Raw genomic sequence first — 57,671 nt, forward strand, 5'->3', positions numbered from 1 at the left:
TTTTTTGCATGCGGAAATTGCAGTTTTATACAAAACTTCTTCCTGATTTTCAAGTGCCGACTTTTCAGTTTCCAAACTTTTAGAAATTCAGTCCATTTCCAAAGAATCCCTAACCAAAGGTGTGTTTGCGGAATGTGGGCTGGACAAGGAATTGGTCTCAAAAGCAAAACCGAACACATTCAAACCTTCTTCCGAATATTATAAATTTCTGGAAAAGAACCATCCTTACAGAAAGGTTTGGGACTTAAGTGGTGAATTTGGTAGGACTCCAAAGGATTCGGTTTCAGGGAATAAGGCCACACAATCCTGGAAAGAACTCAAAAAAGCGGTTTCCATAAAGGATCAAATCTCTGCCAAAAAACACCTTTTAAATTTTAAATCCAGCCTGGCAGAATTGGCCAAAACAAACTCCGAGGCATCTTTTCTTTCCGCAAATTTAAAAAAGGCCGCCTTTTTATTACTCTCGGAAGATTCGAATTATTCCTCTTTTAAAGAACTGGCAAAAGAGCTTTCCGAGGGAGAGACACAGAGGAAATAGAGATACAGAATTTTTTTAACACAGAGGCACAAAGTCACTGAGGGGTGATTTTGAAAATAGTAAGCCAAAAAACTCCGTGTCTCTGTGACTCCGTGTGAAACCGCCCTGTGTCTCGCCTTACCTCTGCGACAGCGCCTTTAAATATTCTTTCACTGCACTTCCTAAACCGACTTCGAGTGCGTAAGACATGAGTCTGTGGCCTATGGATACTTCTTCCAAGCCGGGGAGGCGAGAGAATAGAGGAAGATTAAAATGATCCAAATCGTGTCCGGCGTTGATGCCGATCTTGTGAGCCTGTAGGAACTCCGCTGCTTTTTGAAAAGATCCGAAAACGGATTTGCCTTTATCCGGAGAATGATCGAAAGCATGGGCATAAGGACCTGTATAAAATTCTACACGATCTGCGCCTGTTTCTTTTACTAATTTAAGATTCTCTAAATCCGTTTCCATAAATATGGAAACTCGAATACCGGCATTTTGGATCCTTTGGATATAAGTTTTTAACTCCGAGGAGTCCTTGGTTAGATCAAAACCATGATCAGATGTAATTTCTCCCGGAGTAACTGGGACTAACGTTGCCTGGTCCGGTTTCGCTTCCAGAACGAGATCTAAAAAACGAGGAGAAGGTTCTCCTTCTATATTATATTCTATCTTCTTCTTTTTATCCCGATTGTACTGCGTAAGGAACTCCCTTAGATCGAATACATCCTTTCTTTTTATATGCCTTTCGTCTTCTCTCGGATGGACCGTAATTCCATGAGCTCCTGCTTCCAGGATTAGTTTGGAAAGATAGATCAGATCTGGATGATTTCCACCTCTGGAATTTCTCAGAGTTGCAATTTTGTTTACATTTACGCTCAGATGGACCATAAACCTCGTTTTCCGAATCCAATTCTTAGAAAATACAAATTAGCGGAAACTAGATTTCTGACTACTTTTTCTGCTTGAATCGGAATAAGTGTCTTCCAGCATGGTCAATTCCGATGGCAACAGCTAAGAAAACGGCTAAGAAAAAAGCTGCACCGAAGTCCAAACCTCCGGTGAAAAAAAGCGCTCCTAAGAAAAAAACTCCTCCGGCAAAAAAGAAGGAAGTTGCTAGTACAAGCAAGCCTGCAGGGACTAAAAAGTCTTCTGCATCCAAATCTTCCCTCAATCCTCTGGGTAAAAAGTTCACCTGTCATACTTGTGGAACTAAGTTCTACGATCTAAACAAAGAAGTAAAGATCTGCCCTAAATGTGGAGCCGATCAAAGTAAACGTCCTCCTTCTAAATCTAGGTCTCGAGTAGCCAGAGTGGAAGAAGAAGAGTTTCCAGAAGAAAACTTAGACTACGATTCCGAAGTAGGTTTCGAAGAAGAAGAGGGTGGTATCGTCGAAGAACCTCTTGAAGAAGAGGAAGATGAGGAAGAGGAGGAGGAATAATTCCGACTTCTAATTCCATACTCATTCTTACAGCTCCCACCGGGGCCGGAAAAACGGCTCTGGTGAGAGAATTAGATCCTTCCCGTTTTGAAATTATTTCCTTCGACTCTCGACAAATCTATAAAGAGTTAAGTATCGGGACTGCGGCCCCGAGTTCCGAAGACTGCGAAAAAATCCCCCACCATCTAGTTTCATTTCTTTCTCCTTCCGAATCCATAGACGCGGCAAAATTTGTAACAAAGGCAGAAGACGCACTGGATGATATACTTTTCAGAGGCAAAATCCCAGTTTTGACTGCGGGTACAGGGTTCTATTTGAATGCTTTTTTGTACGGAATGTTTCCCGTTCCTAAAATCAGCGAAGAAATAAAATTAAAAGTGGAATCCTTGAGTATGGAAGAAAGGATCCAGGAACTCAAAATTTTGGACCCTAAGGCTCTCCAAAAAATCTTTCCAAACGATAACTACAGATACGGAAGAGCCTTGGAAGTAAATTGGATGGGAACTCTCTGGTCCGAACTAAAAGTAGAAGAGGGGAGTGGCGCCCTAATTTCCAAAAATTTGAATATACTTGGGGCCTTCTTCTTGGATCTGGATCGAAAAGAATTGTACGAAAGGATCGATTCCAGGGCCAGAAAAATGATAGAATCTGGAATGGCTGAAGAAGCAAAAAGGGTCTCCGATAAATACGGGGAAGATTGTCCCGGTCTTCAGTCCTTAGGTTATAATTTCGCGCTTGAAAATATTAAAGGAACGTCCAATCTTGAGACATTCTTTGGGAATTTAAGCCAGTCCCATAGGAATTACGCCAAACGTCAGATTACTTGGTTCCGAAAGCAAAAGATATTGGAACCGATCCATCCGAATGAAGCGTATAGAAAGATAAAAAATATAAACGGATAAAAATCTATGTCTGCTAAAAATAATATACAGGACCAACTGCTCAATACGGCTAGAAAAGAAAAACTAGAATTGACCATCTATCTTCTAAACGGAGTTCCTCTAAAAGGGAAAGTGGTAAGTTTTGATAATTTTACTATAGTCCTTGAGCAGGAAAATAAGCAGAGTTTGGTGTACAAACACGCGATCTCGACGATCATTCCTTCTAAAGTAATCAAACTTTATACAGAAGAAGCAGCAAAAGAAGCTCCTTCCGCCTAAATGTTCCGAAAGATAGGCCGGGCACTTTTCATTCTATTTATATTAGCGGGGATCCTAATGGTATCCTATCCGCTTTTTTTTATAAAAGAAGGAGAAGCCCTGCTTGTCTGGGAACAAGATTCCAAGTTAGTTTCCTTTGTTCGTGGTCCGGGCTTTGCCTATGAACCGGCTGTGATCCAGTTCTGGGATAAGTCCGTTCGTAAAGAATCCTTAAATTCATTGGCTTTAGAGCTGGAGATCCATCACGATCTTTCTTCCGGATTATTTTCTGAAAAATCGGAAGAGGGTAAGATCAGAGCGAAACTGGACCTATCCTTTCATTTAGAGGAAGAAGGATCCAAAAAGTTTTTTCTCTCCGGTGGAAAGACGGACCAAGGAAGAGCAAAATATCTCTCTAATATTTTCCAGTCCAAACTTAGGGCAGGGATAGAAGACGATAAAAATATCAACTTAAACAAGGATTCTATCTCCGCTTTCCTAAGAAATGATATCGTGAGAATTCTCTCGAATGAACTTCCTTGGCTTAAGATAGAATCAGTTCGCATCATCAGTCTGGATATTCCTGATCCGATACTCATCGCGAATATATTCCGTAATCCTAACTATATTTTGGCTAAAAAGTTAGAAAGAATAGAAGCCTTAAAAAAGGCGGAATCTTACTCTATACAAGAAGAAGCAAAACTTGCAGTTTCCAAAAAGAAATGGGAACAATATAAGGATTTTCTAAAGAAGAATCCTGATATGAAAGAGTTCCTACTATATGATAATATCGGAGAGAATGTGGATGTATTACTTCTTCCTTCCGATACAGTTTTTGGAGATCCTAAATCTTTGAGTAAGAAAAAGTCCGCCCCCAAACCTAAAGAGGTGGAATAAATGACACAAGACAAACCCGTAGTACTTATTATGGCGGGGGGAAAGGGAGAAAGATTCTGGCCAAGATCCAGAGTTTCCACTCCTAAACAACTCCAGAAAGTATATTCTAAAAATACACTTTTGAAAGAGACCTTGAATCGCGCTTATACGATCACAAGTCCTGATAGAGTGTTTATAGGAACAAACGCTACTTTAAAAAAAGCAATCCTAACTCAGGAAAGAAGTTTTCCAGAGAATAATTTTATCATAGAGCCCGAAGGAAAAAACACTGCACCTATCATTGCTCTAGCTTCTTTATATTTTAAGGAGAAGTTTGGGGATCCGGTTCAGGTCGTACTTTCTGCGGATGCTTGGGTGAATTCGGATAAAGAATTTGCTAAGAGTATCCAAAAAGCATTAAAAGAAGCAGACGAACATCTTGTACTTCTCGGTATCAAACCGAATCGTCCTGAAGTAGGTTATGGTTATATCGCTTCTGGAAAGCCGACCAAACATGGATTCGAGGTAAAATCATTCTTCGAAAAGCCCGATGTAAAAACAGCGATCAAGTATATTAAGAAAGCGAACTTCTATTGGAACCCAGGGATTTTTCTTTGGAAGACAAGTTTGATCCTGGATGAGTTTGAAAAACATTCTCCTAAAATTTTAAAACCTCTTAAGGATAGATTTCCATTCAAAAAGATGGGAGATCTGGGAGAAGCATTCAAACTTCTTCCTTCTGAACCGGTTGATATAGCTATCATGGAAAAGAGCGCACGTATCAGAATGGTAGAAGCAAGCTTCTCTTGGGATGATGTAGGCTCTTGGCTTTCATTGGAAAGAGTATTGCCTGGAGATAATCAAGGTAATCGCCATATAGGTAAAGAAATTCTATTTTATAAATCCGGAAACAACGTCACTCAAACTAGAAAAGAATTCACTGCACTACTCGGAGTACAGGATATCGTTGTAGTAGAAGAAGAAGATGTTCTCTTCATAGCTTCTAAAGAAGGAATAGGTGATATCAAGAATATGGTAGCCGAGATCCGTAAAAATAAAGGTTTACAAAAGTACACCGAATAATTTCCTGGCAGGTTAGGAACCTAACAGGAGAACCGAATGCCTTCCGGTAAAAAAAGAAAGCGAAGAAAGATCGCGACTCATAAGAGGAAGAAAAAGAGAAGACAGAATCGTCATAAGAAGAAAGGCAAATAAGATATCTTAATCTGATGTCTTGAAAGACCGGGAATTCCTATCGAGGACCCGGTCTTTTTGCCTCACCTGCCTTGATCGGGAGCTCTCCCGAATCGAATTAGCAACCAGCAAAGCCTAAAGCAAAATCCGAAATTGGCCGATCATGTTGCTGTATGGCCTCCTTCCAGGACTATTCTCTTTTAAGACGTTGGTGGAAACCTGAGTTTCCTCCAGCCAAAGGATATACAAAATCCTACCAAGCTAAAACTCCGGATGGAGATATTCTCCAAGCCGACTTTCATTTTCATGATCGCAAGATCAGACTTACATTGGAAGTCGCCGGAGAGAATGGCCGCATTTATGTTTCTACTATTCGGGATGGCTCCATCCTAAAAGAGACCGACCTAACCACAGGTAGATCTTATCCTCTTTATTCCAGATTTGCACCTTTTAGGGACTTATTATCTTCTCTCCCAGACAAGGACGCTCTGCAGATTTTGGGTGGGGCGTATGGTGTTTCTTCGGAACCATTGGGAGGGCCGGAGAGAAGGACTCCTAAACCTTGGGAAATTTCTACCAAATACGATCATATTTTCGGAATAGATCGCAATCCTAGATCCTGGAAAAGATTTTTCCAAAGAGAGAAAAAAGAGCCCTTATGGACCAGGATCAAAAGAAGGATCTGGGGAGATCTACAGGATTATTCCTTAGGACTTGTTTCTGCTCTCGGGATCTGGTATGCATACATGGATTTTTATTTGCTCGGATTTTCGCTCGCCGTTTTCGGTTTGCTTTTTGGCGGATTGGACTGGATACTGAGGAAACGCGATCCGCTTTTCTCGAAAGTTGTAATTTTTCTAGGTTCTGGATCGTATTTTTATTACTACGGATTCACCCGTTTCTAAAGGAGGGGGAATGTCCGCCGAAATCGAACACCAGTACATTCTATTTAGCTTGGGAGAGGAAGAATATGCTCTCCCGATCGTTCTTGTAGATGAGATCATCAAGATCAATAACCTAGTAAAGGTTCCGAGATCCAAAAATTACTTCGCCGGTATCATGGATATCCGTGGCAAAGTAGTGAAGATGGTGGACCTAGGCGTGAAACTTAATATTCCCCATTCACATGAGCAAGGTTATGACCGTGCAATTGTGGTAAAAATCGGCGGAGAATCCGTCGGTATCATAGTTGATAAGGTAGCTAACGTAGCACTTTTTCCTCCGGAAACAATCAATCCTCCTCCTCCTTCTATCAAAGGAATTTCCTCCCGTTATATCACGGGTGTCGGTAAAAAGGACGATAGATTCATCATCCTGATCGATATCGAAAAAATTCTAGGATCTGAAGAATTAGCGGAGTTGGGTGCTGGAGCGAAATGAAACAAACCCGCCTGAAACTGGGCGTGATACTCCTAATCGTCTTTGGGTTAGGGGTAAACGTCCGAACCGAGGCGGATGAACAGGACCAAAGACTAGATCCTGCGGGTATATATAAACTTCCTCACGAGGTAATTCCTCCAGCCACTCTCCGAACATTAAAGGAGAACTTACTCAATTCTTCCGACGAGGCTTCTGATCCGATCACAATGATCCGTCAGGTTTTAGATCCATACTATGCTCAATTCGTAGATCCAAAAAGAACGGAAGAAGAAAGAAGGCTTGGACGTATCTTCACAGAAAAAACGGATCGAAATACTCTTCGTTTATTGATCTTAAAAATGTTAGGAAAGATTACTGGGGGACAACAACTCCGTGATTCTCCTATTTTATTCGAATTACATTGGTTGCTCAGCCAAGAATATTCTAAGAAGAAGCAGAACTTCAAGGCGCTAGAAGAGGCCTTGGCTGCGCTTAGATACAGGGATTTTTCTCATACGGAAGAATCATTTCCAAAAGAAGAAAGACTGAGAGAATTATACGATACAAACGAAGTTGATAGGGCCAGACAACATGCAAAGGTCAAAAAAGAATTAGAAAAAGCGACTTTAGATCTGGAAAATGCAAAGGATAGAGTCCATCTTTTGGAAGCAGCTTCCGCAAGGGAGAAGGACCTGATCTTTGAATCCAATCCTCCTACGAATGCACGTAAAGTTACTTCGAATGATATTAGTCTTGCAAAACAAGATGTGAAGAACACGGATGATGCACTTAAAAGAGCAGCAAGCGCCTATAAGGATTCTTTCGAAAATAATTATTATCCATTTTTCAAAAGAAAATCCAGAGAAGACGCGGACACAGTTTTTACCTTAGCGAAATTCGTAAAAGATTCGGAGAATGAAAACAAGGAAAGACTGAAAGTAGTTAACAAAACCTCTGTGAGCGGGCAGGGGATCTTCGTTCTATTCGATTATAAAAGAAATACGGACTTCTTCGCTTATGCAGCATTACTCGAGCTTGCATTTCGTTTAGATCCGGAACATTCCCAAATAGTTTTAGCATTGGCAGAAGAGCTAAAGGCCTCGGGCAAAAAAGCTAAATCTCTAGACTTCTTCTTAAAATATCTGGCGCTTGCATTAAAAGAGAATAAAACTCCTGCAGAGATCGCTTATGTATATCGTGCGATTGCTTCTTTACATACAGAACTGAAACAATATGTTTTGGCAGCGGAATTTTACGAAAAATATTATCTTTCAGAACCTGATCCGAAAAAAAAAGGGATCTATGCATTTGAGCTTGGGAATTTTTTCGAAAGCAAACTTGGCAATTTAGAATCTGGCAAAAAATATTACGAAGACTGGTTGCAGATCAGAGAGCAGGAAAAAGCTACCAATTCCGAACTATCTTTTACCGATTCACAAGAGAGAATTAGGATGGAGGTTCTTGCTTATTTAGGGATCTCTAAATTATACAGATACGAGAAAAAACCTCCTAAAGAAAAAGATGAATTGATCAGATCTATCCAAGCCTACGATAGACTGAGGGAAAATTTAAGATTAGAAGAAGAGAAATATTCCTTGGGCAAAAAGGAATTACTACAAATCAAAAAAGGTCTCTTGGAAAGAACAAACGACCAGGACATGGCACAATACAGACTCAAAAGTTTGGAGATGGAAGAATCCAAGGAAAAAATGGATATTATCAGGACTAAACTGGATACTTCTCCTGGGCCAAGAGCAATGCAGAGATTATCCGTATTATATGAATTCGAAAAGGATTATGGACAATCCAAAAGAATGAATGAAGAAATCCTAAAAGTAGGAAACCAAACTGAGATCAATCTTGCTTTGAAGAATATAGAAAGGATTAATAAAATTTTAGAAGATGGAATGCAAAGAGATCCTTATCCAAGGGATCCACTTTCCGGAGATACGTATTGATCGATTTGTAGGAACTCCTACGCGCACATTTTCGGATAATTTTTAATTTAGAACCTTCTTGGCCTTAGTGTATTTTTCCACATCGTCCGCACCCGATTCTTTTTCTTCCTCTCTATCTTCCGGTTCTATTACTCTGAATTCCACCTGGTCGATCACTTCTCCCTCATAGGAAACTTTGACCAAATATTTGCCTGCGATCAATTCTTGGAAACGACCAGTAATACTTGAGCTGGAAATTTCCGGCCTTTTACGTTTTACTTCTATCTCATTAAAGCCTACTTGGAATCTGCTTAGGCTCACATAGATCTCTGCTTCCGGATTTGGGACCCTAGAGAATTTGTAAAGGTATACAAGAGTTTTGTTTGTAGGGAAGATTAACTTTTCTCTGGTAAGAGTAAATTCCTGAACGGTAGTGAATTTCTTTTCTAACAGGCTTTGTTTGGTCTCGTCCATGAGAGCCCAACCGAATTCTCCGCTCATTCCTAAACAGGAAAAAAAGAAAAACGAGTATAATGAAATTATAAAATAGGAAAACCGGATATTCATTCTTGGAATTATTCTCCCTTTTCTACGACTCTTCCCTTATCGGAAATGTCTTTTTCTCTGGAAGAATATTCTCTATCAGGATACACAACTCTGAAACCGGAACCTTCATTCCGCCCCGGAAACATGAGTCTTTGCAAGAAACGATAGGTTAAATATGCGAATAATATAATTAAAAGGAGTTTCATCTCTTTAGTCCGGTCCGGTTTGGAATCTCCGTCTTAGTCTATACTTGCCGGAAAAGTGATTCCGGCAACCTGATTTCCAAAAAACAGACTTGCGGGATTGGGTAATGATATTACCTTTTAGGAATTAACGGGAATACCCGAATGTGAGCCACTTGCCCCCTGGATATAGTCCAGGCGGGGCATTTTTCTATACACTCTAAAAGGTTCGATGATCAGGAGAATCCAGGTCAGAAGGAATAAAGCGGATTAGATAAATCCGGATTCGCTATATATATAATTTTTTAAGTTTTTATTCTCTTCTTCCGTTTTCGCGATTTTAGCTTTCACAGCATCTCCGATGGAGATGATTCCGACCAATCTATTCCCATCCAGAATTGGCATATGCCGAATCCTTTTCTTAAGCATAATGGAAAGAACCTCATCCACTTGGTCGTTCGGTTGCATAGTAGTCAATGTTGTGGACATTAGATCCGCCACCGTCTTATCGAATACTGCTTCCCGGTCTGTGGAGGCAAAATGAAGTAAATCCCTTTCTGTAAATATACCGGCGAGTTTCCCTTCTTTTAGCACTATCACGGAACCTATATCATACTTGGTCATAAATCGGATCGCTTCCCAAACGGTGGTACTGGGTTCCACCGAGAGGATCTTTCGGTCCTTTTTTTCCAAGATATCTTTTACCAGCATGGCTACCTCTAGGCCCAAAGTGTAGTTTCGAGGGAGCTTCGATTCAAGGACTTTTTTTGGAAAAAAGAGGTCGGAACTATGACAAGGTTTTGGTTCTTTTAGTCGAATGAGCGGTAAAATAGGGACTAAAATTGGAAAAAAACAATAAAATAGGACTGTATTTGAATTCAGAAAATTCAGTGATTTATTCCTGGATTTCATAATGCTAAAATAGATCAAAGGAGAAGTTTTGAAAATTTTGCGGAAACAATTATATTCCTAAAAAAGGATTTCCCAATTCACTCCTAACGTGGGAGCATAACGGAAGAGCCGCAGTTTTTACCACTTCAGGAATATGTTATTATCGAACATGAGTTCTTCTTCAGAACAACCGAATATTCTAATCGTCGAAGACGAGTGGCTTCTATCTTTCAACCTCCAAAAGACTCTTCAAAATTTAGGTTATAAGGTTGCAGGTGTCGCTGCGAATGGTCAGGACGCACAATCTATTTTTAAGGAAACGGATCCTGATCTAGTTCTTATGGATATCTCTATCGAAGGAGATATGGATGGGATCCAGACCGCTCAACATATCCAAAGGATCAAAGACGTTCCGATCGTTTTTATGACGGCTTATACTGACGATTCCACATTCATGAGAGCGATGGATGCGGCTTCTACTTATGCTTATATCACTAAACCATTTCAGAATCATCAGCTTAAGTCATCTATAGAGATCGCACTTCGCCAGCAAAAACGATTAGGAATCGTTAAGGAAAGTGGTAAAGAATTTAAGAATGTGATCCAAAGTATTTCGGAAGGTGCAGTCTCTCTGGACGGCGAAGGAAATATTATATTTCTAAATCATTCCGCAGAAGAGCTTACAGGTTGGAGTTTAGAAGAGGCACTCGGAAAACCTGGAGATGTGGTCCTTTCTTTTATACAGACCCAGATCGGTTCAGGAGAACATCCTGATAATTTAGGTCATAATCTAAGATATATTCCTGCAGTTCTTGTTAGAAAGGATGATAGGAAGATCCGAGTAGGATTTAGAGTTTCTCCTATTAGGGACGAGGCGAATCGGATCGTTGGAAGTATCGTAACCTTCTCCGAATTGGACCTTCTATCCGTATCCGAAAAAAGGATCTCTGAAATGGAGAAAGTAATCCAATCAGAAAAAAGATTGGAATCTATTCAGAAATTGGCCGCAGGGATCGCTCATGAGATCAATAATCCTCTTATGGGTGTGATCAATTACGGAAATATTATTCGTAATAAAAAGGATCTACCTGCGGATATTCGAAATTACGCCAGAGTGATCATAGAACAAGGAGAAAGAATTTCCGGTATTATCCGAAATCTGATCTTGTTCTCTCGTTCCGATAATGAAGAGCCTACTTGGTGCAAACTGGATGATATTCTCGCCGGGGTAGAGGGGATTATCTCCGAATTATTGAAGTCCAAAAATTTGGAAATTGCAAAGAATATTCCTGTTGATATGCCGGATGTATTCTTAAAGCAGAATCAAATTAAAGAAGTATTATATTATCTTTTGTATTTTTATGCGGATGGTGTGGGTTCCGATCTGAAAGGAAGTACTATCCATTTTAATGCAGGATTAGAAGATACTAAAACGGATTCCGGGCAGTATCTGGACATTCGTTTATCAGGAACCTTGAACGGTGAATTGGATCCTGAGAATGCCTTCCAACCTTTTGAAAGGATACAATCAGATGATTCCAGGATAGGGATGGGTCTTTCCGTTTGTTACGGGATCATTCAATCCAATCATGGAAAACTGGATGTCCAAAAGTCCAGCTCCGGAACTGATTTCCATATCCGCCTTCCAGTCCAAACTAAATAAAGACCTTGCTTCCGCTTGGTCCGAGCTCGGGATTTCCCGCTGAAAATCGATGGAAATTTTGGGCTTCGCCCCAAAACTAGTCATCAGATCGATAAAACCAATAGGTATAACTGGAATGTTAGATAAAATCAAGAGCGCATTAGGTGCGGAAGCGGATTCTCTCTTAAATCATGTCTCTAAAACCATCCCCAAGGAAACCCTGACCATCCCTGGTCCGAATTACATTGACGAAATTTTTGCTAAGACCGACAGAAACAACTCTGTTCTTAAAAATTTCCAATCCATCTATAATACAGGACGTCTTGCTGGAACAGGATATCTTTCTATTCTTCCTGTGGACCAAGGGATTGAACATAGCGCAGGTGCTTCCTTCGCTAAAAACCCTGCTTATTTCGATCCAGAAAATATCGTAAAACTTGCGATCGAAGGTGGATGTAACGCAGTTGCTTCCACTCTTGGAGTTTTAGGATTAGTATCTCGTCAGTACGCTCACAAAATTCCTTTTGTAGTTAAGATCAATCATAATGAACTTCTAAGCTATCCAAACAAATTCGACCAGATCCTCTTTGCAAACGTAGAGCAGGCATTTGATATGGGAGCTGCTGCAGTAGGAGCTACAATCTACTTCGGTTCCGATGAAAGTTCCAGACAGATCCAAGAGATCTCCGAGGCTTTCCACAGAGCTCACGAACTAGGACTCGTAACTATTCTTTGGGCTTATCTCAGAAATGATGGATTCAAAAACGATAAAGCTGATTATCATATCGCTACTGACCTTACTGGGCAAGCAAACCATTTGGCTGCTACTATCCAGGCAGATATCGTAAAACAAAAATTGCCTGAAACCAATTTAGGTGGATTCAGAGATCTGAAATTCGGTAAAAAAGACGATAAGATGTATACTGATCTTTCTTCCGATCATCCGATCGATATGGCGAGATACCAAGTTGCAAACTGTTATATGGGCAAGATCGGTCTGATCAATTCCGGCGGACCTTCCGGTTCTAACGATTTAGGTGACGCAGTAAAAGCTGCAGTTATCAACAAAAGAGCTGGTGGAATGGGACTTATCTCCGGAAGAAAAGCATTCCAAAAGCCGATGAAAGACGGAGTAGCATTGTTAAACGCGATCCAAGACGTTTATTTGTCTAAAGACGTAACAATCGCTTAATTGTCTGATTGAAAACATAGAATATTTTTCCGTAACAAAAAACAAAATCGGAAAAATTCGAGGGGGAAAGCGGGGCCACGAAAGTGGACGCTTTCCTTTTTTTATTTGCACGTATATGAAAATATTATAATAAAGAGGTTCTTATGGAGATCAAAAAAGGTTTTGCAGATGCGATCGGGAACACTCCTCTCATCCGTTTAAATTATTATTCGGACCTAACGGGTTGTGAAATTTTAGGGAAAGCGGAATTTTTAAATCCGGGCGGTTCCGTAAAAGATAGAGCAGCATTATTCATCATTGAAGAAGCAGAGAAGAAGGGACTCTTAAAGCCAGGTGGCACTGTGATCGAAGGCACTGCAGGAAATACAGGGATCGGTCTAGTACATATCTGTAATGCAAAAGGATACAAATGTTTGATTGTAATTCCGGACACTCAATCCAAAGAAAAGATAGATCTACTTAGAACACTTGGGGCAGAAGTGAGAACAGTTCCTGCAGTTCCTTATAAAGATCCTGGAAACTATGTAAAAGTTTCTGCTCGTATTGCGGAAGAAACTCCTAATGCAATCTGGGCCAACCAATTCGACAATGTGGCAAACCGTTTAGCACATTATCATACTACAGGGCCGGAGATCTGGAGACAAACAGAGGGAAAAGTAGACGCTTGGCTTGCATCTTTAGGAACAGGGGGAACATTCAGCGGAACAGCATTGTTCTTAAAGGAAAAAAATCCTAAGATCAAAACGATTGCAGCGGAACCTTATGGTTCAGCAATTTATAATTTTGTAAAGAAGGGAGAACTTAGTTCCGAAGGAAATTCTTTCACAGAAGGAATCGGTAACGGAAGAATTACCGAAAATATGAAAGATGCTCCTTTCGATGATGCGATCCGAGTCACTGACGAAGAATGTTTAGAGTATATTTATACGCTTCTCCGCAAAGACGGGTTATTTGTAGGTGGTTCGAGCGGGATCAATGTAGGAGCTGCAGTAAAACTTGCAAAAGAACTTGGGCCCGGACATACGATAGTCACTATTCTTGCGGATAGCGGGGCTAGATACCAGTCCAGGTTATATGACCAGGACTGGTTGAAATCAAAAGGATATTCTATTCCAGAAGTTTAGAAAGTGCTTACATATCTCAGGTCGGTGCGGTATTCCCAAAGATTACTCGCGCCACCTGCGGCAATTGGCATATAATTACTTTTAAAATTAAATCCTTCTTTCACTGCTTCTCCGGAAGGAGTTTGGATGATATTATGAGTAGCCCATTTTTGGCCTAAAAAATAACTCTGAGCCAACTGAACTAAATACAAACCAACACCCATATAAAGTCCTGCTCGACTATAATTTTCGTATTGGCCTTCTTTACTTTTGAAGGAGTTATATTCTGAAATACTATCCGATTGCATTTTAGTTACTACGATTGATGCCCCGGTAATACCAGAACCTTGAATCTGTGCATAAGTAACCGGATCTTCGAATAAAATTTTGCTCAGACGATTCCCTGCTTTATTATGTTGTTCTGTTGCAGCTTGGCTTCCACCGATCGCAACAACGATAGAAAGACCGATCGCTATCTGATAAGCTCTCGCATAATTATCATGTTTCATAGTGGAAAGTCCCCAACCCGGGAGGATTGCGGATTTCCAAACAGGCTCCCAAGGATTTCTGTTTGCGGAAATATATTCTTCCCAACTGGAATCTTGTTCGTCTATGTATTTCTCGATCAATGCTAAACGTTTTTGGACCGCTTTATAACTGTTCTCTTTGATCATTTGTTCCAGAAGAATAGTGTCCAATTGTTCTTCTTTTTCAGACTTCTTACCGTCTTTGTTCAGTTTCTTTTTTTCAGCATCGAATAATTTTGCAAGTTCTGCCTCATCCTTGATTTCTTTGAAGATGATCTTTAAAATCTGGGATTTGGCTAATGTCTGTCTTTTGGTTTCTTTCAGAATTGTAACGGTGTCTGTAGATTGGTCGATTACAGTTCCATAGGTTTTTTCACCGTTCTTTAAAAGGATCGTTTCTGCCGAGACTTGGCTGAATGCGATCGTAAAGAAGATAACGGATATTGATAAGGACTTAGGTCCTGATAGAATTGAGCGGAGAGTTTTCATTCGAATTCCTATTCGGTCTTTTGAACTTTTCTCTCTTTGTCACCTTCGCAAGCCCCGAGAGTCAACGTAAAAACTTGACTTCGGTTTTTGAATTTAGGGATTTTTCCTTGCCTTGGAAACTAATTCTGTAGATAAAATAGGTATGATAAATTTTCGAACTTGGATCTTGGTTTTTGCCTTTAGCTGTCTCTGTTCGATCGCGACTTCAGTTTCGGGAGTTTCTCCTGAACAGCCAAAGGATGCCAAAACTTCGGAACCTTCTCCCAAAAAAGAAAAACCTTCTAAGACCCAAGGGTGTTGCAGGATCAAATACGAGGGGGGAGGAATAGACTATTTCCCTTCCACCGAGGAAGAATGCGTGGCCAAATCAGGCTTCCAAAGTTTCGAAAAAAATTCAGCGTTATGTTTCCAATCTCTTTGGGATTAGAATATTACTTCTTCTCTAAATCTTCTTCCGATTCGAACTCCTCGGCTTCCTTCTCCGATTTTTTAGAAGAATCTCTCCATTCAGGAAGTTCAAAAGAAATAGAAGTAGTGATCGCATAATCATAAAGCCTGATTTCAGGATCTCGTATTAAGGGAAGTCGACCTGCAATCGTAAGATAAGTACCTTTGGTAAGAGTATAATTAAAACCTAAACTAGCTTCTTTGAATGCTTTCGGGAATTTTTTCTGGGTTTCCGAATCTTCTTCCAAAAGACTTCCACCGCCGATCACGTTCACATACGGAGTTCTGTATAAAAGTCCTCCAAAGACGCTCAAATCCTTGGTCCAAAAATAAGTAACATATGCAAACCATTGAGTGATCTTTTGGATCTCCGGATGGGTTTCGGTATTTTGGGTCGTTGAGCTTTGCGCCCAATAGGGAAGGCCGGATTGAGTATCTAAGTTTGCGTGATCTTTAGAAAGAGGAAAAATTCCTGAACCTCTTAGCACAAATAGAAACTGTTTCCAAGTGGTTCCTAAGGTAAGATTCGCAATACCAGAATAATAATCTCCACCTGCAAATTTATCAGTATCGCCTCCGGAAGGAAAACCTAGCCTACCTTCCAAAATGATGAAGAATGGCCAGCCTGTATCGATCAAAGGATTCCATTTTGCTCCTACAAATGCCTTACCGTAACGCGCTGCGTCACTTCTATCCTTCTGCTCATAATATGTCCAAGGAGCACTGAAGTTGGCCGCGAATTTACCCCCTGCAAAATTGAATTCACCGAACACAGTAGTAGTGTGAAGATTAGAATTATCGATTGTACCTTTTTGAAAATCCTGTGTGATCAAAAGATAATCGGAAGGTTTCTCTCTTTTACCGGTAAAAGGATCCACAAATCGAGTGGACGAGATCATATTTTGTCCTTCTCCTGCATGGTGGGCAAAAATTTCCCCTCCTAAAAAGAGAAAAAATAGAAATGTGAAAAGTTGTATAAAAATTAAAAGAGTTCGTTTTTGGAATATTAGAAACATGAATATAATACCAAGACCTGACCGCTTGTTTCCAGATTCTCCTGGATTTCGGAGTAAAGAGTCGTATTCTGAAAATCGTTGATTGTGATCTCTGAACCGGAAATTGCAAAGATCCCATCCAAAATAGAAAAAGAAGATCCAGCTCTTTGAGAGAGTAGACCATCCGTCCTAAATCCGATAGAGAATGGAACATTCTTTTTATAGGGGATCTCCAAATCACAGGAAGCTTCTACTTGGAATTCGGCTTCTCTTAATTCCACATGGATAGTTTTTGTCGTTGATCCATTAAATATTTGGAATGTAAGAAGAAGGTCCGAAAATTCCCCATAAATATGTTGTAAGGTTCCATAAGGCACTGCTGGAAAAGGGGATAAACTTTGTCTTTTTACGGGGCCGGTTAAGGTGTTAAAATCAGAGACCGAAATATCTCCTGGAGAAAAACTTCCTTGGATCCCGTATTTTTGGGAATAAGAGCCGGTTCCTGGAGTAGGAGTTTCCGAACCACCAGAATGAAATGCGTGAACCTTTCCATCAGCGGAAGAAGAGGAGACTGAAAAAGAATTTTCAGGCGCCTTGAATAGCATGGAAATACTTTCTAATACCACTTCGTTTTCGGTGAGTTGTATCTGGTAAGTAGAACTTCCACTCAATGTAAAAGAACCAATATCGGAATCTCCTTGGTCATCAGAGTAGTATAACCAGGGATCAATGATCGCTCTTCTTTCGTCCATTATACGGAATAATGCCTGAAGTTCTGTTGATCTTTCTTCCGTAGAATTTCCTAAAGTCCCGTAAGCACACGCCTGGAAAGATATTAGGAACAATAAGATATATTCGAATTTTATTTTATTCTTCATCATATTTATCTGAAATTTCAGAACGGATCCTGGAACTTAGGGTTGGTGGTAAATTCTGTGTCCGTTAGGCTTTTTAAGAATTCGACCAGATCCTGTTTTTCGGATTCACTTAAGGAAAAACTTCGTACGAAAACGTCTCTGTTTGGATTTGTAGTCCCGTCCCCGGTTCCCCCGTTTACATAATGATTCACTACGGATAATAGATCCGGAATGGAACCGTCATGCATATAAGGTGCCGTGAGTTCTACGTTGCGTAGAGAAGGTGCTCTGAATTTTCCCCGATCCGATTCTTTAGTGGTGAATTCATACAATCCACCGTTCGGGCTTACAAATCTGGAAGAATCCAAGCCATTATTATGGAAGGTAACTTCCTCGAATACTGTCCCAACATGTAAGATAGTGTCCGTAAAATTGAAGCCGCCATGACAATGGAAACATTCCGCTTTTTCTCCAAAGAATAAATTTTTCCCTCGGATTGCGGAAGCGCTCAGAGCAGAAAAATCACCAGCTTGGTATTTGTCATATGCTGAATTTCCCGAAATAAAAGTCCTTTGAAAACTGGATAAAGCTTTCGTAATATTCAATATACTAAAAGGATTTTGATCTTTTGGAAAGGCTGCTTTGAATTTGGAAACGTAATCGGGATCATTTGCAAGTCTGTCCAATAAAAGATCTTCTCTATCCTTCATTCCAAGTTCTACAGGATTGTCCCCGAACATGGGAACTCTTGCCTGGTCCTCCAATTTTTTTAAAACTGGATTTGCCCAGGTTTGCCTGAGATTATAGGCGACGTTGGATAGATGTTGAGCGTTTCTAGGATGAGACTGTCCGGTAGAACCTACGGAAACAGTAAGGCCGTCTGTGAACGCATTCACTTGTTTATGGCAACTACCGCAGGATTGGGTTTCATTTTCCGACAATTTTGTATCGTAAAATAAAAACCTGCCAAGCTCCACTTTTTCCACAGTGATCGGATTATCACTTGGGATTTTTGGCGCGGGGAATCCGTCAGGAAGATCCCAAATATAAGGAGTTCCTTCCGGGGTAGAAGTCCCTAAAAGTAAAAGTATACCTTCCGATCCGGAACTTTTTTCCTTCTCCAATCCCAATTGTGTACATTGGAAGAGTAGAAAGAAGAATAAAGAAAACGTAATAAGTCGATTCATAATATATTCCGGTCTCGGTCCGAATCGACCGAAACCATCGTTATAGTTCTTATTTGGATACGATCCCAAATACCGTCTGAGCAGCGGATCCGGCATTGCCTGTGGAATAATCCAAACCGAAATTCGGATACACTAAGGAACAGTTTGCGCTGTCCATGGCTCCCATAGAATGACAAGATTTGCTTCCTGTACTGATATCCCAACCAGTGACCGCTTTTTTAAGATCGAATTGGACCCTTTGTGTGAATGGATTGAATCCTTCGGTTGGAGTAAGTTCGATCACAGCCCGATTTGAGTTAGTGCAAGAATAAACTCCGCTGGATTCTGTGCAGCCAGCAGAACCTATATGTAATACCGCAGCATTTCCTATGGTTGTAGCATCATTGGATATAAATTCTCCAACGAAAAATCTGTAACCCATGGTCCATCCCCAAGCTAGTCCCGAGATATTTAGAGGGCTAGGAGCAACACTATAATCGATATGATTGAGTGATTCAGGAACTCCCAAAGTGAATCTAAGAGTTTTATAGGTTTTATTTTCTACAGAAGTTTGGACAATATTATTGGTCTCAGTAGTTCCGCTACAGCTTCCTTTCCCATTTTCAAAATCCAGAAGTGTAACTCCGCTATACTGCCAAACTCCAGTATTAGGAATATCTAAAGTAATAATATTATCATCCTGATCCACTAGTTCAAGTCCGGAAACATAAAATCTAAGATCCTTGAGTCTAATTGGCATTACTCCAGCTACGTGCTGGATGGTAACAACGGAACTAGAATGAGAATCCCCATGCCCACTGATATCTTCTCCGCAGGTGGCGTGGCTATCTCCCACTACCGCAGTGAATTCGATTCCTATAGGACTTTGTTGGGTAGCCAAGGCTAAAAGGGCCATGTTTGGACTGGATGATCCGTCGCAGCGGACAACAGAAATACACAAGAACACCGCAAATGCGGATTTATATAATAATTTCATAATATTCTCCTGAGGAAAGTGGTTTAACTTTCCGATTTTTCGTATTAGCGTAAGGATATAGGTATATCCTTCGCTTCCTCGTTCGAGGTTTAGAAAATGTTTAGGAGAATTGAGGGGGTCTTTCTATATCGAAAGAAACAAACACTCCGGAATCTTCTTTTATACGGCTCAAAAGTTCTGAGCCAAGAGTTTCAGGAGTTATGTTTTCTAATTTGGAATAAGTGAAAAATTGAGTGCAGATAGTTCCGCTTAGGTAAGAAGCCTTGTCTTTTGCTTTTTTACAGGCACATTTATGAGCCTCACCGGACTTAGCGGAATGACAGTCGGGTAGGGAAGAAGGTTTCGAATTAGAATGATCTTCTCCCGAATCGGCAAGTTTGGAGGAGAATCTTGAATCTTCAGAGTCTGAATGTTTTTCTTTTTGGCTTCCGTGATTACAATGGCAAAGTTTGATCTCTCCGGCAAGCATTCCACAGAACCAACCGCTTCCGAATACCAAACTTTGGAATAAGAAACATTGGGTTAGAATGATAGAAATCGTTTTCATTGAAGGGAGATTTTCAGTCGATTCAGAACGGTTTTTAGTCCTTCGCTGGTTTTGATTTCCACCGGGACCCCTTTGGATTTTAATTCCGCCAAAAGTTTTAAGATCCGATTTAGTATGAGAGAAGGGATCGCGACTACATTTTCAAGATCCAGCTCTACAACGGTCGGTTGAATTTCTTGGATCTTTTGCATGATCAGGCCAATTTCTTCCGTTTCAACAGAACATACGTTTCGCACAAAAACGACTCTAAACCGTTTTTTTTCCGCGTATACATGTGTCTCTGTAAACTGAATTGCAGAAGAAGTCATGGCCTTGGACCAAATTTTCTACCTTGAAACCCTAAGGGAAACAAAAAAAGCTCCTCAGAATTGATTTGTATCACTTTCCCCGATCACATACTTCTTCTGTATTGGCCGCCCACTTCATAAAGAGAATGGGTCATTTGCCCCAGAGAACATACCTTTCCGGCTTCTACTAATGCTTCGAATCCATTTTCTCCGGATAGGCAGGCTGCTTGTAAATTTTTCAAGGCATTCGAAGAATCCTCTTGGTTCCTGAATTGGAATGCTTCAAGTTCTCTTATCTGTGCTTTTTTTTCTTCCTCTGTAGATCGGATCACTTCTTCCGGAAGAATTGTAGGAGATCCATCTTTACCTAAGAAAGTATTCACTCCGATCACTGGGATCTCTCCGGTATGTTTCCTATGTTCGTATTCCAAGGATTCTTCTTGGATTTTGTTTCTCTGGTACATTCTTTCCATTGCACCAAGAACTCCGCCTCTTTCCGAAATACGTCTGAACTCAGACAAGATCGCTTCTTCTACCAGATCGGAAAGATCATCAATGATGAAGGAACCTTGCAGAGGATTTTCGTTTTTGGCCAGGCCCAATTCTCTATTTATGATGAGCTGGATCGCCATTGCTCTTCTGACCGATTCTTCCGTTGGCGTTGTAATTGCCTCATCATAAGCATTCGTATGTAAACTATTACAATTATCGTATATAGCATATAGCGCTTGCAAAGTAGTTCGAATATCGTTGAATGCGATCTCTTGTGCGTGTAAAGAACGCCCAGAAGTCTGAATATGGTATTTTAACATTTGAGAACGTTCGGATCCGCTGTATTTATATTTCATACTCTTGGCCCAGATCTTACGTGCCACTCTTCCAATGACTGCATATTCGGGATCAATTCCATTCGAGAAGAAAAAGGAAAGATTGGGAGCGAAATCATCTATCTTCATTCCACGTGAAAGATAATATTCCACAAACGTAAATCCGTTTGCAAGAGTGAATGCAACCTGAGTGATCGGATTGGCTCCCGCTTCTGCGATATGATATCCTGAAATTGAGACGGAATAAAAATTGCGGACCTTATTCCAGATAAAATATTCCTGGATATCTCCCATTAATTTCAGAGCAAATTCAGTAGAAAAGATACATGTGTTCTGTGCTTGGTCTTCTTTTAAAATATCCGCCTGAACAGTTCCACGAACAGAAGAAAGAGTTTCCTTCTTTATCTTTTCATAAACTTCTTTAGGAAGGATCTGATCGCCGGTAGTCCCTAAAAGAAGAAGGCCCAGACCATCATTTCCTTTTGGGATTTCTCCTTTATAGTGAGGAACAGGAACACCTTTTTTAGAATAGATCTCCGCAAGTTTGGATTTTGCCTCTTCTACTTTTCCTTCTGCATGAATGTATTTTTCGCAGGTTTGATCAATTGCGGTATTTAAGAAGAAGGATAGAAGCATCGGTGCCGGCCCGTTGATTGTCATGGACACGGAAGTGCTAGGATTACATAGATCAAAACCAGAATATAGTTTTTTAGCATCGTCCAAAGTAGCGATACTCACTCCGGAATTCCCGATCTTGCCGTAAATATCAGGACGAAGTCCCGGATCTTCTCCATATAGAGTAACCGAATCGAATGCAGTGCTTAAACGATGAGCTGGCATTCCGTGACTCACATAGTGGAATCTTGCGTTTGTTCTTTCCGGTCCACCTTCTCCTGCGAACATCCGAGTAGGATCTTCTCCGGTTCTTTTAAAAGGAAATACTCCGGCGGCATATGGGAACTCTCCCGGGAAATTCTCGGTATAAGACCATTTTACGATCTCTCCCCAGTTGCGGAATTTTGGAACGGAAACCTTTGGGATATTCAGATTACTTAAGGATTTTGTAAAATTCTCTACTTTGATCTCTTTGTCTCTTACAGTATAAGTGAAAAATTCTCCCGAATACTTTTCTAATTTTGAATCCCATTCTTTTAGGATCTTTCTAGTATCTGGATGAAGCCCTTCTTCTCTTTTGGAATATTCTTCTTCCAAGTCGGAGACATTTTTGCCTCTTTCTTTTAAAACTTCTATCGTTCCCTTTATCCTATATAGGACTTCTGCGGTTTCGGATTCTTTTTTGACAAAGTTCTCGTATTTTTCACATTCTTCCGCGATCTCTGCTAAGTATCTTTGTCTATCCGGAGGAATGATATGGATCTTTTGGCTAGTCTCGGAACTGGAAACAAAATTGGATTTCCAATCCAGATTGAACTTTTTATTCAATGAATCAATGAGAGCAACGTATAGATTATTCGTTCCAGGATCATTGAATTGTGATGCAATTGTCCCGAAAACAGGCATCTTCTCAGGGGCTTGATCGAATAATTTCCGAGATCTTTGGAATTGTTTTTGAACGTCTCTGATCGCGTCTAATGCTCCTCTCTTATCACATTTATTAACTGCAATTAGATCAGCATAATCTATCATATCTATCTTTTCTAATTGAGTAGCGGCTCCGAATTCAGGGGTCATTACATAAAGAGAAAGATCAGATACTTCCGTAATTTCGGAATCACTTTGTCCGATCCCAGCGGTTTCTACGATCACAAGATCGAATTCGGAACTTTTGAGAACGTCCAAACTTTTTTTAACATTTCGATTTAATGCGATATTTGCTTCTCTAGTTGCAAAAGATCTCATATAAACTCTCGGATGAGAAATGGAGTTCATACGTATCCTATCTCCTAAGAGTGCTCCTCCTGTTTTTCTTTTAGAAGGATCTACGGAAATAATTGCGATAGTTTTATCTTCGAAATCATGGATGAATCTTCTAACAAGCTCATCTGTAAGAGAGGATTTTCCAGCTCCTCCTGTTCCCGTAATTCCTAAGATCGGGATTGTTTTTTGGGAAATAGGGAAATCCAATTTTCCTGGATCTATTTTTTTAGAATCATTTTCAGTAGATTCAACTAAAGAGATTGATTCTGCGATTGCGATCGGATTTTTTTTACGGATCTCTGAGAATAGGTTCCCATTAAATCTATGAGGAGGAATAAAATCAGATTTTTGTAATAGATCGTTGATCATTCCTTGTAAACCCAAAGAACGCCCATCGTCCGGAGAATAAATTTTGGAAACTCCATAAGCTTCCAACTCCTGTATTTCTGAAGGGAGAATAGTTCCTCCACCTCCGCCGAATACCTTGATATGAGAGCTTCCTTTTTCTTGCAGAAGGTCTATCATATATTTGAAATATTCTACGTGACCACCTTGGTAACTTGTGACAGCAATTCCTTGCACATCTTCCTGGATGGCACAGTCTACTATTTCCTGAACCGATCGATTATGACCTAAGTGAACCACTTCAGCTCCGGAGGATTGGAGTATCCTTCTCATGATATTGATCGAAGCATCGTGGCCGTCAAAAAGTGAAGCGGCAGTCACAAATTTTAATTTATTATGTGGGATATAGATTTCGGGTTCCATTATATTCTCCTAATGTTCGGACCTTTGGTAAATATTAACCGAACTTTGTTTGTTTTGTCGTTTGGAGAACGATCGTTCAATAAATTCCATTTATATATCTATCATGCAGTAGGAATAAGAATCTAGCAACTGGATTTTGGCTTACAAAACGAATGTTCTAAAAACACCCGGAAGGATGGAATTACTAATAGAATTCATTTTGCGTTTAAAACCGAAACTTTATATGCTCGTTTTTATGACGGATAGTTTCCTTTGGAAAGAGATCTTATTCTCTAACTCGCCTTTAGAGGCTCTTCACATTTCTGCGTTAAAACCCGTGTTGGATCCTCTTACGATTGTGTTCCATCATTTGGGATCTTCTCTCTTTTTTATGGCCCTGGTCTCTCTCATCTATCTTTGTATGGATCGTAAGATAGGGCTTAGAATGACACTTGGTCTTTTGATCGCCGGTGTTGTGAATGGGGTATGTAAGGCACTTCTTACTATGCCGAGGCCGATAGGTTTACCGTTCCCATCTGAGCTTGGACTTATGGAAGGTTCTTACGGATTTCCATCGGGACATGTACAGACTGCAGTGGTGTTATACGGAATATTATTTTTGCATGTAAGAATTCCTTGGGTTAGGATCCTCACTGCGTTTTTGATCTTATTTATGCCGATCGCAAGAATGTATGCAGGACTTCACTTTTTAGGTGATACCTTAGGTGGTTTTATTTTAGGATTACTTGTATTATTCGGATTAGAGTTCTGGTTCTCAAAAGATCCTGGAGTTTTGGAACCGGATTTTACTGGACGGGTGCCTGACCAAAAAAGACTGAAATCACTTGTACTTTTTATTTTAGCGCTCACTGTGCCTAGCATTCTCCTGCATGATCCTAGCCAACCCGAGTCCACAAACAAATCTTGGGAGCAGGTGATCTCTTCTGCTGGAGCTCTTGCAGGTTTCGGGATCGGGATTTTGTACAATAAAAGAGCAGGGTTGGATTGGAAATCAGTCGATTCTTGGATCGTATTTTTCATCCGAGTAGCTGTGATCATTCTTGGGATCTTGATCTTTTATTTGGCTCTCGGAAAAATTCTCTCCTCTCTATTGGGGGAAAATCCGGTTGCCAGATACTTTAAGTATGGGATCGTGTGTTACTATATTGGCCATCTCGCTCCCATTCTTCTGAAAAGGATACGCGGAGGCATCTATCTGACTTAACTTCATGCTTCGACTTGGATCCTCCTTACAGTTCATTTCCGAAAGTATCGGAAAATTACGGACCTCCGGATTCATACGTAGTTTTTTTTCAGTAGGGTTTTCCAAGGTAATCGCCTCCCTACTGAATTTTATCTTTATGGTTTATTCCGTTCGTATCTTGAGTAAAAACGAGAACGGGATCTTCCAATACTATTCCGGATTTCTGCCAGTACTTTTAGCCGTGGCAGAATTCGGATTACCCACAGCCTTAGTACGTTTCCTTTCTCCAATGACGGAAGACAAAAGAAGGATTGGTGTACTTCTTGCATCTTCTCTTTGGGTCAAATGGGCCGCATTATTTCTACTGGTGGTTGTCACCGGTACCGCTGTTTATTTTTTGAAGGAGAATGCGCTTGCTGCATTTCTTCTCGTATTCGGTAGCTTTGTTCTTTCCTTTAATTCTTATTTCGAAAGTATATTTGTTTCTTTTGGACAATATCATGCGCTTTCGATTTGGTATCCTCTTCCAAATTTGATCCGCATTTTGATTTTGTATTTAGCGGATCAATTTTCAGATCATGCCTTAGGACATTTAGATATACTCGGAATCTTTTCCGTAGCTCCGGTATTTACGATAGTCCTATTCTTCTTATTATTCCCTAGAGGGAAATTACATTGGGCAGGTGATAAGGAAGAAGTCCGGCAACAAACCAAGGAACTCATCTCGTTCAATCGTTATGCGTTTTTAGCATCTTTATTTGCGATCGTATCGGATAGAATGGAATTATTCTTTTTAAATAAATACCATTCTAATGAAGCAGTGGCGGCTTATGGAGTGGCATTACAACCATTCAGCGGATTTGTGATCTTATTTTCTGTTTTGAATTCAATGATCTATCCCAAACTCTCCAGGCTCACGGAGAATAAGGAATTCACTAATTACTTAGGAAAATCCATTTTAGTAGCTGTAGTTTTTGCTCTGGCATTGGGGCCTTGGGTATTTTTGGGAGACTGGGTCTTCTCTGCGCTATTTTCGGGAAAATATCCTGAATCAGTTCCGGTATTCCAGTTATTATATCCAAATTATCTTTTCCAATTGGTGTTTTCTCCTCTCGGAATGGCATTATTTGCATTAGGCCAGCCAAGGTTACTCGCAATACTCGCCTTAGTGAGATTGATCTTTGGATTAATTTTGGATAATCTTTTGATCCCGGAATACGGGACAATGGGAGCTGCGGGAGCGTTTTTCCTAGGACAGATCCCTTCTTGGTTTTTGCTTAGCGGTTATTTTTTAGCGTATTACAAACCTTCTTCCAAGTAAGAGAAGAGTATATTTTAAGATCAGAATATTCTATATTTCTGATAAACTTTCCCACTTAAATTTGTTTTTGTTTTGCTTCTACATTTTGTAACTTTTTGACAAATGTGACTTGGTTTCCTTTATCATTATAAGAGAGAGAATCCACATTCATACGAACTAGGAAGATACCTCTACCTGAAAGTTGACTTGCATTTGGGTCTTGTACAGGATCTGGAACTCTTGCAGGGTCGAAACCTTCTCCACCATCCTCCAAAATAACGGTCACTCTTGTATCATCGTAATCTACTTCTACCTGGATCCATTCTTCTTTGGATTCGCAGATCTTATCCACATAAGAGAAGTAATCGTTCTCTTGGAACATTAACTCTTGTTTTTGATGATAAGTGATACGAGCACAACCATGCTCAATTGCATTTCCTATTAATTCGTACAATGCAACTTTTAAAGAAAGTTGATCCTCATTATGAAGATTAGGAAGATGAGAAAGGGACTTTAAGATCAAATGGACATATTGGTTCAAATTTCCAAGTCTAGGAAGAAGTGCGAACTTCTGTCTGGATTCCCGGACCTGGAACATTCTTTTGTCAACAAGGTCCTTGCCAGCATAAAATAAGTTTTTAAATCTTAAGAGAGAATAACGGATTGCCTCCATCCGAAAAGGTTTGAGGAAAAAATCCACAGCTCCCAATCTAAGAGCGTTGATGGAGATTTGAATGTCCTGATTTCCAGTGATTACTATAAAAGGAGTATCTACTCCTTTTTCCCTCAACTTAGTGATGAACTCAATGCCGTTCATCCTAGGAAGGCGAATATCGGTGATGATCAGATCGAATGTTTCCGACTCCGCTAATACTAAACCTTGTTCCGCGGTTCCTGCAAGAACGAGTTCGTATTCGCTGCCGAAAATTTCCTGGAACAGATCTCGGATAACTTCTTCGTCATCAACGAAAAGGATTTTCATAATAAATTCCTAATTCAGAACTTCCGAATGTTGAATGGACCTATTCGGAAAACAAAAGAAAACCCTGGAAAGGTATTCTAGTCAAGAATTTTGTCAGCGTATATTGTCTAGAGAATCAAGAGAATATAAGGATTTTATCCTTTCATCCAAACTTTTTAACTCTGACTTATCAAAAACTGCCAATTTATTTCCTGAAAACCGGAATACCAAAAATTCGTCCTTATTTTCCGAAATGGCCGCTTTCAAACCTTCTACAGAGTCTACGACCTTATCATTCACTGATTCCAAGATCAAATCTTGGAATTCCTGATAGGCTCTATTCTTCTCATCAGGAAATGCTCTCGAAAGTAATACGATACGACTTCTTTCCGGATGAAGTTTTTTAGAATAACTCTCCGCTAAATATACTAACTTTCTATCGCTGGAGGATTTGTATTTTTCTCCGTATTCCTTTAAGTAAGTATGAGTGAGTTCAGTGAAAAGTAATCCGCCTGCTATGATATATTTAGGAGCGATCTTATCTGAACTTTCAGGGATCAAAAAAGAATCCTCGTTATACGGCCTCAATTGATAACGAATTTCTCTTTTTCTTCCGTCTCTATAAAGAGAAAGAGTGACCCATTCTCCCGAATTAAGATAAGATCCACCCTTGCTGAGCAGAATATCATACAATACTTGTTTTTGTTTAGAAGCAACCGGAGTCCCATTCACGGAAAGAACTGCATCACCTGGAAATAGGTTATGCATCGGCCCAATCCCAGGAAGGACTTCTGAAACAACTGCACCCACGCTTCCTTTCGGAAAATAATAATCTTCTTCTGCAGGAGTTAAGGAACCTTCTGCAGAAAAACCCGGATGAGGGAATGGAGAAGCAGAAGAAAATCTACTTTGGTAAAATCTACGAAGAAGATCAGCACCCGCATTCCAGGTTCCATCAGTGAATCCGCAGACTTTTTTTCCGGAAAAAAGAAAACTTCTGGCTCCGTCTTGGTTTTCTTTTCTCGCAAGTTTAGAAAGAGGTAGAATTGATTTAGAAAATTCTAAACTTCCCCATTCAAAATTAGTGAAGAAGGAGGAACATACTCCCTGTGTTTTTGCACTTTCTTCTAAAAGAGCGATAGGGGAGGCCTTTTTGGATCTTCCAAAGTTTTCAGGAAGAAGGACTATACCAAGTCCTGTATCCAGATCCACTTTTTGGAAATATGCTTTTCTTCCTGCGGATTCTTCTGGATGGATTTCCGCGAATAGTGGAACTTCTCCCGGTTTTAAAAGTGCGAGTGCAGTTCTTTCATCCAAACGGATTGCAGTGACTTTTTTCTGATACGGGGTTCCTTTTTGGAAAGGATTATGATGGGAATATTTCCTAAAATGGACCAGAAGAGAAAATTCTGAATCTGCTTTAGCTTCAATATTTTCTAAAAATCCTAAAAGTGAGAAGATTAGAAGGAATACTAATTTAGAAGATCTCATTTTCCCTCCTTGGATTCATCGGACTTGATATCGAATCTTTTTCTAACTCTTAAGTCTATTGTTCTAACAGTTTTAGCATCCAATACCAAAGGAAGTCCAACCCCTCTAAATTTTAAAACCAAGGTCCCATTAGAGAATTTTTTCCAATAATCCTTAAACTCGGCGATATTCGCCGGAGTTTTTCCATTAATAGATTCTAAAATTTTAAAACGATAATTTATATATTTAGAGTTAAGAGGATCGGGGAATAAAGTGGTTAAGATCAGATCCCTTTCGGTAAATTTGAAAAGATCGTCCTGTATAAAATAACTGTAATGGTATCTAAGAGCGGTCTCTACTCTTTGGCTTTCTTTGCCGAATAATGCGCGGTTCACCGGTTGGAATAAAAGCCCAGCTCCTAAAAAACTTCTGATCTGGCGGTCTCTATACAATTCAAGAGAATCGGTCTTTTTTAACTCTGCTTGGATCTTAAAGTTTTTACCGTTTCTATAAAAATACAGGGTCAGTTTTTGGCCTACGAAACCGGGTTCGATCAGATCTACGATCGTTCTTCCTGTAAATTCTAAAAGACCACCTTCATTATTCAGATAAGCCTCATCGACCTTATATAAAAAATCATCCGTTTGCAAAACATCCGAAAAAGAAGAATTCGGATATACCTTATTCACAAGCACGCCTTGTAAATTCTGAGGAACACCTAAATACTTTTTCACAGACTCGGAGTTCCCATTTTGGAAAGTAAAACCTACGAAAGGGAACCCATCATATTGACCGTCTTGTATATCTTTTAAAAAATGTTGTACTACTTCAGGCGGAATAAGATAAGCAGTATTTCCTTGGATTTGGCTAACTTCGAAAATAATCCCTGCCACTTTTCCGTTTTGGATAGCAGGACCGCCAGAATATCCTGGAAGAATATTGGCTCCCACACGGATTACTTTTCTATAATCTAAACCTGTAAAAGAATATCTCAATCTTTCCACACGATTGACTAAACCGTTTTCTAATGTGAGATTTTCTGCACCTTCCGGATAACCAAGCATCAAAAGATTACTTCCTAAGGAAGGGGATTCTTCTGCAATTTCCAAAGGTTCTACAGCAGAGAAAAATTCTTCGTCCTCTACGGAGATTAAAGCCAGATCACAGTCGAAACCTATAAATTCAACTTTCGCATTATAATATTTACTGCTATTAAAACGTTTTACCTTCAAATACTTGGATTCGGAGATCACATGAGCATTTGTTAATATTCTGTTTCCTGCAATAATGAACCCTGAACCCACGTCGCGAGAAAGATCCTGATCCCCGAACTCCAGAGGATCACTTGCATCCGGGTAAATATCGCTTCTGACGATAACAACACCGTTCAATAATGTTTTAAGATCAGAGTTCCCATTTGTTTGGGAAAAAACAGGAAAGCTAAATATTAGTATCAATCCCGTGCGAAGTATCCAAAACTTATTCATGAAATAACTCCGCGTCGGACCATACAATTTTATCCTTTTCTACTGATTCTAATTTCAATTTTGCCAGGTAACGTGCTCCTTCTTGGAGTTCTTCAGTCGGTTGGTTATCCACTAAAACATTTCCGCTCAGATCCGCTTTGATCCTGATCCAGGAATAAGGAGAATCTGGCAAACAACTGGCTTGGAAAGAATAATATAAAGATTTATCCCAATAAAAATCCGCATCCTTACCCAAATAAAGAAGAGGGCAGGAAGAATCAAAAAAGATCTCTTTTCCTTTCGGAGTAGGACGGTCTATCGGGTGTTTGGCAATACTTAAGAAATATTGCAGACCAAAATTCACTGTGGAAGCTTTATCCACGAGTTTAGTTTCCTGATTGGATTTCTCGCCCGGTATAGATTTGGAACTTGCAGCTTTTAAATTGTCTGCAGAAAATTCCAACTCCCAATAAACGGTTTTGCCCAACTTAACCGGACCTTTCACTCTGAAAGAATCTATTCTTTCGGGGGAACGTAATCTTTCTTCTCCTGAATAAAAGAAACCATTCAGTTTTTTTCCGGGGCAATCCAAAGAAAGATACTGAATGTCCTCGGACTCAGGAAGAGATTTAAACTTACACTCACCAATATGAACGGTGCCATGTTGTTTGAACCATTCTTTCAAAGGTCTCGCATCTTTCTCTTTGCTGTATTTTCTCCAAGCTTCTTGAAATTCTTTCTCAGCAAAGTCTCCAATCCTGGAAATTGGCTTTTGGGTTAGTGGTTCTTCTGCGAAACTTCCAGAATCCGGAATAAAAACGGAAAAAAACAATAAAACTCCCAGGCTCGCAAAAGAAAGAAGGAGTCTTTTCGTTCTTAAATGGAAAATATTCTGCATCGGGGAAAACATTCTTAATTATTATCGGTTCGGGAAAAAGCGGATTTTACAGATCTGAAAATAGAAGAGGAATTTCCGTAGAATTCTTGCGATTATGTCTCGAATTTTCAAGAATACCAAAAAAAAGTTAAACTCTGAAACGGGACTGTGAAATATGGTTAAAACTAAGAGTAAAAAATATAACGGTATTCATCTTGTCTCACTGGAGTTTTCTTAAAACCGACCTGAACGAAAAGCAGGACTTATTCATCGATTGTCGCTCCCAAGCGCAATACCAGGAATCCACCTTAAAGGGTGCGTATTATTTTCCATTCGTCAAAAAGGCTTTTGCTTCCGATCCGGACTCTTCCAAAAAATTATTGGGTCCGATCGAAGAGATACTTGCTCTCGCTAAAAAAGAAGAGAAGTCCAGGATTTTGGTTTTTGACGAAGGAATGGGGATGTTCGCATCCAGACTTGTTTTCCTTTTGAGATGCGCAGGTTTTCAAAATGCGTTTTTGATCGGACAACGTTGGCCTGTAGATGGAGCAAAAGAAAAAGGTTCTAAAGAATTAGATATAGGACCTTCTTCCAAAGTCCGCAAATTAGAAGGAGTGATAGATAAGGCTTTCTTAGAAAAGAACTTAACTAGACTCCAAATTTTCGATACTCGCACACCTGAAGAATATGATGGAAAACTTCCTCGTTTGACTGCTCCTGAACCGGGAAGTCTATGCGGAAGATTACCGGGCGCATTCCTTTGGGATTGGAGAATGTTGTATGACGCGAACGGTGAGCTCGTAGACAAAACCTTCTTCAATAAAAAGTTAAGAGGTTTCCCTTTCATGCCTGAAAGGACCACTGTTATCTATGATTATAATGGAGCAAGATCCTCCTTGCTTGCAATGATGCTCAAAGAAGTTGGATACAACGACGTAAACGTATATGTCGGCTCTTGGTTCGAGTGGAGAAAATCCAATCTACCTAAACAAGCAGCGAATATTTACGGACAGGCTGGGGCAGGAACTTCTGCACCGAGAGTCGGCGGTGTAGACAGAAAAAGTTAAAAAAAGAAAGACTTTTGAAGCTTCATAAAAGAACCTCTCGTTAGTTTCTAAGAGGAATAACGATGAGGTTCTTTTTTATTATCAGCATACTATTTGCATTTTTATTGGATTGCAGATCCAGATTTGAAAAAATCTCTCCATTTTCCATTCCTCCTCAAGAATTCGACCTTGGTAACGGTGTTAAAGCTACATTCGTGCCAAATGAACTATCGTTCATAACTTCTAAAGGTAAAATACTAGAGTTTTCTCTCAAGGATTCATTTCTTTCTTCCGCGAAAGGAGAACAGATCGTAAATTATAGAAAGGCAACCTTCAAGATCAAAGATAAGATTTTATTAGAATGTGGATCTCAAACAATCGAAAGTTTTGGACTGGAATCAGGCGCATTAATACTAAAAGGAAAACTTACCGGAAAAAATTGTGAAACAGGATATTCGATCCGATTTGTATCTTCTTCTAATTTTGGATTAGATTGGAAGGTAGAAGTTTCTAATCCGGAATTAAATCGCACATTTATAAAATTCAAATCGGATGAGACAGAAAGTATTTATGGACTCGGTGAACAATTCTCTCATCTAAATCTAAAAGGAAAAAAACCATTTTTATTTTCTGAAGAACAAGGAGTGGGAAGGGGAGACCAACCAATTACCTGGGGAGCAGAATTATTAGAAGGAGCTGGCGGAAATGAATACAGCACCTATACTCCCATCCCATTTTTTCTCACTTCACGGAATAGAGCATTCTTCTTTGAAAACAGCTCTTATTCCGTTTTTGATTTTGAAGAAGATTCTGAAATTACGATAGAGTTCAGAGAAAGAGGACTTAATGTTAAATCCTGGAAAGCCGCGAGTCCTAAAGAGATCTTAAAATTATACACTTCACATACTGGAAGGTTTCCGAATCTACCTGATTGGGCTTATGGAACCTGGCTTGGCATCCAAGGTGGAAAGTCAGTCGTTTTGGAAAAGATAGAAGAGGCAAAAAAAGCAGGAAATCCGATCAGCGCACTTTGGATCCAAGACTGGGTAGGACAAAGAAAGACCGTATTCGGTTCTCAACTTTGGTGGAAATGGTTTCCGGACGAGACTAGATATCCTGATTTTAAAAACTTCGTAAAAACACTAAATCAAAATGGTATTCAGGTTTTAGGATATATCAATCCAATGCTTGCCACAGAGGGACCTCTGTTCGAAGAAGCTGTTAAAAATAATTATTTAGTAAAAGATAAAGAAGGAAAAGATTATATAGTCCAAACTGCAGGATTTCCCGCAGGACTACTTGATCTTACGAATCCAAAAACTCGAATTTGGGTCAAAAATATCATTAAACAAAATCTAATAGGTAACGGACTCTCAGGTTGGATGGCGGATTTCGGAGAATGGTTGCCTACTGATGCAGTTCTACTCTCTAAAGAATCCTCAGAGATCTATCATAATCGTTATCCAGTAGAATGGGCAAAGTTGAACAGGGAAGCTATCCAAGAAGCAGGAAAAGAAGGACAGATCGTATTCTTCACTCGAGCCGGCTATAGTTACTCCAATAAATATTCCACTTCCTTTTGGGCGGGAGACCAAATGGTAAGCTGGGGAAGACATGATGGGATCGTATCTTCTTTGATCGGGATCCTGAGTGGAGGAATGTCCGGACTTAGTTTAAATCATAGCGATATAGGTGGATACACCACGATCCCAAGTCCTATTAAAGATTATTTCAGATCAAAAGAATTATTTTTACGTTGGGCGGAATTGAACGTATTCTCTCCGGTTTTCAGGACCCACGAAGGGAACAGACCCGCTAAAAACCACCAGCCATATTCGGACCCGGATACAGTAAAAGAATTTGCAAGATACGGACAGATGCACCTTGCATTAAAAGAATATTTCAAATTTTTAAATAAAGAAGCAAGCGAAACGGGACTTCCTCTATTACGCCCACTTTATCTTTCTTATCCGGAAGACAAAAATACAAGAGATCTGCAAAACCAGTTCTTACTTGGAGAGGATCTGCTTGTAATCCCAGTCTTACAAAAAGGAGAAGATACTGTAAAAGGATATCTACCTAAGGGGGAATGGGAACATGTTTGGACGGGTAAAACATTCCAGGGAGGAGTTTGGATAGAAACGGAAGCTACTCTTGGATCCCCTGCGATCTTTTTGAAAAAGAAAAGTGCCTGGTATGAAAAACTAAAGTCAGCACTTATCGTTTTCAAAAAGAATTGAGTAATCGGTTTTTGTTTAAGAAATAAAACTTCTATACTGTCTAAATAGGGAAGAGAAGAAGGCCCCTTTGTCGGAATTTAAAGATCCAATCGTACTATTTGATGGAGTATGCAATTTATGCAACGGTGCAGTGAATGTACTTTTGGATCTGGACAAAGGTAAAAAACTAAAATTTGCCAGCCTTCAGTCTGAATATGCAAAAAAATTGATCCAATCTAAAACCTTGGAAGAAAAAATCCGTGGTATAGACAGTATCCTTTTCTGGGATGGGAAAGAGATTCATATAAAATCCAATGCAATCATTGAAATCTGTGATAAATTGGGCGGTTTTTGGAAAATCCTAAAACTCAGTTACATCCTCCCAAGACCGATTCGCAATCTTCTATATGATCTAATCGCAAAAAACAGATATAGACTCTTCGGAAAAAGGGAATCTTGCAGAATGCCGACGCCGGAACTAAAAGAAAGGATCCTAGGGTAGGACAATCAGCCTCTTTCTTCCATTTTCCCCTAAAAATACCCGCAAAATCTGGCCGTTAAGTACCTCCCTTTATGTCTATTCCATCCAGGTTTCCGGGTTCAATCACGACGAAACTTTCCCCAAATTTCTGAAAACTTTTCAGTAAGTTTGTATTTTTTCGGGACTCTAACTATGGCACCTTGTAAAAATACCTAAAATTCTTTAAAATATGCTAAAAATCAATATAATTAGGATTAAAATAATTAATTTCATTAGTATTCGGTCGGATTCGTTTGATATCGTTAATTCCCTTGGATTTGGGTGGAGAAAAATCCTTGTCCCAAGATTATGGACCAGGAGGATAGGTTGAACTTTCGGAAATTTACTGCCGATCTTAAAAGCAATACCCGTTTTTTAAGAGAATTTTTGGCGGCGCAAAAAGGAAAGAACCAAATGAAAAGAAAAACTATTCTTTCGCTAGTAGGCGCATCTGCACTCATATTCCTTTCCTGGAAATCTTTCGCAAATACATATTTGGAAGAAGTAAAGGTAGATAACCAATTCATCCAAACCTATCAATCAAGAGAAGGGATCTGGATCGTTCCTGGAAAAGTAAAAGAATCCTTAGAGGATCTTTACCATAAATTTGGAACCTCCGAAAGAGAAGTTCGTCTTCTAAACGGGATCCATGACAGTGGAAAAATCCAAAACTCTGAGCCTGTATTTTTCCCTTATAACGCAAATTATACACGCAATCTCCTATTAGAGGACAAAGGAAGAGAGATCTTCACCTCTGATGCCAGAGAGTTGATCTGGCCTTTAAGCTTTAAGTATTCCAGAGTTACTTCTAGATTGGGAAGACGTTGGAATGCCCTCCATGCCGGCGTGGACATTGCTTGCCCGAACGGATCCGTAGTGATCGCTGCAGCCGACGGAGTTGTTACTGATTCCAAAAGAGACGGTGGATACGGACTTAGAGTAGTTCTTTCTCATCCTCAAATCAATGGGATCCAGACATTATACGCACATAATTCTCTTCTTTTCGTAAAGCAGGGAGACAAGGTTAAAAAAGGACAGGTGCTTGCACTTTCGGGGAATACCGGGCACACGACCGGGCCTCATGTTCACTTCGAAGTTCGTTACCAAAACGTTGTGCTGAATCCTGAACATTATCTTCCTCCTTTCTTAGCGGATAAAGAATCCCAAGTTGCGATTGCAAAAGAAACCATCCAACAATAATCACATTGCTCTCTAATTCCGACTGGTCTTCTGAAATCTTTTCCTATTTAGAAGAGAACCTGACCGGTCGTAAATTCCAAACTGCTCTATTTGATTTTGATAATACTCTTGTCCGAGGTGATTTCGGAGAAGAAGTTATGTGCGAACTTCTGAAGGCAGGAGTTCCTTGGATCCAGTCACTTGCTCCTTTTTTTCCAGAACAAACAATCTCCGAAAAAATGGAGACCTTACGTAAGACTGATACTCAGGCCTTCATGGACGAGATTTGGAAATATTATGAATCCAAGATAGAAAAAGAGGGCTTAGGGATCGCTTATAGATGGTCTACTTGGATTTTTTCTGGCAGATCTACCAAAGACTTACAAGATACTGCAAAACTTGTTTGGGGAAGGCATCAGTCGGATACGAGCTCCAATGCGGTCCAAGCATTTGCTTCCATGTTTGAGATCGTAAAAGAATTAGAGAAGGTCGGGACCAAAATTTGGATCGTAACTGCTTCTCCTGAACCAGTGATCCAAGTAGTCTCGGAACAATGGGGAATCCCTAGAGAGAATGTACTTGGTATGAGACTTGTCGAAAAGAACAGGATCTTAAGTCACGAATTGATTGAACCTTTCACTTACGGGATCGGAAAAGTAGAATTAGTGAATCTTGCAAATGGAAACCAAGGATACGATATTGCATTCGGAGATTCAGAGAATGATTTTCCTATGCTATCTCATGGAAGATCCAATGGTATATTTTTAGACCGAGGTAAGAAGAAGGTCCCACCTACGGGGACTCTTATCCAAAGTGTTGCGAATTGGAAAACAATTCCAAAGCCGCTTACCTAATTTTCAAATACTCAGGCATTTCTGGAAGTTTGTCTTCCGTCCAAAGCCAGTCTCCTACTAAGGAAACGATCGGTGCCTTCTCTCCTTCTAAAATTTTAAGCAATGCAATTTTCAAATCTTTCGGCTCGGTAATCCTATAGGGAATCGATGGGAAGTTTTTTCCAAAACTTTGATTTTCCTTTTGTTGGATATAATCAATGAAGAAGTCTCCGAATTTTTTGCCTGAGGCCTTTTGATCTTCCATCAATTTTTGTAAGTCAGGATGAGGAGAAGATTTGGCGAGTCTTTGTAGAATGATCGTGATCCCTCTTACACTTTGGCTGAAAAATGTTCCCGCACGGATAATTTTTCTGGAATCCGGTTTTTGTAGGGCCCATTCTTCCATTTTCTTTTTGATGAATGCCAATGAACCGTAAAATGTAAGTAAGTGGGGAAGGTAATAATAAGCGGAATATCCTACTGTGATCTTTGGGTTTAATTTTTTCTCCAAGTCCACCATCGGATCCAAACAGAATTTTGCTGTAGCAATAATATCTTCGTCTGGAGTTTCGGATACTGGATACCCTAAGTTTCCTCTGGCAGGTGTATAGATAAGTAAATCTACTTTAGCATTTTCTTTATTTAAGAATTTCTGAATATTCGAAACCGCTTCTTCCGGTTCTTCTAACTTGATGAGTGGGATTGTTTTGTCTGAACCTTGTACCTGAGATTCTCCGGAGGTAGTGGAGTAGATTTTCCAATTTTGTTCTGACTTGGAGGAATATTCTCGAATTGCCTCGATGGCGCTATGTCCTGCTGCTCCTGATCCACCTATGATCAATGCTATTGATTCGCTCATTTTCGCCTCCAAGAAGTGAGGACCAGCTTACTCATTCTGGGAATCGTATACCAGAAAAAAAGTGCATGTAAGGTTGAAAATCGATCGGAAGCTCTGATATAATTTTTATATCTTCTTCAAATTCATTTTTGAATTTTAGAAGATAAGAATGTAATAAAAAACGTTTTGGTTTAGAAACTAAACTTTTAGCGGAAGAATCATCGTAAGTTTCATCTCCCAAGATAGGAGTTCCGATAGAAGATAGATGAAAACGAATTTGGTGCCTTCTTCCCGTAATTAGTTTTGCAGCAATCAAAGAGAGATTTTTCTCCTTTGAATAGGAAAGAAGAGTAAAATCAGTGATTGCTTTTTTACCACCTGAACGAACCGAACTTACCTTTCCTTTCCCATCTTTTAAGAAGCACTCAACTCTGAATTCTTTCTCTTTTGGAATTCCAACACAAACAGCCAAATAGGTTTTTTCCGAATCTGCTAAGATATTATCGGCTTCTTTGTTTTTAGATGGTTCCTTGCAGAATAATAAGATGCCGCTAGTATCTCGATCTAATCTGTGGAGCAGCCTTAGATCCGGCTCCTTCTCCTGCTGGCGTACAAGATCTTCCAGATTAGGACGATTTGGATCGAATGTAGCATGAACCGGGATCCCCGCCGGTTTTTCTACAGCAAGTAGGAACCCCTTCTCATACCATTTATGGATCGGAATCTCAGGGACCTGGAATTTTGGCTTTGTTTCCCTCATAGAATCCTTTGTTCGTTCTTATCTAATTTGATCATCCTCTTTTGAAAGGATTGAAATTGGATTGACACATCTTCCGTTATATTGGACGAATTAGGTATGAAACAGGCCGACGCCGAAGAACTGGATGGGAAGGAACTCATCTCCAGCGAACATATAACAGAAGTCGTTAAAGAAAACCTAAAATTAATTCGCCATACTAAAGGACTCTCATTAGACAAATTGGCATCTCGTTGTGGCGTGAGCCGAGCCATGCTTTCTCAAATAGAGCAAGGTAAAAGTGTTCCTACAATCGCAGTATTATGGAAGATCGCAACCGGTCTTAACGTTCCTTTCAGTGAACTTCTAAAAGAGAAGGGAACAGAGGGAGTTTTTCTCTTAAAAGCAGAGAATACAAAAGTCTTATATTCCAGCTCAAAGGTATATTCTAGTCGTGCCTTGTTTCCGTTTATCGGAGGCAGAAGGGTAGAATTTTACGAACTGATCCTGAAACCGGGTGGAATCGAAGTTGCAGAGGCTCATAAAGCTGGAACAACTGAGAATCTCGTAGTGGTCCAAGGAAAATTGCGCCTCCGTGTGGGGGACAAGGTGGTAGAACTGGATGCAAAGGATTCCGTATATTTTAGAGCGGATGTTCCCCACGAATACATCAACCCAACAGATACCGAAACTCTTATGTATCTGGTCATGGAATATACGGACGAAGCTAACTAAACTTTTAGTCCTAAGTTTACTCCTCACTCCGGGCCTTCTATTTTCGGAAGCGCCCGATCCTTCCACAGGTTATTTCGGTATCGATCGATACGAAGAACAGATCTCTTGTCATGAACAGGATTGTATCCGCTATACTTTGGATGAATTAAATTCCAAAGGTGGAAAATCAGAAGTACGAAAACTTTTAGAAGAGAATGCTGGGAAGGTCTTGGTGGATCTTTCCGGAAAAAACCTAAAACTTGCAGATGATGAACTAGATGATCTCAGGGATTTTCTATTAGAAATTTCTAAAAGAGATGGAAGAGTCGCCATTGAAAAATTACATATTGCGATCCGAGGACTGGAGATCGCAGATCCGCCCGTTTTGAAAGATGTAGGCCTGATCGGTTGGGGTCTTATCAGAAGAATTTACAGAAATGTATATTTCAAGAGGACAGGCGATTATAACGCGAAGGTCCTATACCATCCTGGAAGTGGAAAGATCAACCTGATCTTCTTCGTTCATAAAAGATACGGTGATATCTGTGAGACAGTATTTTCTTCCTGTAATGAAATTGAATATTTGGATGAGGATACATTCGATCTTCAATTATCCACTGCACTCAGGGAATCCAAAGAGAAGGGACTTCCAGTTAGGGTCAATTTTAAACAGGTCCAGGCTTCTTTTCCGGAAACCAAATTGGAATGGGAGAATGTAAAAAGTATAGGAAGATCCGCTAGAATGTATAAATGGCTCGCTCTTCCCAAAGAAACAGAAATGAAACCTTTGAGTAGATCTAGGTTTCTCCCTCTGCAAGCAGCATTGACTGTGATCGATTATTCTGTTTCTGTATTTGACTATGTGAATCAAATTATAATGTATAAACCTGCAAGAACCACAAAGGCAGAAGTATTATACACACAAAGATTAACTGAAGAAGGAGTTCCCGGAACCAAAACAATTCATTCGGTTGTGTTTATTCCGGTTAAGGAAGAGTAAAATTCTCCGCCTCAGAATGAAGCGGAGAAGGAACAGATCTTTTAGAGGAAGAAGACCCAGGTCAAGAGTAAGAAAGTAGGAATCAAAAGTAGGAAAGAATACAATACGTATCCTCCGAAACTTGGCATTTTGACCTTATTCTCTTCTGCTACCGATTTTACCATGAAGTTAGGGGCATTCCCTATATAGGTCAACGCACCCATAAATACCGCACCCACGGAAATTGCTTTAAGCAATTCCTCGCCTACTGGGTCCGCTAAAATCTGAGTTACATTAGAAAATCCTAATAATCCTTTAGCTAAAGATAAGAAGGTTAGGTAAGTCGGAGCATTGTCCAGGACTCCTGAAAATCCACCCGTTACCCAGAAGAATTGCCATCTTTCGGTAATTCCTAATTCTTTTCCATGATGTTCCAGTAGCAATAATGCAGGGATCATGGTTAAGAAGATACCGATGAACAAGTAAGCCACCTCTTGGATTGGACCTAAGGTGAACTTATTCTTTTCTCTCAGTTTAGGATCGGAAGTCACTTTAGACAATGCTATGAGTCCGATCAGGACCGCTTCTCTGATAAAACCTAAGAAAGGATATTTTTCAATCGCAGGAATATAGTTTTGGTTCAAGAAAGCAACGGAAAGGATCACTCCTAATAGCCAAAGTAGGTTTACCTGACCTTCTAATCCAAGTGGTTGTCTATGAGAATGATCGTAACGGATATCCTTTTTAGTTTCTTTCCCGTGCATGATCGTGTCCCAGATAAAATAGATCACGAGTAATATTCCCGAAGCTAGGATCATTTCAGGGAATAGTTTGAATGTCCAAACGAATGGAACTCCCTGCAGATACCCTAGGAATAGAGGAGGATCTCCAAGAGGAGTCAAGGAACCGCCGATATTGGAAACCAAGAAGATAAAGAAGATCACTGTGTGGACCACATGTTTTCTTTCAGAATTGGTTTTAAGTAGAGGCCTGATCAGAAGCATAGACGCTCCAGTCGTTCCGATAAAAGAAGCCAGGAAAGTTCCAACAACCAAGAAGATTGTGTTATTTACCGGAGTAGCTTCAATATCTCCTTTTAAAACGATCCCGCCTGAAATATAGAATAGTGAGGCAAGCAGAATGATAAACGGAATATAATCGAATACCATAGTGTGGAAAATTTTTCCACCCCAGCTATGCGCCATTAAGATCCCGAAAGAAACTCCTCCAAGAGCTAAGGAAAGAAGAAGTTTGTTATTATTGTTTTCCCACCAATGCTCTGTCGTATGAGAGATCAAGGGTAGAAGTGCGATACTGAGTAGGATTAATACGAAAGGAATGACCGACCAAAGAGGAAGATCGTCTCCTGCCTCACCATGAGTCGATGCAGTCTCTTGGTGCCCGTTTCCAGTTCCATGTTCCCCATGGCCTGCATCCGTTTCGGATTGAGCCAGTGTATTTGTTTGAGGGGATGCCCCTGTTTCTGCCCAAACGGAAACGTTTAGGACCAGGGAGAGAAAGAGTAGGGTAGTAAAAAATTTGTTTCTCATCATTCTCTGCTTTTCGAAGATTTTTCGTCAGGTTATAGAGATTCAGATAGGTTTCAAAGGAAAATCCATGATTTCTCGGGTTTTTTTGGCCTCCTTTTTTTGGATTGCATAAATCCTTCCTTTTTTGCAAGATCCTAATAGGAATTCATATCTTCTAGACTTTTTGCTTTATATTCGGCCCTTTCGGACCGTCAGATATATAGGCCCATAGAGAGAACCGACGACCATGACTGTTTTAGGTAAACACAAACAATACTGCCTGACTCCGGACGAAATAGAGAGTAGATTAAAATCGGTTTCAATACAGCCGACTATGCAAAGGATTTCCATTTGCCAATACGTTCTTTGTGAAGCGGATCATCCAACCGCCGAAGAAGTAAAAGAATGGGTAGATAAACGTTCTTTAAAGATGAGTTTGGCAACCGTCTATAATACTTTAAACGTTTTAGTATCTGCAGGTCTATTAAGAGAGTTTAAATTTTCCTGTTTGGGTAAATCGGTATTCGATAGCAATATCGACGACCATTTCCACTTCTTTGATGAGAAGTCAGGAAAATTCCATGACCTGGACGCGGAACTTCTAACAATAGATTCCAAACTTCCTAAAGAGTTTAAAGTGAATAAGATGGATATCCTATTCACCGGATCATTGGAAGAATCCAACGTTTCCGCATAAATTCCGTTAGATATTAATCGCTTCGCCTAACGCCTGTCCTGCTGCTTCCATTACAGATTCTGAAAGTGTGGGATGGGCGTGTATCCTTCCTGCAATTTCTTTTAGAGTCAGTTCGGATCCCATTCCCAAATTGATCTCACCTAAAATTTCGGTTACATTCGGCCCGATCAAATGTGCTCCAAGTACTTCTCCGGTTTTGCGGTCTGCAACTAGTTTTACCATTCCTTCTACTTCACCTAAAGCTTGTGCTCTACCGTTTGCCCTGAATGGGAATTTTCCTACTACCACGTCTATGCCTGATTTTTTGGCTTCTTCTTCTTTTAAACCTACTGAAGCGACTTCCGGATGGCAGTATGTGCAGGCAGGGATCTTAAGATAATCCAAAGGTTCAAAAACTAATCCATGCGGATTTTTATTTTGGATAGAGATAGCTTCTGCTGCTTTGACCCCTTCTGTAGAAGCCACATGAGCGAGTAACGGAGCTCCAATGCAGTCCCCGATCGCATAGATATTCGGGACCTTGGTCCTGAATTTAGTATCTACCTTGATAAATCCTTTTTGCAGGAATACTCCGATCTCTTCCAGATGTATTCCTTCCGTGTTTGGAGTAACTCCAATTGCGACTAATACCTTATCGTATTTTTTTCTTTCTCCCTCTTGGGCTATACCTTCTCCTTTTAGAAGAATAGAAACTCCATCCGATTCCAGTTTTGGTTCGGAAACTCCAACGCTTGTCAGGATCTGTATCCCTCTTTTTACGAAAGAGCGGTTGAGTAGGTTTGATATTTCAGGATCTTCTAATGGAAGGATTTTATCCTGCATTTCTATGACTGTTACTTGGGTTCCCATGCTAGAGTAGAAGTCTGCAAATTCAATTCCGATTGCTCCTGCACCAATGATCGCCAAGGTTTTAGGAGGGGAGTCTTGTATCATTGCATGTTTGCTGGAAAGAACCTTGTCCCCATCGAATGGAAGTCCTGGAAATTCCTTAGGCCTTGCGCCTGTTGCGATGATAAAATATTCGGATTGGATCTCTTCTTTAGAAGTGTCAGGAAGCCAGATCGTATTTTTGTCTTTAAAAACTGCGCTTCCTTTCTTTACGGAAATTTTATTCTTCTTCATCAAGAATTCTACTCCGTTAGACATTGTGTCCGCAACACCTCTGGAACGTTTGATTATATTCGGAAAATCCGGAGAGGCTTTTTCCACTTTCAGGCCGAAGGATTCTGATTTGCGAATGGACTCTAATAAATGTGCGGATTCTAAAAGTGCTTTAGTGGGAATACAACCCCAGTTCAAACATACACCGCCTAGTTTTTCTTTTTCTACTAGACATACGTTCAATCCGAGTTGGGCAGCTCGAATAGCGGCCACATATCCTCCAGGGCCTCCGCCGATCACAGTCAGGTCGTAGTTTTCCGCCATCTCATTCCTCCGGATGGCAATTTTGGATTTTTATTCCGACTCTGGGAAGAAGATTTTGTAGGGAGAGGCACGGAGTTTTTTGGGAGTCACAGAGGGTTTTCACACGGAGACACTAAGGCACAGAGGGGAAAATTTAAAAGTTATAATGTAGGAATTCCAACATCGCCATTTTTCGAGACCTTAAACCCTCCGTGGCTCTGTGCCTCTGTGTGAGAAAAACTTTGTGTCTCTACTAATCTTTGCGGCTTAACTACTCTTCTTCTTCAAAACCAAGATCATTCTACTCGCGTTACTTTTGAATTTTACTTCGTTATAGTTAGAGTAAACATGCAGGATCTCCATCCTGTGTTTTGCGAGCATTCTCTGGAGTTCCACTAGGAAATAGGCTCTCATTAAATGTTTGTCTTTGATCTCTTTTGCGTTCAGATTATAAATATAATTTACTTCTACTACTGTGGATTGGTCCGCCCTGACTAGACGAAATCCTCTGTTTCTTTGGATCGTAGTATTTTTGGCTTTGATTTGAGCGACCGGGCCGATCGCTTTTCTTTTAATCTTGCGAAGAGGTTCCGCATTCCAAACTTCTAAAACTGCGATGCCCGCGGGTTTCAGATTCAACTCCAGATTTTTGAGGGCTGCTTCTACTTCTTCATTAGATAATAAATAATTAAAGGAACCGAATAAGCTGATGATTGCATCCCATTTTTCCTGAGACTTATAGGATTGCATTGCTCCCACTTCGAATTTGCAGTGGGAATATCTTTTTTTGGCGACCTCGATCATTTTGATGGAGGAGTCTATCCCTCTGGATTTATATCCAAGGCTTTGGAAATGGGTAACATGCTCTCCGGTTCCACAACCCAGATCCAAAATATTCCGGACCCTATGTTTGCGGAAAAGCCTGTCAATAAACTGGGTTTCCATCTCGAATTTTCGAGCGTTCTTTTCAATATCGAAGTAATATTCTGCCAGTTCCGAGTAGAGTTTCATAGAAAAATCGTTTGAGCCGGACCGGGGAAAACCCGTTACATATAGTAACGGAACTGAAGTTTACAAAATGCAATTTTTCCCCGAATTTTTTCCAATTTCAGAAGTTTTTCCAATCGCTTCCACTTCTCTTTCCACCTGGATAGACGGGGAAGTTTTGGCCTTGGGCGGGATCTCATTCTGCCTGCTTTCCCTTTTCGGGTATGTTGTACATACTACAATGGATAGAAAGGAGGAGAAGGGAACCGAATCCGAAGCCCCATTCTTCCAATCGGTCTCAAAGGAAGAAGTTCCCGAAATCCAAAAGGATATCGTTTCCGAAGAGATCCTTTCTAAGGAAGTTAATCCTGCCATCTTCTCGGAACAGCCCTCATACTTTTTTAAAGAAGAAGTTCCCAAAGAGACAGCTCCATTCCAGTCCTTCTATTTTCCAGTACGTGGAAAAACCTATGAGGCAGTGAAATCATTCTTAGATTCCATTCGAACCGGGGAAGAATATTGGGAAGTTCTACTCCATGATTCCAAAGGAGTTCTACGAACTGTAGCCAGTAAGACCGGGAGTATTTCGGTATTTCCATCCGAAAGAAAAAGCGCCTCGGAACCGAAAGAGGGGGCAATCATTTGGAAATTGGAATGGGATTCTTTTTCCTTGGGAGAAGTAAGACAAACTTCCTCTATGCCTTGCGAATTTTCCCTTGATGAAATTTCCTTTAGATTGGATAAACTTGTAGAAGGATTGGTTCTTGCCGGAGAATCTCAAGACGGAGAGACTGGCTGGAGTTCCTACCCGGTATTTTCCCAACATTTAGAAAGGGAGAAGGCCGAGGGAGAAGAGACCAAAATTTTGGTCTTTATGGAATTCGAATCGGACGGTGATTTAATTTCTGATTTTAGAAGTTTAGGCAATTGGTGGAAGTCTAGATTTGGAGAAAATTCTCCCATCTATCGTATCCGAAAAAACCGTTTAGCTACTTTCTTTCATGCCGAAGATTGGGTCGGGTTCCAAAACTCACTTTCCGGTTTAATGGAATTTTTAGGCCCGGACAAAACCAGGTTAAATATCGGCGCTTCCGTTCGGGTCAGAAAAGACGATCCAGAATGGGAACCAAGAGCCAAAAAAGCATTACATTCTTCTAAAGAAGAGGGACCGAACCGCTTAGTATGTCTTTGAACATAGATCCTTTATTGGATGAAAAATTCATACTTACAATTTCCCAGATCTTCCCTGAGTTTTTGGAAAAAAACCTAGGAGTCCATGCTGTAAGAGAAGCGTTTGGCCCATCTAAGAATGAAGGTCTATGTTACGAGAATTGTACAGCAGTGGAGTTCCAGGGAGAAGCAAAGGGTAGGCTTTTTCTTGCAATGGACGGTTATACTAAACTTAAACTTCTCCCAAAAATTGCCAGATCCTTTCACATAGATCCTACGATCCGGAGCCACGCAGCTTCGATTATGTTGGAATTCGCAAACCAGATCTGCGCTGAACTTATCTCCGAAATGAAATTGGGAAGATTCCAAATAGATATTCTTCCCCCTGAAAATCTGAACAATAAATTGGTACCTATCGATCTGGAAAACTTAAGACAGTACATTCTGATCTATTTCCTGAAAGACGAGGACGCCAAAGAATATCTGGGCAGGATTTATCTCATTCTTCTGATGCAAAAATATTAATATAGATAAAAAGGCTTCCTTTGTATGATTCGATACTCTTTCCAGGGACTCCCTTTCTTACTTAAATACGCAGACATGATAGATTCTCCCGATTCTGAAATACGGGAGGAAAGTTTAAAAGTTTCTAAGAAGTTTTCCTTTAGGACCAAAATATTCCCAGGCCCTGAAAATTCTCCCGTGATCTATCTACAACATGGGATGAGTAATCGGGGGATTGATGATCCAAGAATTCTTACTCTTGCAAAACATCTAAAAAATACGGGTGCCACAGTTTATCTTCCTGAACTCAAGGAGGTAAAAGGACTCGAGATTTCCGATGATACAGTCCCAAATATCAGATCTTTATTCCAAGAGATAGTTAGGATAGAAGGCCAGGCAATTTCCTTCTTGTCCGCAAGCTTCTCGGCCGGGATGGGAATGGTGGCATTGTCCGGAAAGGAAGAGCAGAAAAATCTAAAATCCGCTCTACTTGTTGGAACATATTTCGACTTCGCGGATACTCTCCCTTTCATCCTGTCCAACTATGATGTGGATCCTTATGCGGTTCATGTTTTACTATATAATTATATTTCTAAGCTTAGGCCCAAACTTTCCAAATTAGAAGAATTCTATTTTGAAGCCGCCTTAGATAACGGATTAAAAAGGACAGGAAAAGAGGAGAAGTCCTCAAAACTCCTTCAGAAGCTCGGTCGGAAAGAAAAGGAATTTGTACAATCCGTCCAATCCGATCCAGGATTTAGGATGAGCTTAGTAGAGCCCATTCTATCCGTATTACCACCTAACTTCATTTTGCGTAATTCTCCTAAAAACTTCCTCTCCGATTGGAAGGCGCCTATCGCATTATTGCATGGATCTGACGATCCAGTGATCTCTCCGGAGGAATCAGAGCTATTATTCAAGTCTTTGGGGAACGGGAAGGAAGAGTGGAAGGTGATCTTAAGGTCCAGATTGATCACACATGGGGACCATCTTCCTTTCTACACTCAATTAGGTGAGATCCCGAAACTTGCAGGACTATGGGGATTTTTTCTAAAAAATTCTGGTCTCTAATATTGTTTACGTTATATTTTCTGAAAATATTCCGTCCTTAGAGATAGGACCCTTGCGTCTTTTTTAAGCCCCGGACCCTTGTATATTCGGAGCGAAAGGTTATAGTGGTCTCTATTGTTAAAAACGCGAAAAGGAATAACCTTGCGGGTTCAAATATGATCTTTTTCGGATCTTTCAAGAGGGTTTGAGAAAGGATTTCTTCCGTGATAAAAAAAGGCGGAGGAAACTTCTTATTGAATTGTTAGCTAGGTAGTATGGTTGTGAGTACAGAGCAAACTTCGGGTGTATCAGATCAAGAGACAAGTTGGGAGAGTGTATTCTCTCTTAAGATCAGTTCGGATAATCTGGGCGCCGATCTAACGATTCGTCCCGGGATGATCAAGGGAAGGGCTCTTTCCACTAGCATTGTTATAGAATATCTTCATAATAAGGATATTTCCCAAGACCGTATTATCGGGGACAATATCTATGGTGCGTTAAAACAGCTACAATCGTCCACCTCTCGGATGGATTTTTCTCCCATTTCTTTTGTAGCGGCCCAAGGTTTCCCTCCCGTAAAAGGAGAGGATGGCTGGGTAAAATTCTATCATCCGCAAGCCCAAAGGGTCAAGATCGGCGAAGATGGTCACGCCGATTATAGGAATATTGAAAGATATATTTATGTGAAAGCAGGGGAGAAGCTTGCAACATTATTCGAAGGTATTCCTGGTAAACCAGGAATGGACGTTTTCGGAAAACCGATCGCACCTCCTCCTATCAGAAGACCTAAACTTACTATCGGTAAGAATGTCCAAGAGAAAGGTTTTGTCCAAGAGAACAAACCTATGATTGAATATTTTGCTACCTGCAACGGTGCTATCTTCTCCACAGAATCTTCCATCACTGTTTCCCAAGAATTACAGATCGATTCAAATGTCGGGCTTGGAACAGGGAATATCAATTACGACGGAAACGTGCTCGTAAAAGGAGATGTGGAAGCCGCTACTTCTATCAAGACCCAAGGGAACTTGATGGTAAAAGGAAATGTGGAGACTTCCGATCTAGTCATCGCTCGCGACTTAGAGGTCAGTGGCGGGATCAAAGGTGATGGAAAGAATGTAATCAAAATCGGCGGACATCTTTACGCTAAGTTCATTGAGAATGCAGAGATAGAAGTAGATGGAGACGTCATTGTAGAAGGCTTTATTCTAAACTCCAAAATCCATTCTCTTGGTAATGTGATCTTGAATGGATCCAGCGGAAACTTGGTATCATCTACAGTATCTACCTATATGGGTTTGACTTGTGCGACTTTAGGTTCTCAGGCAGAGCTAGATGTAACTGTAGAGTTAGGATTTCATTTTAGGAATGAGAAAAGTTTTCAAGATCTTACCAAACGCCTTCAAGTTGCGGAGAAGGAAATAGAGAAGATTCTACCTAAGGTGCAACAGATTAAACAGATGGTCCAAAGATCCAGAGGCCAGATCCCTGAAGATAAAAAAGAAGGTTATCGTAAGGTCTTTGAAGAATTTAACAAGCAGAACAAGTTTATAGAACTGGTGAAACAAAAACTGGAAGTATTAAAGTCTTCCAGATTTAATCCGGGAGAAGTTCAGCTTGTGGTTCGCAAAGGTGCTTATAAGGGAAGTATCATAAAATATAGAAGACAGGTAGAGAAGGTTGAAAAATTCCAATCTGCCTTTATGATGCGTTTCCAACCAGGGCAAGACAAAGCTGCCATGGTTGCTATCAAACCTCAAAAATAATCAGCCAAAAAACTCTCTTATCTTATCCGGAGGAACAATCCCTTTCTCCGTGATAAACGCTTTGATCAGATTCGCAGGAGTCACATCAAAAGAAGGGTTGAGTGCTTTTACACCAACCGGAGCGATCACACCTTCTGAAAGGATTGCTTCTCCCTTTTCATTTTTCAAAAAATTCAAACGAGTGACCTCGTCTTGTGTTCTCATTTCTATAGGGATCTGGGAGCCATCCGCAATTTTAAAATCAAAACTTTTCTCGGTGGCTGCAATATAAAATGGGATACCATGATGTTTTGCTAAAACTGCCAGAGGATAAGTTCCGATCTTATTCGCAGAATCACCATTAGCTGCTACTCTATCCACACCTACAATGACTGCGTCTATTTTTTGAGAGGACATGAGCCAACCGGCCATGCTGTCTGTGATCAGATAATTTTCGATCCCTTCTTCCATGAGTTCCCAAGCGGTTAGTCTTGCTCCTTGTAAGTAAGGTCGAGTCTCGTCTGCATATACGGTAAGGTCATGTCCTGCTTCTTTTAGAGAACGGATCACACCGAGTGCTGTCCCATGTCCTGCGGTCGCGAGTGCGCCTGTATTACAATGGGTAATAATTTTTAGTTTAGAAGGAGAAGGAGGAAAAAGTCCCACACCATTTTTCGCTAAAGCTAAATTGTTTCTGATATCTTCTTCGAAAACATGGATCGCGAATTCTTCTGACTTCTGTTGGAGTTCCGACAGAGATACCTTATCATATTCTTCTTTTGGAAAAATAGAGGAAAGTTCTTCGAAAGCCCTGCGAAGATTCACCGCAGTAGGTCTGGATGCTAGGATTTTAGAAAGTATGGTTTGGAATTCCTGATAATCCGGTTTTTGGGAAAATTTTTTTAATTCTAAAACTGCCCCGAATAATCCGGTGATGGCGATTGCGGGGGCTCCTCTAACCACCATTTCTTTGATGGCGAAAATTGCGTCCTCGGAGTTTTGAGCAGTGAACCATTCTTTTTTGCCTGGGATTTGTCTTTGGTCTAAAAGTTTAAGTCCTTCTTTCTCCCAAAAAATCGGCCTTAAGTTCTCTTTTTTCATTTTTTTACTCTCCGAGGCTAAAGCAGGCCTTTCGTTTTTTCGATGATAAAACTGTGATTGAAATCATCCACCGACTCCCCGGCGGATGAGGACGAACCGGGGCAGATCCCGCCCCGGCTTTGCCTACTTGACTAGGATACCAGTACCTTTAATCCTTACATAATGGCAAAGAGAAATCCGACCTCAGGTCCGAAGCTTTTCGGATTCTCGCTGATTCACCCACTGAATCTGGTCTTATTCTTCAATATTTTCGTTTGGGCACTTCTCATGATGGAAGGCAGCAAAGGGATTCTCACATATTTTTTTGGATTAAACCCAAGCTTCGTCATCGAAAAGAAAATGTATTGGCAGGTGTTCACTTACGGATTCCTGCATGTGGTAGGCGGAGATTTTTTCTCTTCTCTCATCCATATTGGGATGAATATGTTCGGACTATTCACGGTAGGTTTCTGGCTTTGTAGATACATTGGCGGCTGGAAATTTTTAAGTGTGTATCTTCTTTCCCAATTAGGTGGGGGACTTTTCGTTTTGTCTTTTTCTTATATAGGTTGGAAGACAGGGTTTGTTCCGGAAAATTCAATTTGGGATAGTTATCATTCTACCACCGTAGGAGCAAGTGGTGGAGTTTTCGGAGTGCTTGCAGCATTCAGTCTGATGTTTCCCGAAGCAAGATTCGTGTTCCCTCCTGTAAGAGCGAAATTCGCTCCTTGGGTTTTGATCGGTTTTGGATTTTCGGTGGATGCTTACTATCTTCTTCAATTCCATTCTAGTGGAGTCATGTCCCAAAGTTTTTTTGGGATGATGAGTAACTCCGGTCATTTGGGTGGAGCAGTCTTCGGTCTATTCAGTCTTCTTAGCTTACAAAAATTCGGTGGAAAAACTAGAACCCCGATCTTTGTAAAAAGATGGGAAAGGCCTAAGGAAAATCAAGAAAGGGTAATTGTTCGTCCTAAAAATTTAGAAGATCCTTTTGAGACACAGGTCAGAAAAAACAGAGAACTCTTAAGTCAACTGTATGGAATTTCTGACGCAAAGGAGAAAGAAAATATTCTTTCTCCAATACAAGCAGAGAATACGAATCTATGTCCTCCCGGGGACTACAATCCTGATGATATGTTTTGTCTTCGTTGTGAATGGCTCCAAAACTGCGAATTGAGAAAATTAAAGAAAGATCATCCTGGACTTTGAAAGAATTTATGAGAACTTTTTCGTCTATCTTGTTATAACAAGTATAGGGCGGAAATTTCTGGACATAAATCCAATACGTCCATAGAATAGGTTACGTCCAAAAATTTGGACAATCGGCTTTGAGGACCTCAGCAAAATTGGCGGATAAAAAGAAAACAGTTCTCCCCGACGTTCTTATGAGGGAGAAATTACAAAAGATCGCCCTTGACGAAAAAGCAAAAGCAGCCCGGGTACTAGGGTCCGATAAAGTCGGCTCCGAATCCGATCCAAGAAAAGAAGATGGGCCAGGCTCTAAAATTTTTAAGGCTATCGACGAATCCCTCTCTGATCTTAGATATTATTTTCTGGAGGGAGAATACGGGGACAAGGTTGCAGACCTATTCAACCGTAACGAAAGTCAATTCGACAGATTGGGGATCACTCCCAGACGATTTTTAGAATTCGCAAGAGAGTCATTCGATCGTTTTAAACAATTACAAAAAAAAATGCCTTTGGAACCGATGAACAAAAAGGGTTGGGAATATCTGGAAAGAAGTTTGTTGGAACTGATCGGTAAACTAAACGAGAAGTTTAATAAGTAGTAATAGATCTAAAGATCCAATTGGATAAGTCATCATGAAGAAGTTGCCGAACCGAAGTAGGAACTCTAACAATTCTTTGTGAACTCTGTGTTCTTCGTGAGAAACTAATAAAAAAAGCCGCAGGGATCTGCGGCTTTTTCGTTTTGAAGCTGAGTGAAAGGATTAGAAGAATCTTTTCGCTGCTTCTTCCGGAATTGCAATACCAGTAAGTTTTGCTTTTTGAAGAACTTCCCAGAAGTAACGGTAAGTTGCTCTGTCGTGAAGATCTCCGTCGTGTTGGATTGGTCCCCATTCTGCATCTTGTGCTTTTACAAGAATAGCAGCAGAAGTTTGGACTTCGCTATAGTCTGGAGCCATCGCATCTAAGATCGCTTGGATCTGAGTTGGATAGATGGACCACATACGAAGGAATCCGAACTCGTCATGAGCTCTCTTAGCATCTTTATAAGTTTGGTATTGGTTTTTAAGGTCCAAAGTAACGTTATGAGCTGGGATTACTCCGTGAGCTAAAGCAGCAGCAACGCAGGAAGCTTTTGCTCTTCTTAATAATTCGTGATCGAATTGTCCTGGGCTTTTCATACAAGAAGCAGGGATTGCTCCGTGGTGTCCTGAGATGAAGTCCATTAGACCGAAATCAACTACTTGCATCCAAGGAAGAGCAGCGATCTTGTCTACATCAGCAAGTGCTCCGTGAGTTTCGATCAGAACGTGGATTGGGATCTCTCTAGTGATTCCTGCTTTTTTAGCAGCACCTTGGATATAAGTGATCATTTCTTCCACTTGGGAAGCTTTAGTAGGTTTAGGGATAGTGATGTATGCGATCTTGTTTCCTGCACCTGGAACAATAATATCAACGTCTTGTTTCCAGAAAGCATTCGTATAATCATGGATCCTAACACCGCTCATATTATGTTTATTGAGTTCGGAGTTTTGGATACGGACGATCATTTCCGCGTGCTCTTTTTCTTTTCCGGTTTGAGCACCGTCTTCGCAGTCCATGGTAATGTCGAAAAGACCGCCGAGTTTGTTTTGTAACTCTAGAGCTTTAGTGATCAGTTTTTCGGATCCGGCAAAATGTTCGCAGGCCGGGATGATAGGGAAAGGTTTTTCTCCTTCGAATAATGCATCCTTAGGATGTGGTAATTTGGACATACAAGTACCTTTTAAGTTTTTGCGATTTTAGCCTAGCTCGGCTGTCTTAGAACAGGGTTTTCAGGAAAGGCCTTCCCGGCAACGGATTTTTGGCGGTAAGATCTAAGCTTCTAAGAGTTGTAGGATGACCGCTTTCTGCGCATCCAAGCGGTTCTCCGCTTGTTGGAAGATAATGGATCTTGGACTTCTGACTACTTCTCTAGTAATTTCGTATCCTGAGTGGATAGGCATATCGTGCATAACCTTTGCTTTGGTCTCTTTAAGCAATGCCTCGTTGATCTGGAAAGGCATCATTAGGTTCATACGTTCCTTCTTTTTATCCGCGAAAGCAGGATCATTGAAGAACTCCATGTCTACCCAGGTATCAGTATAAATATAATCCGCATTCTTCACGGAGCGGATAAGGTCAGTCTCCCATTGGACTGTGCCTTTCTTCTTTGCCCTTTCCACAGTATCCTGATCTATGTTTTCAGTTTCTGCAATCGGGGTAAGAAGTGTTAGTTCTATTCCTAAAGCGGAAGTGATCCCGATCAAAGAGTTTACTACGTTATTATGGACACCGATATAGGTGAGCTTTAATTCTTTAAGAGGTTTTGGATTGTCCATCACGATAGTGAGAATATCCGCTAGAGACTGGCAAGGATGGAATTTATTACAACATCCGTTTATGACCGGGACCTGAGAACCTGACTTTAACTGTAAAAGTTCCTCATGTTTTCTCATCCGAGCCATGATAACGGAAACGTTTCTGGAAAGATATTCCGCTTCCAAATCAATATCCGAAAGAAGAAAGTTAGAAGTCATCCAATCCAAGTAGATTGCATGTCCCCCCATCTCTGTCATTGCCACTTCAAAAGAAACTCTGGTGCGAGTGCTAGTCTTTTGGAAGAGCATAGCAAGAGTCCTACCGGTCATATGTCCCAGATAATTAGCCCTATGATTTTTCACATGGACAGCAAATTGTAGAAGGTCTAGGACTTCTGCGTCCGACCAATCTTGCCAGGAGATAAGATGTTTGATTTTAGGTGCTTCCATAGACCGGTAAACTATTACAGTCTAGAAAATCAGCGCAGCTAGATTCGACAATCTCAAAACTAAAGGGAGATAGGTGGGAAAAAGGGGAGGGATAAAAATCTCCCTCCCTAAGTGTTTTCCGGGGAAAAAAGCGTGATCCAGTTTCTTTACAAGAAATGAATTCGGCCGAAAGAATAAGACCTTTTGGTTACGCTTGTTTTACCGAAGGAATACGAATCCGTGAAGAATTAGACCCTGTTTTCATGCTGACAAGGGCCATCGTTTCAAAAACGTTTCCTAATAGAGAGGCGAACCGTGTCGGAAACCGTTGCAGGCCAGAATATAGTAGAAGAGGAAACCAAACGTAGGAGAACCTTCGCAATCATAGCCCATCCGGATGCGGGTAAGACTACCCTGACCGAAAAGCTTCTACTGTATGGAGGCGCCATCCAACTTGCGGGTGCTGTAAAAGCGCGTAAAAACCGTAAGGCTGCCACCTCCGACTGGATGGAGATGGAAAAAGAGAAGGGGATTTCGATCACTTCCGCGGCTCTACAATTCGAATATAAAAATCATGTATTAAATTTATTAGATACTCCAGGTCACGAAGACTTCTCCGAAGATACATATCGCACATTGATTGCAGCGGACACCGCAGTGATGGTGTTAGATGCAGGTAGGGGAGTCGAGCCCCAAACAATCAAATTATTTAAAGTATGTCGGGACCGCGGAATCCCTATCGTTACATTCGTAAACAAGATGGACCGCCCGACTAAAAAAATGTTCGAGCTCTTGGACGAGATCGAAAAAGTTTTGGGCATCACTGCAATTCCAATGGTATGGCCTATCGGAACAGGGGTGGATTTTAGTGGAGTGTATAATCGTGTGGATAAGAAGATTTATACATACGACAAAACTCCGGGTGGCTCCCAAAAATCTGCATTTCAAAGTTCAGGTATAGAAGATACAAATCTAGACTCTATGTTCGAGGATTGGGTCCTAAAACAATTTAGGGAAGAAGTAGAACTTGTGGAAGAAGGGATCGCTGCATTCTCATTAGATGAATTTTTAGATTCTAAAATCACTCCCGTGTTTTTCGGGTCCGCTGTGAATAACTTCGGGATCCAATTATTCTTAGATCATTTTTTAAAGATCGCTCCGCCTCCTTTGTATTTTCCATTAAAGAATGGAGATCGTTTAGATCCGATTACCACTCCTTTCAGTGGATTTGTGTTCAAGGTGCAAGCCAATATGAACAAGGCTCATAGAGATAGGATCGCTTTCTTGCGAGTATGTTCAGGTAAGTTCGAAAGAGGACTTAACGTGAATCACGGAAGATTGGGGAAAGCTGTAAAACTTTCTTCTTCTTTTGCATTCTTTGGCCAAGACAGAAACACCGTAGACGAGGCTTATCCTGGAGATATTATAGGTCTTGTGAACCCGGGCACTTATTCTATCGGAGATATATTAGCGAGTGGTAAAGTTCCTGATCTAAAACCTCTTCCGGTATTCGCTCCTGAAATTTTTGCTACTCTTTCCTGTGTAGAAACAGGTGCTCTCAAAAGTTTTAGAAAGGGTATAGAACAATTGGCTGAAGAAGGTATTCTTCACTTATTCACTTCTCAAACTGTGGGCGGTGGATTGCCTGTGATAGGTGCAATGGGCCAGTTGCAGTTCGAGGTTTTCAGAAGAAGGCTCCAAGACGAGTATTCTGCACCTACGAATATCAATATTCTTCCTTACCAAGTTTCTTCCTGGCTGCTTGAAGAAGATATCCCCAAGGTTCCGCAAGGTTCCAATCTTGTAACTGATAGCTTAGGAAGAGCTGCACTTCTATTCGATTCAGAATGGGAGAAGGGTTATTTTCAAAAGAAAAATCCTGAGATCAGGCTATTGGATTATCCTACACAAGACGTATCTGAACTGAATCAAGAATACTAAAAGTTAAGATCCCTTTCTAATCACCTTCGGTGAATCTGGATTCCGCAAAATACGCAAGTTGCAAAGCTCGCCCCCACCCTAACTTTGGGAGGGGGGAGTGGCCCGTGGGAACCCAGGAATTCGCTTATCACAGAACTAAGTTTTCCGCAAGTCGAATTGTATCCTAAACTTTGTAGGAATTCCTACATAGAAAGAATTGTAGGTTAATTTATTTGGAAGAAATTTTAAGATTATCTTCTATTCCTTGTCTAAAAATAAACTTTTAGGCGGTTTTATGCGACGAGTTTCAATTTTCCTTTCGATGATATTCATTTCCTTCTATTCCAATTGTAGAAGCCTTCCTTCTTATGATGCGCAATTGAGTTTGGGCAAAAGTCCTTCTAAATTTAAAACTTCTAAATACATTGTGTTCCCTTTTGAATTTGCAGAAGGTCTGGAATTAACCGACTCCCAGGAAAATTCCCAGAAGATTGTTTCTCAGAGAAATAGGGAGAAGGCCGAGAAGGCATTATTCCAAGCTGGCTTTACTGTTTTAGAAAGAGGCAAGCTGGATAAATTGATCAACGAAATTACCTTAAGTAAGGCAGGTATAACCGAATCCGAAGGTTTGAATTTAGGGAAAATAGTGAACGCAAACTCTGCTGTATTCGGAAAGATCACTAATTATTCCGTTGCAAGGCGCAGGCTTCGTAAACATTTCGTGGCTGAAATTATCCTCAAAGGGGTGGATATTGAGACTGGGGAGATACTCTGGGAATCCACTTTGAAGGGTCATGCCCCTTTTACCAACGGACAGCAAACCTTCTTAGATACTGAAAATCGACTCTACGAAAGGTTTGTGAAAAAATTGCAGGAAAACGCGGGCAATCAATAAGGATTTCTAATCCTTTTAGTCTAGTTTTACGCCCTGAAATTTCTTTCTGAAGAAAATAAATAATTTCCTGTGGTGTGGCGTAAATTCTCTGCGTCGTATATAATGTATTTGCACCAGATGATTCAGGGCGGGATGGAAACATTCCGCTATTTTTTTATATGGGCATAAAAAAGCCCCGACATTACGTCGAGGCTTCCATTCAAAGATATTAAACTTTTTCTTATTTCAAGTTTTCCGCGACTAATTCCGCGATATCTTTTACTTTTACTTCTTCGATCTTTCCTTCTTGTTTTACCCCGTCTGTGATCATAGTGATACAGAAAGGACAAGCAGTTGCGATCGTAGTCGCTCCGGTATCCAGAAGCTGATTGGATCTCTTGAAGTTGACCCTTTCTCCATGCTCTTCCATCCACATCTGAGCTCCACCTGCACCGCAGCAGAGTCCTTTTGTGTGGTGGTCGACAGGTTCTGCGAGTTTTCCACCGGAAACCTTTTTGACCAGGTCTCTTGGGTTCTCGTAGTTGTCGTTATATCTTCCGATATAGCAGGAGTCGTGGTAGGTATACTTTCCAGCATTCGCATCTTCTGCAACGCCTACTTCGATCTTT

56 protein-coding genes (1 of these 56 running past the window's edge) are annotated in these 57,671 nt (G+C 40.5%); 31 read left to right on the plus strand and 25 right to left on the minus strand.

Translation table 11 applies throughout. The features are described 5' to 3' along the window. The first annotated feature begins 121 nt into the window (after window positions 1–121). Window positions 122–538 (plus strand): hypothetical protein, encoded by a 417-nt coding sequence (locus tag CH377_RS14790; RefSeq protein WP_244283714.1) that lies wholly within the window; start codon window positions 122–124, stop codon window positions 536–538. A gap of 117 nt (window positions 539–655) precedes the next feature. Here CH377_RS14790 and CH377_RS14795 read toward each other — a convergent pair whose 3' ends face one another. Further along, complete coding sequence (locus CH377_RS14795) at window positions 656–1,408, minus strand: pyridoxine 5'-phosphate synthase (RefSeq protein WP_100724542.1); 753 nt, start codon at window positions 1,406–1,408, stop codon at window positions 656–658. Between the two features lie 113 nt (window positions 1,409–1,521). Here CH377_RS14795 and CH377_RS14800 point away from each other — a divergent pair, with 113 nt between their 5' ends. The 8 genes from CH377_RS14800 (at window position 1,522) to CH377_RS14835 (ending at window position 8,485) form a co-directional block, all read left to right on the plus strand. Beyond that, window positions 1,522–1,959: a TIGR02300 family protein gene (locus CH377_RS14800; RefSeq protein WP_100707732.1), complete on the plus strand. Its 438-nt coding sequence runs from the start codon at window positions 1,522–1,524 to the stop codon at window positions 1,957–1,959. A 17-nt stretch (window positions 1,960–1,976) separates the two neighbouring features. Next, complete coding sequence (miaA, locus tag CH377_RS14805; protein ID WP_165780492.1) at window positions 1,977–2,861, plus strand: tRNA (adenosine(37)-N6)-dimethylallyltransferase MiaA; 885 nt, start codon at window positions 1,977–1,979, stop codon at window positions 2,859–2,861. Window positions 2,862–2,867: 6 nt separating this feature from the next. Beyond that, window positions 2,868–3,119: an RNA chaperone Hfq gene (hfq, locus tag CH377_RS14810; protein ID WP_008592014.1), complete on the plus strand. Its 252-nt coding sequence runs from the start codon at window positions 2,868–2,870 to the stop codon at window positions 3,117–3,119. A 57-nt stretch (window positions 3,120–3,176) separates the two neighbouring features. Then, window positions 3,177–3,995 (plus strand): hypothetical protein, encoded by an 819-nt coding sequence (locus tag CH377_RS14815; RefSeq protein WP_243402072.1) that lies wholly within the window; start codon window positions 3,177–3,179, stop codon window positions 3,993–3,995. After that, window positions 3,996–5,057: a mannose-1-phosphate guanylyltransferase gene (locus CH377_RS14820; RefSeq protein WP_100724545.1), complete on the plus strand. Its 1,062-nt coding sequence runs from the start codon at window positions 3,996–3,998 to the stop codon at window positions 5,055–5,057. Window positions 5,058–5,341: 284 nt separating this feature from the next. After that, window positions 5,342–6,073: a hypothetical protein gene (locus CH377_RS14825; RefSeq protein WP_100724546.1), complete on the plus strand. Its 732-nt coding sequence runs from the start codon at window positions 5,342–5,344 to the stop codon at window positions 6,071–6,073. Window positions 6,074–6,083: 10 nt separating this feature from the next. Then, window positions 6,084–6,548: a chemotaxis protein CheW gene (locus CH377_RS14830; RefSeq protein ID WP_100724547.1), complete on the plus strand. Its 465-nt coding sequence runs from the start codon at window positions 6,084–6,086 to the stop codon at window positions 6,546–6,548. After that, entirely contained in the window at window positions 6,545–8,485 is a 1,941-nt protein-coding gene (locus CH377_RS14835; protein WP_100724548.1) for a tetratricopeptide repeat protein, read from the plus strand. The genes CH377_RS14830 and CH377_RS14835 overlap by 4 nt, the downstream gene beginning before the upstream one ends. A 42-nt stretch (window positions 8,486–8,527) precedes the next feature. Here CH377_RS14835 and CH377_RS14840 read toward each other — a convergent pair whose 3' ends face one another. The 3 genes from CH377_RS14840 to CH377_RS14845 form a co-directional block, all read right to left on the minus strand. After that, window positions 8,528–9,031, minus strand: a complete 504-nt coding sequence (locus tag CH377_RS14840) for an LIC_12238 family plasminogen-binding lipoprotein (RefSeq protein ID WP_207797636.1) — start codon at window positions 9,029–9,031, stop codon at window positions 8,528–8,530. An 8-nt stretch (window positions 9,032–9,039) separates the two neighbouring features. Next, window positions 9,040–9,216, minus strand: coding sequence for a hypothetical protein (locus tag CH377_RS19715; protein WP_165780489.1), 177 nt, complete (start codon window positions 9,214–9,216; stop codon window positions 9,040–9,042). Between the two features lie 246 nt (window positions 9,217–9,462). Continuing rightward, window positions 9,463–9,903 carry a CBS domain-containing protein gene (locus CH377_RS14845; protein ID WP_100724550.1) on the minus strand — a complete coding sequence of 147 codons (441 nt, stop codon included), beginning with the start codon at window positions 9,901–9,903 and terminating at the stop codon, window positions 9,463–9,465. Window positions 9,904–10,252: 349 nt separating this feature from the next. On the opposite strand from CH377_RS14845, the gene CH377_RS14850 reads away from it, so the two are divergent. From CH377_RS14850 to CH377_RS14860, 3 genes are all read left to right on the plus strand, one after another. Continuing rightward, complete coding sequence (locus tag CH377_RS14850; protein WP_100724551.1) at window positions 10,253–11,746, plus strand: ATP-binding response regulator; 1,494 nt, start codon at window positions 10,253–10,255, stop codon at window positions 11,744–11,746. A gap of 115 nt (window positions 11,747–11,861) precedes the next feature. Next, window positions 11,862–12,917, plus strand: coding sequence for a class I fructose-bisphosphate aldolase (locus tag CH377_RS14855; protein ID WP_100711501.1), 1,056 nt, complete (start codon window positions 11,862–11,864; stop codon window positions 12,915–12,917). Window positions 12,918–13,060: 143 nt separating this feature from the next. Then, entirely contained in the window at window positions 13,061–14,041 is a 981-nt protein-coding gene (locus CH377_RS14860; RefSeq protein ID WP_100724552.1) for a cysteine synthase A, read from the plus strand. Here CH377_RS14860 and CH377_RS14865 read toward each other — a convergent pair. After that, window positions 14,038–15,036 carry an LA_0442/LA_0875 N-terminal domain-containing protein gene (locus CH377_RS14865; protein ID WP_100724553.1) on the minus strand — a complete coding sequence of 333 codons (999 nt, stop codon included), beginning with the start codon at window positions 15,034–15,036 and terminating at the stop codon, window positions 14,038–14,040. The two genes, CH377_RS14860 and CH377_RS14865, sit on opposite strands and share 4 nt — an antisense overlap. A gap of 142 nt (window positions 15,037–15,178) precedes the next feature. Here CH377_RS14865 and CH377_RS14870 point away from each other — a divergent pair, with 142 nt between their 5' ends. Further along, on the plus strand, window positions 15,179–15,463 hold the full coding sequence (locus tag CH377_RS14870; protein ID WP_100724554.1) for an LIC_11321 family protein: 285 nt from the start codon (window positions 15,179–15,181) through the stop codon (window positions 15,461–15,463). Between the two features lie 4 nt (window positions 15,464–15,467). Here the strand turns inward: CH377_RS14870 and CH377_RS14875 are convergent, their stop codons facing one another. The 7 genes from CH377_RS14875 to CH377_RS14905 form a co-directional block, all read right to left on the minus strand. After that, a complete protein-coding gene (locus tag CH377_RS14875) occupies window positions 15,468–16,499 on the minus strand; it encodes an LIC11086 family outer membrane transporter (RefSeq protein WP_100724555.1) in 1,032 nt (343 codons plus the stop codon). Continuing rightward, on the minus strand, window positions 16,490–17,359 hold the full coding sequence (locus CH377_RS14880; protein ID WP_243402073.1) for a hypothetical protein: 870 nt from the start codon (window positions 17,357–17,359) through the stop codon (window positions 16,490–16,492). Before CH377_RS14880 ends, CH377_RS14875 begins: the two co-directional genes overlap by 10 nt. A 14-nt stretch (window positions 17,360–17,373) precedes the next feature. Then, entirely contained in the window at window positions 17,374–18,522 is a 1,149-nt protein-coding gene (locus tag CH377_RS14885) for a methanobactin export MATE transporter MbnM (protein ID WP_100724557.1), read from the minus strand. Between the two features lie 49 nt (window positions 18,523–18,571). Beyond that, the gene (locus tag CH377_RS14890; protein WP_100724558.1) at window positions 18,572–19,498 is read right to left on the minus strand and encodes an MbnP family copper-binding protein; all 927 of its coding nucleotides are present in this window, start codon (window positions 19,496–19,498) and stop codon (window positions 18,572–18,574) included. Between the two features lie 100 nt (window positions 19,499–19,598). Further along, complete coding sequence (locus CH377_RS14895; RefSeq protein ID WP_100724559.1) at window positions 19,599–20,045, minus strand: LIC_11090 family protein; 447 nt, start codon at window positions 20,043–20,045, stop codon at window positions 19,599–19,601. Further along, a complete protein-coding gene (locus CH377_RS14900; RefSeq protein WP_100724560.1) occupies window positions 20,042–20,353 on the minus strand; it encodes a hypothetical protein in 312 nt (103 codons plus the stop codon). Before CH377_RS14900 ends, CH377_RS14895 begins: the two co-directional genes overlap by 4 nt. An 83-nt stretch (window positions 20,354–20,436) precedes the next feature. After that, entirely contained in the window at window positions 20,437–23,805 is a 3,369-nt protein-coding gene (locus CH377_RS14905) for a methylmalonyl-CoA mutase family protein (protein WP_100724561.1), read from the minus strand. Between the two features lie 199 nt (window positions 23,806–24,004). Here CH377_RS14905 and CH377_RS14910 point away from each other — a divergent pair, with 199 nt between their 5' ends. Both CH377_RS14910 and CH377_RS14915 read left to right on the plus strand, forming a co-directional pair. Beyond that, window positions 24,005–25,009, plus strand: coding sequence for a phosphatase PAP2 family protein (locus tag CH377_RS14910; protein WP_100724639.1), 1,005 nt, complete (start codon window positions 24,005–24,007; stop codon window positions 25,007–25,009). 4 nt (window positions 25,010–25,013) lie between these two features. Further along, window positions 25,014–26,309: an oligosaccharide flippase family protein gene (locus tag CH377_RS14915; protein ID WP_100724562.1), complete on the plus strand. Its 1,296-nt coding sequence runs from the start codon at window positions 25,014–25,016 to the stop codon at window positions 26,307–26,309. Window positions 26,310–26,364: 55 nt separating this feature from the next. Here CH377_RS14915 and CH377_RS14920 read toward each other — a convergent pair whose 3' ends face one another. From CH377_RS14920 to CH377_RS14935, 4 genes are all read right to left on the minus strand, one after another. Next, on the minus strand, window positions 26,365–27,270 hold the full coding sequence (locus tag CH377_RS14920) for an ATP-binding response regulator (protein ID WP_100724563.1): 906 nt from the start codon (window positions 27,268–27,270) through the stop codon (window positions 26,365–26,367). 93 nt (window positions 27,271–27,363) lie between these two features. Next, entirely contained in the window at window positions 27,364–28,740 is a 1,377-nt protein-coding gene (locus CH377_RS14925; protein WP_100724564.1) for a PDZ domain-containing protein, read from the minus strand. Further along, entirely contained in the window at window positions 28,737–30,206 is a 1,470-nt protein-coding gene (locus CH377_RS14930; protein ID WP_100724565.1) for a S1C family serine protease, read from the minus strand. Before CH377_RS14930 ends, CH377_RS14925 begins: the two co-directional genes overlap by 4 nt. After that, on the minus strand, window positions 30,199–31,083 hold the full coding sequence (locus CH377_RS14935) for an LIC11113 family protein (RefSeq protein WP_100724640.1): 885 nt from the start codon (window positions 31,081–31,083) through the stop codon (window positions 30,199–30,201). The genes CH377_RS14930 and CH377_RS14935 overlap by 8 nt, the downstream gene beginning before the upstream one ends. A 194-nt stretch (window positions 31,084–31,277) precedes the next feature. Between CH377_RS14935 and CH377_RS14940 the strand changes: the two genes are divergently transcribed. The 5 genes from CH377_RS14940 (at window position 31,278) to CH377_RS14960 (ending at window position 36,880) form a co-directional block, all read left to right on the plus strand. Next, on the plus strand, window positions 31,278–32,129 hold the full coding sequence (locus CH377_RS14940; RefSeq protein WP_100724566.1) for a sulfurtransferase: 852 nt from the start codon (window positions 31,278–31,280) through the stop codon (window positions 32,127–32,129). A gap of 62 nt (window positions 32,130–32,191) precedes the next feature. Further along, window positions 32,192–34,348: an alpha-glucosidase gene (locus CH377_RS14945; protein ID WP_100724567.1), complete on the plus strand. Its 2,157-nt coding sequence runs from the start codon at window positions 32,192–32,194 to the stop codon at window positions 34,346–34,348. A gap of 67 nt (window positions 34,349–34,415) precedes the next feature. Beyond that, window positions 34,416–34,829 carry a thiol-disulfide oxidoreductase DCC family protein gene (locus tag CH377_RS14950; protein ID WP_100724568.1) on the plus strand — a complete coding sequence of 138 codons (414 nt, stop codon included), beginning with the start codon at window positions 34,416–34,418 and terminating at the stop codon, window positions 34,827–34,829. A 432-nt stretch (window positions 34,830–35,261) separates the two neighbouring features. Next, on the plus strand, window positions 35,262–36,047 hold the full coding sequence (locus CH377_RS14955) for a M23 family metallopeptidase (protein WP_423789939.1): 786 nt from the start codon (window positions 35,262–35,264) through the stop codon (window positions 36,045–36,047). A 5-nt stretch (window positions 36,048–36,052) separates the two neighbouring features. Then, window positions 36,053–36,880 carry an HAD family hydrolase gene (locus CH377_RS14960; RefSeq protein WP_100724569.1) on the plus strand — a complete coding sequence of 276 codons (828 nt, stop codon included), beginning with the start codon at window positions 36,053–36,055 and terminating at the stop codon, window positions 36,878–36,880. Here CH377_RS14960 and CH377_RS14965 read toward each other — a convergent pair. Together CH377_RS14965 and CH377_RS14970 are read right to left on the minus strand one after the other, a co-directional pair. Continuing rightward, a complete protein-coding gene (locus CH377_RS14965) occupies window positions 36,873–37,718 on the minus strand; it encodes a hypothetical protein (RefSeq protein ID WP_100724570.1) in 846 nt (281 codons plus the stop codon). The genes CH377_RS14960 and CH377_RS14965 overlap by 8 nt on opposite strands. Before the next feature lie 31 nt (window positions 37,719–37,749). Continuing rightward, window positions 37,750–38,457, minus strand: coding sequence for an RluA family pseudouridine synthase (locus CH377_RS14970; protein ID WP_100724571.1), 708 nt, complete (start codon window positions 38,455–38,457; stop codon window positions 37,750–37,752). Window positions 38,458–38,553: 96 nt separating this feature from the next. Between CH377_RS14970 and CH377_RS14975 the strand changes: the two genes are divergently transcribed. Both CH377_RS14975 and CH377_RS14980 read left to right on the plus strand, forming a co-directional pair. After that, the gene (locus tag CH377_RS14975; RefSeq protein ID WP_100707703.1) at window positions 38,554–39,168 is read left to right on the plus strand and encodes a helix-turn-helix domain-containing protein; all 615 of its coding nucleotides are present in this window, start codon (window positions 38,554–38,556) and stop codon (window positions 39,166–39,168) included. Next, window positions 39,149–40,147 (plus strand): hypothetical protein, encoded by a 999-nt coding sequence (locus tag CH377_RS14980; RefSeq protein WP_423789940.1) that lies wholly within the window; start codon window positions 39,149–39,151, stop codon window positions 40,145–40,147. Before CH377_RS14975 ends, CH377_RS14980 begins: the two co-directional genes overlap by 20 nt. Window positions 40,148–40,188: 41 nt before the next feature. Here CH377_RS14980 and CH377_RS14985 read toward each other — a convergent pair whose 3' ends face one another. Next, window positions 40,189–41,676: a sodium:proton antiporter gene (locus CH377_RS14985; protein WP_100724573.1), complete on the minus strand. Its 1,488-nt coding sequence runs from the start codon at window positions 41,674–41,676 to the stop codon at window positions 40,189–40,191. A 226-nt stretch (window positions 41,677–41,902) separates the two neighbouring features. Here CH377_RS14985 and perRB point away from each other — a divergent pair, with 226 nt between their 5' ends. After that, the gene (gene perRB / locus CH377_RS14990; RefSeq protein ID WP_100724574.1) at window positions 41,903–42,352 is read left to right on the plus strand and encodes a peroxide-responsive transcriptional repressor PerRB; all 450 of its coding nucleotides are present in this window, start codon (window positions 41,903–41,905) and stop codon (window positions 42,350–42,352) included. Between the two features lie 6 nt (window positions 42,353–42,358). Here the strand turns inward: perRB and lpdA are convergent, their stop codons facing one another. Further along, the gene (lpdA, locus tag CH377_RS14995; RefSeq protein WP_100724575.1) at window positions 42,359–43,777 is read right to left on the minus strand and encodes a dihydrolipoyl dehydrogenase; all 1,419 of its coding nucleotides are present in this window, start codon (window positions 43,775–43,777) and stop codon (window positions 42,359–42,361) included. A 246-nt stretch (window positions 43,778–44,023) separates the two neighbouring features. After that, window positions 44,024–44,767, minus strand: coding sequence for a class I SAM-dependent DNA methyltransferase (locus CH377_RS15000; RefSeq protein WP_100724576.1), 744 nt, complete (start codon window positions 44,765–44,767; stop codon window positions 44,024–44,026). 67 nt (window positions 44,768–44,834) lie between these two features. Here CH377_RS15000 and CH377_RS15005 point away from each other — a divergent pair, with 67 nt between their 5' ends. The 4 genes from CH377_RS15005 to CH377_RS15020 all read left to right on the plus strand — a co-directional run bounded on the left by CH377_RS15005 (window position 44,835) and on the right by CH377_RS15020 (window position 49,233). Beyond that, the gene (locus CH377_RS15005) at window positions 44,835–45,935 is read left to right on the plus strand and encodes a hypothetical protein (protein WP_100724577.1); all 1,101 of its coding nucleotides are present in this window, start codon (window positions 44,835–44,837) and stop codon (window positions 45,933–45,935) included. Beyond that, window positions 45,926–46,438, plus strand: a complete 513-nt coding sequence (locus CH377_RS15010) for a chemotaxis protein CheX (protein ID WP_008591954.1) — start codon at window positions 45,926–45,928, stop codon at window positions 46,436–46,438. The genes CH377_RS15005 and CH377_RS15010 overlap by 10 nt, the downstream gene beginning before the upstream one ends. A gap of 24 nt (window positions 46,439–46,462) precedes the next feature. Then, window positions 46,463–47,488: an alpha/beta hydrolase family protein gene (locus CH377_RS15015; protein WP_100724578.1), complete on the plus strand. Its 1,026-nt coding sequence runs from the start codon at window positions 46,463–46,465 to the stop codon at window positions 47,486–47,488. Window positions 47,489–47,742: 254 nt separating this feature from the next. After that, a complete protein-coding gene (locus tag CH377_RS15020; protein WP_100724579.1) occupies window positions 47,743–49,233 on the plus strand; it encodes a DUF342 domain-containing protein in 1,491 nt (496 codons plus the stop codon). Here the strand turns inward: CH377_RS15020 and mtnA are convergent, their stop codons facing one another. Continuing rightward, a complete protein-coding gene (gene mtnA, locus CH377_RS15025; RefSeq protein ID WP_100724580.1) occupies window positions 49,234–50,313 on the minus strand; it encodes an S-methyl-5-thioribose-1-phosphate isomerase in 1,080 nt (359 codons plus the stop codon). A 162-nt stretch (window positions 50,314–50,475) separates the two neighbouring features. Here mtnA and CH377_RS15030 point away from each other — a divergent pair, with 162 nt between their 5' ends. After that, window positions 50,476–51,501 carry a rhomboid family intramembrane serine protease gene (locus tag CH377_RS15030; protein ID WP_100724581.1) on the plus strand — a complete coding sequence of 342 codons (1,026 nt, stop codon included), beginning with the start codon at window positions 50,476–50,478 and terminating at the stop codon, window positions 51,499–51,501. Window positions 51,502–51,638: 137 nt separating this feature from the next. After that, on the plus strand, window positions 51,639–52,082 hold the full coding sequence (locus CH377_RS15035; protein WP_100724642.1) for an LIC11177 family protein: 444 nt from the start codon (window positions 51,639–51,641) through the stop codon (window positions 52,080–52,082). A 162-nt stretch (window positions 52,083–52,244) separates the two neighbouring features. On the opposite strand, the gene CH377_RS15040 is transcribed toward CH377_RS15035, so the two are convergent. Together CH377_RS15040 and CH377_RS15045 are read right to left on the minus strand one after the other, a co-directional pair. After that, window positions 52,245–53,234, minus strand: coding sequence for an HpcH/HpaI aldolase/citrate lyase family protein (locus tag CH377_RS15040; RefSeq protein WP_100724582.1), 990 nt, complete (start codon window positions 53,232–53,234; stop codon window positions 52,245–52,247). 102 nt (window positions 53,235–53,336) lie between these two features. Continuing rightward, window positions 53,337–54,269 (minus strand): ornithine carbamoyltransferase, encoded by a 933-nt coding sequence (locus CH377_RS15045; RefSeq protein ID WP_100724583.1) that lies wholly within the window; start codon window positions 54,267–54,269, stop codon window positions 53,337–53,339. Window positions 54,270–54,563: 294 nt separating this feature from the next. On the opposite strand from CH377_RS15045, the gene CH377_RS15050 reads away from it, so the two are divergent. Both CH377_RS15050 and CH377_RS15055 read left to right on the plus strand, forming a co-directional pair. After that, entirely contained in the window at window positions 54,564–56,189 is a 1,626-nt protein-coding gene (locus CH377_RS15050) for a peptide chain release factor 3 (RefSeq protein WP_100724584.1), read from the plus strand. A gap of 274 nt (window positions 56,190–56,463) precedes the next feature. After that, entirely contained in the window at window positions 56,464–57,063 is a 600-nt protein-coding gene (locus tag CH377_RS15055; protein WP_100724643.1) for a CsgG/HfaB family protein, read from the plus strand. Between the two features lie 220 nt (window positions 57,064–57,283). On the opposite strand, the gene CH377_RS15060 is transcribed toward CH377_RS15055, so the two are convergent. After that, window positions 57,284–57,671: the 3' portion of a heterodisulfide reductase-related iron-sulfur binding cluster gene (locus CH377_RS15060; protein WP_100724585.1), read on the minus strand. The gene runs 1,694 nt beyond the window's last position; the window shows 388 of its 2,082 coding nt (coding positions 1,695–2,082); its start codon lies off the right edge, out of view; it ends in the stop codon at window positions 57,284–57,286.

The organism is Leptospira haakeii (assembly GCF_002812045.1).
GTDB classification, from domain to species: Bacteria; Spirochaetota; Leptospiria; order Leptospirales; family Leptospiraceae; genus Leptospira_B; species Leptospira_B haakeii.

Bases quoted from the DNA above. Each gene is read 5' to 3' on its own strand.
- CH377_RS14935 (WP_100724640.1), bottom strand. From the start codon at position 31,083: ATGCAGAATATTTTCCATTTAAGAACGAAAAGACTCCTTCTTTCTTTT.
- CH377_RS19715 (WP_165780489.1), bottom strand. From the start codon at position 9,216: ATGAAACTCCTTTTAATTATATTATTCGCATATTTAACCTATCGTTTC.
- CH377_RS14860 (WP_100724552.1), top strand. From the start codon at position 13,061: ATGGAGATCAAAAAAGGTTTTGCAGATGCGATCGGGAACACTCCTCTC.
- CH377_RS14870 (WP_100724554.1), top strand. From the start codon at position 15,179: ATGATAAATTTTCGAACTTGGATCTTGGTTTTTGCCTTTAGCTGTCTC.
- CH377_RS14975 (WP_100707703.1), top strand. From the start codon at position 38,554: ATGAAACAGGCCGACGCCGAAGAACTGGATGGGAAGGAACTCATCTCC.
- CH377_RS14915 (WP_100724562.1), top strand. From the start codon at position 25,014: ATGCTTCGACTTGGATCCTCCTTACAGTTCATTTCCGAAAGTATCGGA.
- CH377_RS15010 (WP_008591954.1), top strand. From the start codon at position 45,926: ATGTCTTTGAACATAGATCCTTTATTGGATGAAAAATTCATACTTACA.
- CH377_RS15055 (WP_100724643.1), top strand. From the start codon at position 56,464: ATGCGACGAGTTTCAATTTTCCTTTCGATGATATTCATTTCCTTCTAT.
- CH377_RS14845 (WP_100724550.1), bottom strand. From the start codon at position 9,903: ATGCTGGTAAAAGATATCTTGGAAAAAAAGGACCGAAAGATCCTCTCG.
- CH377_RS15045 (WP_100724583.1), bottom strand. From the start codon at position 54,269: ATGGAAGCACCTAAAATCAAACATCTTATCTCCTGGCAAGATTGGTCG.
- hfq (WP_008592014.1), top strand. From the start codon at position 2,868: ATGTCTGCTAAAAATAATATACAGGACCAACTGCTCAATACGGCTAGA.
- CH377_RS14890 (WP_100724558.1), bottom strand. From the start codon at position 19,498: ATGAAATTATTATATAAATCCGCATTTGCGGTGTTCTTGTGTATTTCT.
- CH377_RS15020 (WP_100724579.1), top strand. From the start codon at position 47,743: ATGGTTGTGAGTACAGAGCAAACTTCGGGTGTATCAGATCAAGAGACA.
- CH377_RS14825 (WP_100724546.1), top strand. From the start codon at position 5,342: ATGGCCTCCTTCCAGGACTATTCTCTTTTAAGACGTTGGTGGAAACCT.
- CH377_RS15005 (WP_100724577.1), top strand. From the start codon at position 44,835: ATGCAATTTTTCCCCGAATTTTTTCCAATTTCAGAAGTTTTTCCAATC.
- CH377_RS14795 (WP_100724542.1), bottom strand. From the start codon at position 1,408: ATGGTCCATCTGAGCGTAAATGTAAACAAAATTGCAACTCTGAGAAAT.
- mtnA (WP_100724580.1), bottom strand. From the start codon at position 50,313: ATGAAAAAAGAGAACTTAAGGCCGATTTTTTGGGAGAAAGAAGGACTT.
- CH377_RS14835 (WP_100724548.1), top strand. From the start codon at position 6,545: ATGAAACAAACCCGCCTGAAACTGGGCGTGATACTCCTAATCGTCTTT.
- CH377_RS14955 (WP_423789939.1), top strand. From the start codon at position 35,262: ATGAAAAGAAAAACTATTCTTTCGCTAGTAGGCGCATCTGCACTCATA.
- CH377_RS14880 (WP_243402073.1), bottom strand. From the start codon at position 17,359: ATGATGAAGAATAAAATAAAATTCGAATATATCTTATTGTTCCTAATA.
- CH377_RS14855 (WP_100711501.1), top strand. From the start codon at position 11,862: ATGTTAGATAAAATCAAGAGCGCATTAGGTGCGGAAGCGGATTCTCTC.
- CH377_RS14800 (WP_100707732.1), top strand. From the start codon at position 1,522: ATGGCAACAGCTAAGAAAACGGCTAAGAAAAAAGCTGCACCGAAGTCC.
- CH377_RS14965 (WP_100724570.1), bottom strand. From the start codon at position 37,718: ATGAGCGAATCAATAGCATTGATCATAGGTGGATCAGGAGCAGCAGGA.
- CH377_RS14970 (WP_100724571.1), bottom strand. From the start codon at position 38,457: ATGAGGGAAACAAAGCCAAAATTCCAGGTCCCTGAGATTCCGATCCAT.
- CH377_RS14925 (WP_100724564.1), bottom strand. From the start codon at position 28,740: ATGAGATCTTCTAAATTAGTATTCCTTCTAATCTTCTCACTTTTAGGA.
- CH377_RS14850 (WP_100724551.1), top strand. From the start codon at position 10,253: ATGAGTTCTTCTTCAGAACAACCGAATATTCTAATCGTCGAAGACGAG.
- perRB (WP_100724574.1), top strand. From the start codon at position 41,903: ATGACTGTTTTAGGTAAACACAAACAATACTGCCTGACTCCGGACGAA.
- CH377_RS14895 (WP_100724559.1), bottom strand. From the start codon at position 20,045: ATGAAAACGATTTCTATCATTCTAACCCAATGTTTCTTATTCCAAAGT.
- CH377_RS14945 (WP_100724567.1), top strand. From the start codon at position 32,192: ATGAGGTTCTTTTTTATTATCAGCATACTATTTGCATTTTTATTGGAT.
- CH377_RS15000 (WP_100724576.1), bottom strand. From the start codon at position 44,767: ATGAAACTCTACTCGGAACTGGCAGAATATTACTTCGATATTGAAAAG.
- CH377_RS14930 (WP_100724565.1), bottom strand. From the start codon at position 30,206: ATGAATAAGTTTTGGATACTTCGCACGGGATTGATACTAATATTTAGC.
- CH377_RS14985 (WP_100724573.1), bottom strand. From the start codon at position 41,676: ATGAGAAACAAATTTTTTACTACCCTACTCTTTCTCTCCCTGGTCCTA.
- CH377_RS14900 (WP_100724560.1), bottom strand. From the start codon at position 20,353: ATGACTTCTTCTGCAATTCAGTTTACAGAGACACATGTATACGCGGAA.
- CH377_RS14830 (WP_100724547.1), top strand. From the start codon at position 6,084: ATGTCCGCCGAAATCGAACACCAGTACATTCTATTTAGCTTGGGAGAG.
- CH377_RS14820 (WP_100724545.1), top strand. From the start codon at position 3,996: ATGACACAAGACAAACCCGTAGTACTTATTATGGCGGGGGGAAAGGGA.
- CH377_RS15015 (WP_100724578.1), top strand. From the start codon at position 46,463: ATGATTCGATACTCTTTCCAGGGACTCCCTTTCTTACTTAAATACGCA.
- CH377_RS14815 (WP_243402072.1), top strand. From the start codon at position 3,177: ATGGTATCCTATCCGCTTTTTTTTATAAAAGAAGGAGAAGCCCTGCTT.
- CH377_RS14865 (WP_100724553.1), bottom strand. From the start codon at position 15,036: ATGAAAACTCTCCGCTCAATTCTATCAGGACCTAAGTCCTTATCAATA.
- lpdA (WP_100724575.1), bottom strand. From the start codon at position 43,777: ATGGCGGAAAACTACGACCTGACTGTGATCGGCGGAGGCCCTGGAGGA.
- CH377_RS14920 (WP_100724563.1), bottom strand. From the start codon at position 27,270: ATGAAAATCCTTTTCGTTGATGACGAAGAAGTTATCCGAGATCTGTTC.
- CH377_RS14875 (WP_100724555.1), bottom strand. From the start codon at position 16,499: ATGTTTCTAATATTCCAAAAACGAACTCTTTTAATTTTTATACAACTT.
- CH377_RS15030 (WP_100724581.1), top strand. From the start codon at position 50,476: ATGGCAAAGAGAAATCCGACCTCAGGTCCGAAGCTTTTCGGATTCTCG.
- CH377_RS14885 (WP_100724557.1), bottom strand. From the start codon at position 18,522: ATGAATCGACTTATTACGTTTTCTTTATTCTTCTTTCTACTCTTCCAA.
- CH377_RS14840 (WP_207797636.1), bottom strand. From the start codon at position 9,031: ATGAATATCCGGTTTTCCTATTTTATAATTTCATTATACTCGTTTTTC.
- CH377_RS15040 (WP_100724582.1), bottom strand. From the start codon at position 53,234: ATGTCCAAATTACCACATCCTAAGGATGCATTATTCGAAGGAGAAAAA.
- CH377_RS14905 (WP_100724561.1), bottom strand. From the start codon at position 23,805: ATGGAACCCGAAATCTATATCCCACATAATAAATTAAAATTTGTGACT.